The 57671-nt window shown below is 69.6% G+C and carries 42 protein-coding genes and 4 pseudogenes (2 of these 46 cut by a window edge); 25 read left to right on the top strand and 21 right to left on the bottom strand.

The features are described from left to right. Positions 1 to 717: the 5' portion of an aldo/keto reductase gene (locus tag C3488_RS07270; protein ID WP_103838483.1), read on the bottom strand. It extends 141 nt beyond the left edge of the window; the window shows 717 of its 858 coding nt (coding positions 1-717); its start codon is at positions 715 to 717; its stop codon lies off the left edge, out of view. A gap of 276 nt (positions 718 to 993) precedes the next feature. Then, positions 994 to 2031 carry a low-specificity L-threonine aldolase gene (gene ltaE / locus C3488_RS07275; protein ID WP_103838484.1) on the bottom strand — a complete coding sequence of 346 codons (1038 nt, stop codon included), beginning with the start codon at positions 2029 to 2031 and terminating at the stop codon, positions 994 to 996. Between the two features lie 700 nt (positions 2032 to 2731). On the opposite strand from ltaE, the gene C3488_RS07280 reads away from it, so the two are divergent. Continuing rightward, on the top strand, positions 2732 to 6148 hold the full coding sequence (locus C3488_RS07280; RefSeq protein ID WP_103838485.1) for a serine protease: 3417 nt from the start codon (positions 2732 to 2734) through the stop codon (positions 6146 to 6148). 60 nt (positions 6149 to 6208) lie between these two features. Then, entirely contained in the window at positions 6209 to 6538 is a 330-nt protein-coding gene (locus C3488_RS07285; RefSeq protein WP_103838486.1) for a trypco2 family protein, read from the top strand. Positions 6539 to 6831: 293 nt separating this feature from the next. Here the strand turns inward: C3488_RS07285 and C3488_RS07290 are convergent, their stop codons facing one another. The 3 genes from C3488_RS07290 to C3488_RS07300 all read right to left on the bottom strand — a co-directional run bounded on the left by C3488_RS07290 (position 6832) and on the right by C3488_RS07300 (position 10050). Next, complete coding sequence (locus tag C3488_RS07290; protein WP_103838487.1) at positions 6832 to 7977, bottom strand: hypothetical protein; 1146 nt, start codon at positions 7975 to 7977, stop codon at positions 6832 to 6834. A 305-nt stretch (positions 7978 to 8282) separates the two neighbouring features. After that, positions 8283 to 9470, bottom strand: a complete 1188-nt coding sequence (locus tag C3488_RS07295; RefSeq protein WP_103838488.1) for an NUDIX domain-containing protein — start codon at positions 9468 to 9470, stop codon at positions 8283 to 8285. Positions 9471 to 9477: 7 nt separating this feature from the next. Beyond that, complete coding sequence (locus C3488_RS07300; protein ID WP_103838489.1) at positions 9478 to 10050, bottom strand: class I SAM-dependent methyltransferase; 573 nt, start codon at positions 10048 to 10050, stop codon at positions 9478 to 9480. A gap of 867 nt (positions 10051 to 10917) precedes the next feature. Here C3488_RS07300 and C3488_RS07305 point away from each other — a divergent pair. After that, positions 10918 to 11805 (top strand): PHB depolymerase family esterase, encoded by an 888-nt coding sequence (locus C3488_RS07305; RefSeq protein WP_308460657.1) that lies wholly within the window; start codon positions 10918 to 10920, stop codon positions 11803 to 11805. 30 nt (positions 11806 to 11835) lie between these two features. Here C3488_RS07305 and C3488_RS41375 read toward each other — a convergent pair whose 3' ends face one another. Next, the gene (locus tag C3488_RS41375; protein ID WP_308460658.1) at positions 11836 to 12867 is read right to left on the bottom strand and encodes a nitrilase-related carbon-nitrogen hydrolase; all 1032 of its coding nucleotides are present in this window, start codon (positions 12865 to 12867) and stop codon (positions 11836 to 11838) included. On the opposite strand from C3488_RS41375, the gene C3488_RS07315 reads away from it, so the two are divergent. From C3488_RS07315 to C3488_RS07325, 3 genes are read left to right on the top strand one after another with little or no spacing between them, the layout of a single operon-like run. After that, on the top strand, positions 12866 to 13390 hold the full coding sequence (locus C3488_RS07315) for a PadR family transcriptional regulator (protein WP_103838491.1): 525 nt from the start codon (positions 12866 to 12868) through the stop codon (positions 13388 to 13390). The two genes, C3488_RS41375 and C3488_RS07315, sit on opposite strands and share 2 nt — an antisense overlap. Further along, positions 13387 to 14073, top strand: a complete 687-nt coding sequence (locus C3488_RS07320; RefSeq protein ID WP_103838492.1) for an ABC transporter ATP-binding protein — start codon at positions 13387 to 13389, stop codon at positions 14071 to 14073. The genes C3488_RS07315 and C3488_RS07320 overlap by 4 nt, the downstream gene beginning before the upstream one ends. Next, positions 14070 to 16298, top strand: a complete 2229-nt coding sequence (locus C3488_RS07325) for an FtsX-like permease family protein (protein ID WP_103838493.1) — start codon at positions 14070 to 14072, stop codon at positions 16296 to 16298. The genes C3488_RS07320 and C3488_RS07325 overlap by 4 nt, the downstream gene beginning before the upstream one ends. Before the next feature lie 107 nt (positions 16299 to 16405). On the opposite strand, the pseudogene C3488_RS41380 reads toward C3488_RS07325, so the two are convergent. From C3488_RS41380 to C3488_RS07345, 3 genes and pseudogenes are all read right to left on the bottom strand, one after another. Beyond that, a pseudogene (locus tag C3488_RS41380) lies at positions 16406 to 16501 on the bottom strand (transposase); the annotation flags it as partial. A gap of 515 nt (positions 16502 to 17016) precedes the next feature. Further along, a pseudogene (locus C3488_RS42525) lies at positions 17017 to 17810 on the bottom strand (DUF6192 family protein). A 730-nt stretch (positions 17811 to 18540) separates the two neighbouring features. Continuing rightward, positions 18541 to 19485 carry a C45 family autoproteolytic acyltransferase/hydolase gene (locus C3488_RS07345; RefSeq protein WP_103838496.1) on the bottom strand — a complete coding sequence of 315 codons (945 nt, stop codon included), beginning with the start codon at positions 19483 to 19485 and terminating at the stop codon, positions 18541 to 18543. A gap of 132 nt (positions 19486 to 19617) precedes the next feature. Between C3488_RS07345 and C3488_RS07350 the strand changes: the two genes are divergently transcribed. The 4 genes and pseudogenes from C3488_RS07350 (at position 19618) to C3488_RS07365 (ending at position 23119) form a co-directional block, all read left to right on the top strand. Further along, complete coding sequence (locus C3488_RS07350; RefSeq protein ID WP_181138920.1) at positions 19618 to 20388, top strand: alpha/beta fold hydrolase; 771 nt, start codon at positions 19618 to 19620, stop codon at positions 20386 to 20388. Positions 20389 to 20561: 173 nt separating this feature from the next. Beyond that, a pseudogene (locus tag C3488_RS40420) lies at positions 20562 to 22093 on the top strand (NF041680 family putative transposase). Positions 22094 to 22104: 11 nt separating this feature from the next. Next, positions 22105 to 22356, top strand: coding sequence for a hypothetical protein (locus tag C3488_RS07360; protein WP_103838498.1), 252 nt, complete (start codon positions 22105 to 22107; stop codon positions 22354 to 22356). Positions 22357 to 22579: 223 nt separating this feature from the next. Further along, positions 22580 to 23119, top strand: a complete 540-nt coding sequence (locus tag C3488_RS07365) for a GNAT family N-acetyltransferase (RefSeq protein WP_103838499.1) — start codon at positions 22580 to 22582, stop codon at positions 23117 to 23119. 246 nt (positions 23120 to 23365) lie between these two features. On the opposite strand, the gene C3488_RS07370 is transcribed toward C3488_RS07365, so the two are convergent. Both C3488_RS07370 and fxsT read right to left on the bottom strand, forming a co-directional pair. Continuing rightward, on the bottom strand, positions 23366 to 24043 hold the full coding sequence (locus C3488_RS07370; protein WP_103838500.1) for an HAD family phosphatase: 678 nt from the start codon (positions 24041 to 24043) through the stop codon (positions 23366 to 23368). Between the two features lie 868 nt (positions 24044 to 24911). Continuing rightward, positions 24912 to 26933, bottom strand: a complete 2022-nt coding sequence (fxsT, locus tag C3488_RS07380) for an FxSxx-COOH system tetratricopeptide repeat protein (RefSeq protein ID WP_103838501.1) — start codon at positions 26931 to 26933, stop codon at positions 24912 to 24914. Here fxsT and C3488_RS07385 point away from each other — a divergent pair. Both C3488_RS07385 and C3488_RS07390 read left to right on the top strand, forming a co-directional pair. Then, the gene (locus tag C3488_RS07385; protein ID WP_258053330.1) at positions 26932 to 27798 is read left to right on the top strand and encodes a sugar O-acetyltransferase; all 867 of its coding nucleotides are present in this window, start codon (positions 26932 to 26934) and stop codon (positions 27796 to 27798) included. The genes fxsT and C3488_RS07385 overlap by 2 nt on opposite strands. Before the next feature lie 114 nt (positions 27799 to 27912). Continuing rightward, entirely contained in the window at positions 27913 to 28371 is a 459-nt protein-coding gene (locus tag C3488_RS07390) for a MarR family winged helix-turn-helix transcriptional regulator (protein WP_103838503.1), read from the top strand. A 351-nt stretch (positions 28372 to 28722) separates the two neighbouring features. On the opposite strand, the gene C3488_RS07395 is transcribed toward C3488_RS07390, so the two are convergent. Both C3488_RS07395 and C3488_RS07400 read right to left on the bottom strand, forming a co-directional pair. Next, complete coding sequence (locus tag C3488_RS07395; protein ID WP_181138921.1) at positions 28723 to 30900, bottom strand: SpoIIE family protein phosphatase; 2178 nt, start codon at positions 30898 to 30900, stop codon at positions 28723 to 28725. Between the two features lie 737 nt (positions 30901 to 31637). Next, on the bottom strand, positions 31638 to 32486 hold the full coding sequence (locus C3488_RS07400) for a helix-turn-helix transcriptional regulator (RefSeq protein ID WP_103838541.1): 849 nt from the start codon (positions 32484 to 32486) through the stop codon (positions 31638 to 31640). A gap of 139 nt (positions 32487 to 32625) precedes the next feature. Between C3488_RS07400 and C3488_RS07405 the strand changes: the two genes are divergently transcribed. Further along, a complete protein-coding gene (locus C3488_RS07405; protein ID WP_103838505.1) occupies positions 32626 to 33405 on the top strand; it encodes an NAD(P)H-dependent oxidoreductase in 780 nt (259 codons plus the stop codon). Between the two features lie 465 nt (positions 33406 to 33870). On the opposite strand, the gene C3488_RS07410 is transcribed toward C3488_RS07405, so the two are convergent. Next, positions 33871 to 35352 (bottom strand): LamG domain-containing protein, encoded by a 1482-nt coding sequence (locus tag C3488_RS07410; protein WP_258053331.1) that lies wholly within the window; start codon positions 35350 to 35352, stop codon positions 33871 to 33873. A 402-nt stretch (positions 35353 to 35754) separates the two neighbouring features. Between C3488_RS07410 and C3488_RS07415 the strand changes: the two genes are divergently transcribed. Continuing rightward, the gene (locus C3488_RS07415) at positions 35755 to 36288 is read left to right on the top strand and encodes a GrpB family protein (RefSeq protein ID WP_103838506.1); all 534 of its coding nucleotides are present in this window, start codon (positions 35755 to 35757) and stop codon (positions 36286 to 36288) included. 380 nt (positions 36289 to 36668) lie between these two features. Here the strand turns inward: C3488_RS07415 and C3488_RS07425 are convergent, their stop codons facing one another. After that, complete coding sequence (locus C3488_RS07425; protein WP_103838507.1) at positions 36669 to 38843, bottom strand: MMPL family transporter; 2175 nt, start codon at positions 38841 to 38843, stop codon at positions 36669 to 36671. 133 nt (positions 38844 to 38976) lie between these two features. Here C3488_RS07425 and C3488_RS42350 point away from each other — a divergent pair, with 133 nt between their 5' ends. Both C3488_RS42350 and C3488_RS07435 read left to right on the top strand, forming a co-directional pair. Then, entirely contained in the window at positions 38977 to 39603 is a 627-nt protein-coding gene (locus C3488_RS42350; protein ID WP_103838508.1) for a TetR family transcriptional regulator, read from the top strand. Continuing rightward, complete coding sequence (locus C3488_RS07435; RefSeq protein ID WP_103838509.1) at positions 39600 to 40328, top strand: LmeA family phospholipid-binding protein; 729 nt, start codon at positions 39600 to 39602, stop codon at positions 40326 to 40328. Before C3488_RS42350 ends, C3488_RS07435 begins: the two co-directional genes overlap by 4 nt. Before the next feature lie 108 nt (positions 40329 to 40436). Here C3488_RS07435 and C3488_RS07440 read toward each other — a convergent pair whose 3' ends face one another. Next, positions 40437 to 41300 carry a class II glutamine amidotransferase gene (locus tag C3488_RS07440; protein ID WP_103838510.1) on the bottom strand — a complete coding sequence of 288 codons (864 nt, stop codon included), beginning with the start codon at positions 41298 to 41300 and terminating at the stop codon, positions 40437 to 40439. 622 nt (positions 41301 to 41922) lie between these two features. Between C3488_RS07440 and C3488_RS07445 the strand changes: the two genes are divergently transcribed. The 3 genes from C3488_RS07445 to C3488_RS07455 all read left to right on the top strand — a co-directional run bounded on the left by C3488_RS07445 (position 41923) and on the right by C3488_RS07455 (position 45080). Continuing rightward, positions 41923 to 42855 carry an alpha/beta hydrolase gene (locus C3488_RS07445; RefSeq protein ID WP_103838511.1) on the top strand — a complete coding sequence of 311 codons (933 nt, stop codon included), beginning with the start codon at positions 41923 to 41925 and terminating at the stop codon, positions 42853 to 42855. Positions 42856 to 42871: 16 nt separating this feature from the next. Then, complete coding sequence (locus C3488_RS07450; protein WP_103838512.1) at positions 42872 to 43591, top strand: YafY family protein; 720 nt, start codon at positions 42872 to 42874, stop codon at positions 43589 to 43591. 688 nt (positions 43592 to 44279) lie between these two features. Continuing rightward, positions 44280 to 45080, top strand: a complete 801-nt coding sequence (locus C3488_RS07455) for a DUF6042 family protein (protein WP_103838513.1) — start codon at positions 44280 to 44282, stop codon at positions 45078 to 45080. A gap of 443 nt (positions 45081 to 45523) precedes the next feature. Here the strand turns inward: C3488_RS07455 and C3488_RS07460 are convergent, their stop codons facing one another. Then, positions 45524 to 46330 (bottom strand): hypothetical protein, encoded by an 807-nt coding sequence (locus C3488_RS07460; protein ID WP_258053332.1) that lies wholly within the window; start codon positions 46328 to 46330, stop codon positions 45524 to 45526. Between the two features lie 319 nt (positions 46331 to 46649). Between C3488_RS07460 and C3488_RS41400 the strand changes: the two are divergent. Next, positions 46650 to 46846: pseudogene (locus C3488_RS41400) on the top strand (FAD-dependent monooxygenase); the annotation flags it as partial. A 394-nt stretch (positions 46847 to 47240) separates the two neighbouring features. Here the strand turns inward: C3488_RS41400 and C3488_RS07470 are convergent. Continuing rightward, positions 47241 to 47924, bottom strand: a complete 684-nt coding sequence (locus tag C3488_RS07470) for a trans-aconitate 2-methyltransferase (protein WP_258053333.1) — start codon at positions 47922 to 47924, stop codon at positions 47241 to 47243. Between the two features lie 786 nt (positions 47925 to 48710). Continuing rightward, positions 48711 to 49922, bottom strand: coding sequence for an MFS transporter (locus C3488_RS07480; protein ID WP_103838515.1), 1212 nt, complete (start codon positions 49920 to 49922; stop codon positions 48711 to 48713). Positions 49923 to 50023: 101 nt separating this feature from the next. On the opposite strand from C3488_RS07480, the gene C3488_RS07485 reads away from it, so the two are divergent. Then, positions 50024 to 51109: a helix-turn-helix domain-containing protein gene (locus tag C3488_RS07485; protein ID WP_103838516.1), complete on the top strand. Its 1086-nt coding sequence runs from the start codon at positions 50024 to 50026 to the stop codon at positions 51107 to 51109. Positions 51110 to 51393: 284 nt separating this feature from the next. Here the strand turns inward: C3488_RS07485 and C3488_RS07490 are convergent, their stop codons facing one another. Beyond that, positions 51394 to 52848, bottom strand: a complete 1455-nt coding sequence (locus C3488_RS07490; protein ID WP_181138922.1) for an amino acid permease — start codon at positions 52846 to 52848, stop codon at positions 51394 to 51396. 750 nt (positions 52849 to 53598) lie between these two features. Here C3488_RS07490 and C3488_RS07495 point away from each other — a divergent pair. The 3 genes from C3488_RS07495 (at position 53599) to C3488_RS07505 (ending at position 56900) form a co-directional block, all read left to right on the top strand. Further along, positions 53599 to 54333, top strand: coding sequence for a FadR/GntR family transcriptional regulator (locus C3488_RS07495; protein ID WP_103838518.1), 735 nt, complete (start codon positions 53599 to 53601; stop codon positions 54331 to 54333). Positions 54334 to 54405: 72 nt separating this feature from the next. Beyond that, positions 54406 to 55875 carry an APC family permease gene (locus C3488_RS07500; protein WP_103838519.1) on the top strand — a complete coding sequence of 490 codons (1470 nt, stop codon included), beginning with the start codon at positions 54406 to 54408 and terminating at the stop codon, positions 55873 to 55875. Positions 55876 to 56219: 344 nt separating this feature from the next. Continuing rightward, positions 56220 to 56900, top strand: coding sequence for a PH domain-containing protein (locus C3488_RS07505; RefSeq protein WP_146067841.1), 681 nt, complete (start codon positions 56220 to 56222; stop codon positions 56898 to 56900). A gap of 153 nt (positions 56901 to 57053) precedes the next feature. Here C3488_RS07505 and C3488_RS07510 read toward each other — a convergent pair whose 3' ends face one another. Continuing rightward, positions 57054 to 57533 carry a GNAT family N-acetyltransferase gene (locus C3488_RS07510; RefSeq protein ID WP_103838521.1) on the bottom strand — a complete coding sequence of 160 codons (480 nt, stop codon included), beginning with the start codon at positions 57531 to 57533 and terminating at the stop codon, positions 57054 to 57056. Here C3488_RS07510 and C3488_RS07515 point away from each other — a divergent pair. Further along, positions 57465 to 57671, top strand: partial view of an Lrp/AsnC ligand binding domain-containing protein gene (locus tag C3488_RS07515; protein ID WP_103838543.1) — the 5' portion only. 150 nt of this gene lie beyond the right edge of the window; the window shows 207 of its 357 coding nt (coding positions 1-207); the start codon lies at positions 57465 to 57467; its stop codon lies off the right edge, out of view. The two genes, C3488_RS07510 and C3488_RS07515, sit on opposite strands and share 69 nt — an antisense overlap.

Consider the following 57671-nt stretch of genomic DNA (forward strand, 5'->3'; position numbering starts at 1 on the left):
GACCTGCTGGGGGCTCACCCCGTGAGCCTCGGCGACGCGCGCGAACGGTGTGTAGGCAGAGCCCAGTTCGCGTGCACGGGAGATGCCGCCCAGAGGGCTCCACGGCAGGAACGCGATGCCGAGCTCGTCACACAGCTGAAGCTCGGGCTCGCTGGAGCGGAAGGCAGGCGAGAACTGGTTCTGGACGGAGACCAGGCGGCCGCCGAGGATCTCGCCCGCCTGCCGGATCTGGTCCGGGTCGGCGTTGGAGATACCGGCCATCCGGATCTTGCCCTCGTCGAGGAGTTCCCGCACCGCACCGACCGATTCGGCGTAGGGGACCTTGGGATCGGGACGGTGGAACTGATAGAGCCCGATGGCCTCCACGCCGAGGCGGCGCAGGGAGGCCTCACAGGCCTCCTTGATGTGCTTGGGGGAGCCGTCCTGTGTCCAGCTGCCGTCTCCGGGACGCAGGTGGCCGCCCTTCGTGGCGACGAGGACATCCCCACCCAGCGCGTGCGAGGCGAGAGCCTTGGCGATCAGGGTTTCGTTATGACCGACTTCACCGGCGTCCCGGTGATAGGCATCGGCGGTGTCGATCAGCGTCACGCCGGCGTCGAGCGCGGCGTGAATGGTGGCGAGGGAACGTGCCTCCTCGGGGCGGCCCTCGATCGACATGGGCATGGCGCCCAGACCGATCGCGCTGACCTCGACGTCACCGATGCGGCGAGTATGCATGTGCTCGAGACCTCTTTCGGCGTACGGGGAACTGATGCCGACCAACACCTGCGGCAGGGACCCGCGGCGACGTCGGCACAACCCAGCGTCGTGGAGCAGCAGCCAGGGGTCCAATAGAAGAAAGCGAACGCATTCAGCAGCCGGCCATCTGAATGGGGCGACCTTCACAACGCTCACCGATCGCAGCGTGAACCAAACGGCGCGCATCGTCCATGCCACCGGGTGAGGTCCGGCTGCGGAAGCCTCGCGGCAACGCGGTGCGTGCGTGCCTGCCCGTCAGGCGATGCCGTCGGCCAGGGTCTCGCGCACAACAATCGCCGCGCGCTCCGCATCCTCCCGCGAGACGTCGAGGTGGAACACGAACCGGAACTGCGGTCCGCCCGTGCACAGCACACCCCTGGCAGTCAGCCGCTCCACCAGGTCCTGCGGCGTGACCCCCGCGACGGCCCGTGCGAACACCATGTTGGTGCGGGCCGCGCCGACCTCGAGTCCCGGTACGCCGTCGAGGGCTTCGGCGAACAGCGCGGCGTTGGCGTGGTCCTCGGCCAACCGCTCGACGTGGTGGTCCAGCGCGTACGACGCGGCCGCCGCCAGCACTCCCGCCTGCCGCATGCCTCCGCCCAGAACCTTCCTCCACCGCCGTGCCTCACTGACGAGTTCCCGGGAACCGAGCAGCATCGAGCCCACCGGTGCCCCCAAGCCCTTGCTGAAACACACCGAGACGCTGTCGAAACGCTCCGCGATCTTCCGTGCTCCCTCGTAGGGATCGCCGCCGCCGGCCACCGCGGCGTTGAAGAGCCTGGCCCCGTCCAGGTGCGTCGCCAGGCCGTGCTTGCGGGCCACGGCCGTGGCCGACTCCAGATACTCCGGAGCGATCACCATGCCCCCGAACGTGTTCTCCAGACACAGCAGCCGGGTCCGTGCGAAATGCGGATCGTCCGGCTTGACCGCCGCCTCGACGTCCGCGAGGTCGAGTGTCCCGTCCTCCTGGTGCGGCAACGGCTGCGGCTGAATCCCGCCGAGCGCCGCCGCCCCGCCGCCCTCGTGGGAGTAGACGTGCGCGTTCCACCCTGCGATGTACTCGTCACCACGCCCGCAGTGACTGAGCAGTGCGCACAGATTGCTCTGGGTGCCCGACGAGACGAAGAGCGCGGCGGGGAAGCCGAGCAACTCCGCCAACCGTTCCTGCAAGGCATTCACGGCGGGATCGTCGCCGAACACGTCGTCCCCCACCTCGGCCCGCGCCATGGCCGTACGCATCGGATCGGTGGGGCGGGTGACGGTGTCGCTCCGCAGGTCTATGACGTTGTCCATGCCTCCTTCCTACCGGACCACCGTCCGGGGAGCGTCGACGGGGCGGCCGCTCAACGTCGTGTACTGGCCCCCGAGACCCGCTTGCGCCCCAGCCCCCGCCGCGAGCCGCTTCACACCCGTCCCCGCCTCCCCGGTCGAGGACCGTGTGACCGGCCCGGTCTTCGACTTCCCGCCCTGCCCACAGGGACGTCCCGCACGAGGGGCGCGAGCTGCGTCCCGAACTGCCCGCTCACGGCGCGGTCCTGGTGCGCTTGACCCCGCCCGGCACACCCGCCTGAGCCGAGCCACGGCACCCGCCTGAGCCGAGCCACGGCACCCGCCTGAGCCGGGACACGGCCGGGGGCGGACGGACAACGCCGGCCATCACCCATCGGTGGTGCGCCGGATCCCGCAAGGAGTTGATCTGCTGGGCTCCGGGCACGACGACCACGCAGCCGACGTCAAGCCGCCCGAGCAGACGACGGAAGTGCCGGTCCGGACCGTAGGGCTCGTCCGCGGTGCCCCAGACGGCGGCAAGCCCCCGACCGCCCCTGCGAACTGCCTGAATTCCCCACGTCACGCTGGTGGATGTCCTAGAGTTTGAGCGGGCGGACCAACAGCGAAAGCGGTGGCGGGGATCAAGGCCGGCCCAGCCGGCTGCTCGGGCGACTCCACCACAACAGGCAGCCACCGAACACTACTTCTGCGGAGACTGTGACCCGTGGGACCGGAACGCTTCCGCATCGCCGCCGTGCTCGGCACCCGCCAGGGCAGCGGGTATCTCTTGACACCCCGTCTCGTCCTCACCGCCGGGCACGTGGTGCAGAACCGCTATCTGGCGAAGGTCGCGACGCTCGGCGGTGTCGGCGAGGTCGAATGCCGCGTGGTGTGGTCTCGGCACGACCGCGAGTGCGATGCGGCGCTGCTGCTGGCCAAGCGAGACCTGATCCCCGCCGAACTCGCCGAGCACCTGGAGCCGGTGCGCTGGGGCGTGCCCTCAGGACTCGCTCCGATGGAATCCTGCCAGGCCATCGGCTTCCCGCAGATGCAGCGCGACGGCGAGGACGGACTCGACACGGAGCAGATCGTCGGCACGTTCAAGCCTGGTTCCCGCATGGTCCGCTCGCGACACGTACTCGACAGCCCGTATACGCCGCCTCTCGCGCGCACGGAAGGCCCTTCCCCGTGGGCGGGCATGTCCGGTGCGGCTCTGTTCGCACAGGGAACGATCATCGGGGTGGTGGTGACCGACCCCGTCGACTGGCAGCACGGTCGCCTTGAAGCCGTACGCAGCCGCGTCCTCTTCGGGGACCCGGAGTTCGTGGAGCGGCTGGTGCAACACACCGGTCATCAGCCGACCGTGGACGAACTCACGGATCCCGAGCACAACCCGCACGCCGAGTTCGAGCGCCGGTACGCGGCGTACGTGGCCGAGTTCTACAACGAACTCAGGATTTTCGGGCTCGACTTCAGCCGCCAGGAACACGCGCAGTGGCCGCTGGACACGGCGTATCTGAGCCTGGAGCTGGCGCCCCACCACAGGCGCAGGCCGGGATCGGAGGACGCGGTCGGCGAGCCGGGCGGCCGGTTCCACGATCCGGTCGGCGGCGGCCGACAGCGCGTCGAGACGGCGTTCGCACGCCGGACCCGCATCCTCCTGCGCGGCCACGCCGGCTCCGGCAAGACGACCTTGGTGCAGTGGCTGGCCGTGACCGCAGCCCGCCGGGAGTTCCCACTGGCGCTCGGGCACCTTCAGGGCTGCCTGCCGTTCGTTCTGCCCCTGCGCACCCTCACCCGACGCGACGCGCTGCCGGAACCACAGGACTTCCTCTCCGCCGTCGGCAATCCGCTGCAGTCCCTGCAGCCCGAAGGCTGGGCCGACCAGGTCCTTCAGTCCGGGCGCGGGCTCCTGCTCATCGACGGCGTGGACGAGATCCAGGAGGGCGACCGACAGCGGACCCGGGACTGGCTCAAGCAACTGATCACCCTCTACCCCGACTGCGTCTTCCTGGTGACGACCCGGCCCTCGGCCGTGGACGACGGCTGGCTGAGCAGCCAGCAGTTCACCGAGCTGAACCTGCTGCCGATGAACCGCCAGGACGTCACCGCGTTCATGCATCGCTGGCACCAGGCAGCGGCCCGGACCGTCGAGCGCCCAGATGAACGGGCCCAGCTGGCGGAGTACGAGCAGGTACTGGCCGATGCCCTGCCCCGCAAGAACGACTTGGGCCGCCTTGCGACCAACCCCCTGATGTGCGCGATGATCTGCGCGCTGCACCGTGACCGCAATTCCTATCTGCCGCAGAACCGGCTGGAACTCTACGAGGCCGCGCTGAGCATGTTGCTGGTCCGTCGCGACGTGCAGCGGAGGGTGGGCACGCATCTGCAGATCAACGAGAGCGCACAGCTGTGGCTGCTGCAGCAGCTCGCCTACTGGATGATCCGCAACGGCCATGCCGAAGCCGACCGCTCCAACGTGCTGCGGGTCGTCGCCGATGCCCTGCGCTCGATGCCCCAGGTCGCCGCGCCCGAGCAGGCCGCAGACGTCCTGGACCACCTGCTGCTGCGCAGTGGAATCCTGCGCGCGCCATCCCCCGACACCGTCGAGTTCATCCACCGCACGTTCCAGGACTACCTCGGTTCGAAGGCCGCCGTGGAGGGCCAGGACCTCAACCTGGTGGCCGCGCACGCCCACGAGCCGCAGTGGGAAGACGTGGTGCGGATGGCCGTCGGGCACGCCCGCGCGGACGAACGCGCCATCCTGCTGCGCCGCCTGCTGGAACTCGGCGACATGGCCGCCTCCCCGCAACGCGAGCGGCTGCACCTGCTTGCCGCAGCGTGCCTGGAGCACGCGACGGCTCTCGCTCCTGACGTGCGCGCCGAGGTCGAGAGGCGTGCGGCTGCACTGGTTCCACCCGAGAGCCCGGCGGACGCCGAGCTGCTCGCTCAGGCCGGAACAGTGGCACTGGACCTGCTCCCGCCACCCGAGGGGCTCACGGCGGGGCAGGCCGGCGCCGTCGTCCGTACCGCCCGCCTGCTGGGCGGGGAGCATGCCTATCAGGTGCTGCACTCCTTCCGGGCGCATCCGGACCAGAACGTGCGGCAGGAACTCGCGGACGCCTGGGACGGCTTCGACGCCCGGGCATACGCGGAGGGCATCCTCGTCCACACCCCGCTCGCGGGAGTACGCCTCACCGTAAGCAGTTCGGCGCAGCTCTCCGCGCTCTCGACGATGGGTCCGGTTCCCGCGCTCGCCTGTGTGGGCGACTTCCCGGCAGAGGCACTCGCGCCCGTGCTCCGGCGCGCCCGCCCGGACGACTTCACCCTGGATGCCAACGACGTGCTGCGCGACCTTGAGTTCCTGGCGGTGGAACTGCCGGAGCTGTCCGCGTTGTGCCTCTCCGACTGCGGCGGCCTCACGGACTACTCGGCGCTGCGTCGCCTCCGTATGCACACCGTCATACTCCGGAACGTGCCCAGCGGCCCCGACCTGTCCCCGTTGCAGGACGTGGAGACACTCCACGATGCAACGTTTCGATGGGATCGGGGCGGGGCGGCACGCCGCCTCACGCTGACAGACGTCCGCTTTCCGAAAGGTCTCCGACGCCTCCGGCTCCTGGGCAACCTGGTCGTCGCCGACCTCCACGCCGTCCGTCGCTGGCCGCACCTCGCCTCGCTCACCCTGTCCGGCGCACCGGTTCCTGCCGAAGAGCTGTCCGCACTCAGCCGGCTCCCCTCGCTGAAGGACGTGGACCTCGCCATCGAAGACCTCTGCCCATCGGACCTCTCACAGGTGGTGCGCCTGCCCGGCGTCACCAGCGCGCAGGTCACCACCTATGCGACCGCAGACCTCTGCACGGCAGACCTCCTTCCCCGGATGCTTCCCTCACTTCAGGAGCTGCGCCTGCACGTACAGTTCACGCACGCAGGCCGCAGGCCGGCGACCGTGGACCTCTCCGCGCTCGCCGGCATCGCCGACGTCTCGGTCACCCTGAGCTGGGCATCCTCAGGCGATCTGCGGGTCACCGGAGCCGAGTGCCTTCCGCCTGGTTCGGTACGCCAGGTGCTGAGGAACCAACCCACGGCGGAGGCGCCGAAGCCACCGTCTCCCTGGTGGCGCCGCCTCGGCGGCCGGTGACGGAGACGGGGCGGGGCGGCATGCTTTACCGTCGATCATCAGTCGACGACAGGAGGGTCAGTGCCGGACTTCCAGGACATCGAACTCGCCGCCGCGGTGAGGGCGATCAGGGACGGGCTGATGCAGGCGGCAGCGGCCGGGGCCGGGGAAGCGGTGCGCTTCGAGGTCGGCCCGATTCAGATGGAGTTCACGGTCGAACTGCGGCGCGAGGCCGGGGCCAAGGGCGGAGTCAAGGCGTGGGTGGTCAACGCCGACGCCGATGCGAAGGCCTCCCAGGGCCGTACCCATCGAATCGCCTTCACCCTCACAGCCAAGGACGCCGCCGGGGGCAACCTGGAGGTCGGTAACGACACCCACGGAAGCACCCGACGCTTCAACTCCGTGGAGTAGTCTCCCCCTCTTGCAGCGCTCCCTTCCCTACCCTGCACGACGCCGGCTGCCCGTGCAGCAGCAGGCTGCCGTCGGTGAACGGCCTGGTCAACTACTCGCCCAGGACGGAGTCCCAGACGACACCGTCCCCGCGGGCGAGGGGAGCAGTTGGCCGGCAATGATCCCGCTGCCGCGGGGACACGCCGATCGGCCTCGACCACCGGATCCCTCGCGTCGACATCGCGGCCGCCGTGGGCAGAGCAGGAATGGAGGATGCTCCTGGCATCGGCGTACGGCGGTGTGGGCCGGACGGTTCAGATGAGCCGATCGCGGTCCTGGGCTGCTTGCCGGACGAGCTCGGCGAAGCGGGCGCGACTACGCTCGTAGTGTTCCTCGGCCTGTTGGTCGTCCCTTTCCCCGGAGCCATCGGTGCCCGGTGCCACATCGAGGTCGGTGTACTCGCTGTGCAGGAGCCAGCAACCGTAAATGCCCGCAATGAGATCCTCGAGGAGATCGCGGGCAGGGCGTTTGGGGTCAAGAGGAGTGAGGCGCAAGGCGAGGTCGGCGAGGTCGGGTTCCTCCTCACCGAGGTACTCGGCGACTGTTTCCTCCAGGTCGTCGAGTTGCTCGCGTAGGACGGCAGGGTCCGGGAGCAAGCCGTCGGTGATCTGCATGGCGTGGCGGACGAGGCTCGTGACGGCATCGTGCGCGCTGGCGCCGTCTTCCATGAGGCCGAGGATGACCGTGGGGGTCTCGTGGGGGAGGGCCTCGATGTCGTCGGCCTCGAGGACCACCTGGGTGAAGTCCTGACCGGAGGTTTCAGCGGCGACCTCCGCTGCCGCGGCGAGCCAGTGGGCCGCCGCGACGGCGGCTGCGGTCGGATCGATGCGGGAGAAGAGCTCGACGGGGCCGAAGGGATCCCGCCGCAGAAGGTCGTCGGCGGCCGCGACCTGGACGGGGGAGGCGTCTTCGCGGCTGAGCAGGACGGCCTGCTGGGCGCGGCCACTGAGGTCGCCCAGTTCCGCATTCTCCACGGCAGTGAGCTCGGTGGTGGCCTCCGCGACAACGGCCTTCAGGAGCTGAGGATCGTCCAGCCCGTGCAGGGCGCGTCCGACACGGTGAGCGGACTCCAGCAGGGGGCTGTAGGAGACCGTCAGCATTCCGCCGTGGGGGAGGTGCGGCTGAGTGATCGCGTCGACGACCTGGCCGAAGTGCTTGCGTTCCTGTTCGCGACGCCAGCCCTCGGTGTTCGGTTCCAGGGAGTCGGCCGCACTGGCGGGGTGTGTGTAGGTGCGCCATGCAGCGTCGGAGAGCTGGGTAAGAGCGCGGGCCAAGCCCAGGAGCGCGGAGGTGTCGGCGTCGACGGGCAGAGCCGCGATGCGGACGGCGAGGTCGCCTTCGCCGGTTCCCCATGTGGCCATCAGCTCATGCCGGTCGGGCACGAGGCAGTAGCGGGTCATGAAGCTGCTCCTTCGCGGACATGCGATGCATGGTGCTGTGACGTGCCCATTCTGGCCCCTGGCCCCTGGCCAGGGCGCAGCTGGTGAGCCCTGCGCAGGGTGCGTCGACGACGTAGGCCCGGGCGTCGCCGCCGGGTCGGAGGCGTTCGGCCGGCCGGTCTCGGCAGAAGGCCGGCCAGGTCGAGTCGAGCGGCTGGGAGAGGATCAGCTCCGATCGCAGGCGGGTGATGCCTTCGGCGTCGTCGGGCCTGGCGCGGCGGGCAGGGGTCGCGGGACCGGCCCTTCCCGTGAGCGCGGGCGTGGGATCATGCGGCCGGGGGCGTATGGGGGTCGGTGACGGGGGTGAAGCGGGCGGGTGCGTGGTCGATCGGCAGGTCGGGCCGCCAGGCCGTGAGGATCTGGGCGCTGCACTCGAACAGGTCCGGGGGCAGGGCGTCCAGAGGCCACCAGCGCCAGTCGCCGACACTTTCGTCGGGCTGGTCCGCCGGTTCCCCGCGCCAGCGGGTGACGAGCGCGCCGAAGGTGATGCGGACGACGTCGCCGACCTGGTCGAGGAGCATGCCCAGGAGGCGGACGTCGGCGGGGTCGGCGTGCAGTCCGGTCTCCTCGGCGAGTTCGCGCACCACGGCCTCCTGCAAGGACTCGCCTGGTTCCACGGTCCCGCCGGGCAGCTCTCGCGTACCCAGCCGGTGCCGGCCCAGGAGGAGGCCCCGGGGCCCGAGCAGCACGGCGCCGACGCCGACCGCCGCCCGAGGGTCCGGTGGCTTCGGGGTGCGGGGACGGGCGGTGATGCGGGCCGGTCGGTGGACCTGGAAGAGCCGATAGGAGGCGTTGTTGTTCTCCTCCGGCGTGTCGAGGACGGTGATGTCCTGCACGTGGAGCCCGTACTGCCCGAGCAGGTCCTCCCACAACTCCGGTGTCAGCACCCACATGTGCATGGTGAGCTCGCCGCCGCCGGCCAGGTGGAGGATCTCCGGGCGTGGGGTGACGGTCGAAGTGGGGCCGTCCCCGACGGAGTTGGTGTGCAGCACGGTGAAGCACAGCCGGCCCCCCGGCTTGAGGGCGGTCGCCAGGGCGGGCAGGAGCCGGTGCGGGTCCAGGAAGTGGAAGGTGCTCAGGGAGTAGATCACGTCGTACGGCGCTGCGGTGCTCAGGTGCTCGACGGCGTCGGCGTTGACCAGCCGCAGGCCCCGCACATCGGGATAGCGGGAGCGGGCCCGCTCGATCTGGCTGGGGGAAACATCGACTGCGTCTACCTGTGCGCCGTAGGTGCGGGCCAGGTGTGCGGCGTGCCGGCCGGGGCCACAGCCGAGGTCCAGTACGCGCAGGCCCCTGAGGTCCCCGAGGATGTCGTCCCCCGGCCCGTTCGCCGCGGGGCCCCAGGCGATCCGGGTCACTTCCGTCAGGGTCGTACCGCGCCGCACGTGGTGTGTTCCGTAGGCGTCCCAGGCGAGGCGTGTGTGTCGTTCGACGTCCAACGCGTTGTCTCCCATCTCGAGTTCAGGGGCGGAGTGCGTAGCAGCGCAGCACGTCGAGGTCGGCGGTGCGTACCACGGACCATCCCGCAGTGAGTGTCTCGGCCTCGGCGGCCGTGATCCCGAGGTGCTTGCGGGGATCGCCCTCCTCGCGGCGGCCGGCGAGTTCGGTGACGACCCAGAAGGTCCCGCCGGGTGCCAGGACCTGCCGGACGCGGTCGAGGAAGGCAGCCTTGTCGTCCATCCACCGGTAGACCAGGCGGCAGGTGACGACCGCATACGCCCGTTCCGGCAGGGCGCCGAGGTCGTCCGCGGTGAAGTTCATCAGGCACCAGGTCGGCCCGTCGCCACGCCGGCTGCTCTGCGCCGCGGCGATGGCGCTGGGGGAGAAGTCGACGCCGGTGGTGCGGTAACCGAGCCGGTCGAGGTGGCGGGCGAGGGCACCGTCGCCGGTGCCGATGTCGAGGGCCGGGCGTCCACGGCCGGGTCCGACACGGTCGGTCAGCAGCGTGGCCTCGGCGCTGCTGACTTCCCGGTACCGGCGACCGTCGGTCCATGAAGACTCCCAGTAGCCGGCGGTGGACGTTTCAGTCGTCATTCGGCTCCCTCGCCGGCGGGCGGCACGGCCGCGGTCGTGGTCCCGGTGGGGCGGCGCAAGTTGCTCGACTGGTTCGGAGTGGCCGTCCCGGAAGAAGTCCGTTCGACTGTGTGGATGTGCCGGCCGTGGTCAACGTGGGTCCCCCTTTGGTCGGTGGCGGTTCGCTCGTGGGGCTCAACGATCCGGCGGGAATCTCGAACGCCTACGTTTCGGACGGGCCGCGAACCCTGGGACGGAGCGGGCGTTCGAGCGTACGGGATACACCGACGCGGGCGCCGTAAGGCTTCGAAGGCGATTGGTGGTGGCCGAAACGCCGACACTCCCCCTCGCCCCGCAGCGTGTTCCACACGGCGGCGAACTGCTCGTCGGTGAGGCCCTCCCGGTTGCACAGGGGTCGACGTCTCGAAGCGCTTCGAACTCTTGGGCATGCGGCACCGTTCCTGTCAAACACCTTTTCCAGAGGCGGATTTGATTCATCGAAGCGTTTGTCGAACGGGAAGTCGCGCCGCTAGCCTCGCGGTTGGTTCAAGCGCTTCGACACTTCGATCAAGAAAGGGCCGCCACCGTAGGGCGAATGCTCTGCGCCGGATCGCCGCGGCAAGGTGCAGACCAAGCGAGCAGCATGGCTCCCAACCGATACGCCACGGTCGCACAGTCCATGGGCAGCGCCACCTTCACGGTGACCGACGTGGGCTGCAGCTTGAGATCCGACGCTGATCCGACCCACACCGAGCGAAGAAACCGCACGTTGGAGGAAGCATGAACAGACAAGGACGTCGATTCGCGGTCGCGGCCGCCAGCCTGGCGCGGGCGACACACGTCGGCAGGATTGGAGGGTGGTTGAGGAAGGCGGCCACAGCGGCGGCCGTGGCCCTGAGCGTCATAGCGGGCAGCCTGACGTTCGCATCACCGGCGTCCGCGGCGACGTTGACTCAGGTCGACAACTTCGGCTACAACCCCACGAACCTCCAGATGTACGAGTACGTGCCGGCCAAGCTGCCCCGTCATCCGGCAGTGCTCGTGGTCGCGCACTGGTGCACCGGCTCCGGCCCTGACATGTACAACTACACCGAATTCGCGTCACTGGCCGACCAGTACGGATTCATCGTGGTCTACCCCTCGATCACCGGTGACATCAAGTGCTGGGACGTCGCGTCGGACGCCGCGCTGAAGCACGACGGCTCCAGCGACCCGGCCGGCGTGATGTCCATGGTGCGGTGGGAGATCGCGAACCGCGGCGCCAACCAGCACCAGGTCTACATGACCGGCATCTCCTCCGGCGCGATGCTGACCAACGTCATGCTCGCCGACTACCCGGACGTGTTCAAAGCCGGATCGGCGTTCATGGGCGTGCCGTACCACTGCTTCTACACCGGCACTTTCCGCGGCTGGAACAGTGACTGCTCCACAGGCAACATCACCAAGACCCCGCAGGAGTGGGGCGACCTGGCCCGCGCCGCCTACCCCGGCTACACCGGGCCACGGCCGCGTATCCAACTGTGGCACGGCACCGAGGACGCCGCCCTCAACCACCACAACCTCGGCGAAGAGATCAAACAGTGGACCAACGTCCTCGGTGTCAGCCAAACCCCGGTCTTCACCGACCAGCCCGAGTCGATCTGGACAAGGACCCGCTACGGTAACGCCAGCACGCAACCACCGGTCGAGGCCAACAGCTTCCAGGGGTACGGCCACGAGTTGCCCAAACCCGGCATGGCACTGCTGGCCCTGAAGTTCATGGGCCTGGCACCCTAGGTCGACAGGTGCCTGTCACCGGGCGTGGGCTCAAACCGTTCGCTGGACGTGGCCCGAACCAACCGGACCGGCGGCACCCAACTGAACGTCTGGGACTGTGACGGCGGTGCCAGACCAACAGCGGCGGCTCAACAAAGTTGGCACTGTCCCCGCCGCGGAATCCGGACTGTGCCTCGACGGCATCGGCGCGGGCACGGCTAACGGCACCGCCGTCAGCATCCCGAACTGTAACGGTGGCAGCGACCGGAAATGGGTCCGGCAGTAGCCCCCGGTTCCGGGTGCGCGGGCTTGTCCCCCGCGTGCGGGGATGTCGGACCGGAGGGTGACGAGGTACAGGTGGTAGCCGTCGCCGGCGACCACCTGTACCTGGCCCAGCGCTTTACTGGGTGCCGGCGGTGTGCTCGTCCTCGGCCGCCCGGGCGGCGCGGGCGGTGGCTTTCGTGCCGCGTTCGTGGAGAACGAACCTTGGGGTACGGTCGAGTGCCCGATGGTGTCCGCCATGCGCTTGCGCCGGTCGATCAGTGCGAAGTCCAGGTCGGCGATCACTTCGCCCTCACCGGCGGTGAGCGGCTGGCCGACGATGCGGCCCTCGGGGTCGGCGATGGCGGTGAAGAAGCCGCCGGAGAACGCTGCGATGGGACCGCCGGTGTCCTCGGCGAGCTTTGTCCGTTGGTTCTCGTCCAGCCATGCGGTGGCGTTGACCACGAAAGAGGCCGACTCCAGGGCGTGCTGACGGATGGCGATCTGCATCTGGTCGGTGAACTTCTCGGCGCCGAGGCCGCCGGGGAACATCGCGGCGTGGATCTGCTCGCCGTCGGCGATCAGGGCGTATCGCGCCAGTGGCTGGTAGTGCTCCCAACAGGCGGGCTGGCCGATGCGGCCGACGGCGCCGTCCACGGCGCGAGTGCAGGCAGTTCCTCGGACGGCATGCGCTCGCTGCGCGCCCGAAGAGTTTCGGTGGATTCGGGGACTCGCCTGGTCGGGGGCGCGAGGCGTGAAGGCGGGGCGTACTCTCTGCGGATATACACTCGGAGTATATCTCTGGTGTATGGTCCGTCTCATGAGTGTTCCTCTCACCCTGTTGGGGCTGTTGGAGCGAGAGCCGAGCCACGGCTACGACCTCAAGCGGGACTACGACGCGTTCTTCGGCCGCGGCAAGCCGCTGCCCTACGGGCAGGTCTATACGACTCTTGGCCGGTTGGCGCGGGACGGGAAGGTCATCGCCGGCGAGGCGGAGCCCGGGGACGGCCCCGAGCGCAAGCGCTACGTGATCACCGAGGCGGGGGCGACGGAGTTCGAGACCTGGCTCACCGAGCCGGTGGCCCCCGAGCCCAATCTGCAGAGCGTGCTGTTCACCAAGGTCGTGCTGGCCCTGATGCTCGGCCGCGACGCCCAGGAGTACCTCGACACTCAGCGGGCCGCCCACCTTCAGCGGATGCACGAGCTGACCCGGCTGCGCCGCACCGGCCCGCTCGTGGACGCCCTGCTCGCCGACCACGGGCTGTTCCACCTGGAGGCCGACCTACGGTGGATCGAGCTGACCACGGACCGGCTGGATGCGCTCGCAGCGGCGGTGCGCGCATGACCGCCCTCATCGAGGCCCGCGACCTCACCCTCTCCTTCGGCGAGACCTCCGCCCTGCGCGGCGCCAGCCTGGCCATCGAGGCCGGCGAGGTGCTCGCCGTCATGGGCCCGAGCGGCTCGGGCAAGTCCACCCTGCTGCACTGCCTGGCCGGCATCCTCACCCCCGACTCGGGCGAGGTGCACTTCGACGGACGCCGCATCGACACCATGAACGAGGCGGACCGCAGCGCCCTGCGCCGCGACACCTTCGGCTTCGTCTTCCAGTTCGGCCAGCTCGTCCCGGAGTTGACCGCCGAGGAGAACGTCGCCCTGCCGCTGCTGTTCTCCGGCGTACGCCGGGCGGCAGCGCTCGCCGAGGCCCGGCCCTGGTTCGCCCGGCTGGGGCTGGACGGCCTGGAGCGGCGCCGCTCCGGGGAGTTGTCGGGCGGTCAAGCGCAGCGGGTGGCGCTGGCCCGGGGTCTGGTGGCCCGGCCCAAGGTGCTGTTCGCCGACGAGCCGACCGGGGCGCTGGACTCGCTGACCGGCGAACAGGTGATGGACCTGATGGTGGACGCGGCCCACGAGGAGGGCACCACCGTCGTCCTGGTGACCCACGAGCCCCGGGTCGCCGCGCACGCCGACCGGGAAGCAATGGTCCGGGACGGCAAGGCCAGGCTGCTCACGACCGGACGGATCGCCTCGTGATCGCCTTCGCCGTCCGCTTGGCGGTCAGCGGAGGCCGGGAGGCGGTCGCCCGGCTGGTCATGATCGCCGCCGCGGTGGCCATCGGGGTAGGGCTGCTGCTGTCGACCTTCGCCGGCATGCACGCTGTCGACCGGTCGAACCAGAGGCAGGTGTGGCTCGACACCGGCGCCGTGAGCCGTACGACGTCGGCGGACCCGCTGTGGTGGTGGCCGCACGGTGACTACTACGACGGCAATTCCATCACCGAGGTCGACGTCGCCGCGACCGGCCCGACTTCTCCCGTCCCCCCTGGTCTGACGCACCTGCCGGCGCCCGGCGAGTACTACGCCTCTCCCGCGCTGGCCGAACTGATCCGCGACACCCCGGCCGACCAACTGGGCGACCGCTTCCCGGGCCGGCTCGCCGGCCCGATCGGCGAGGCCGCTCTGCCCTCCCCGGACTCGCTGATCGCCGTGATCGGCCGTACCCCCGCGCAGATCAAGAGTGCACCGGGGGCGAGAGAGGTCACCGCCATCGCCAGTACCCGGCCGCTCTCCTGCGACAACCAGTGCTGGGACAACGCCGTGCGCGGTGACGCCATGACGCTCATCTTCTCCGTGGTGGCAGGCGCGCTGATCTTCCCGGTACTGATCTTCATCGGCACCGCGACGCGTCTGTCCGCCGCCACCCGCGAGCAGCGCTACGCGGCGATGCGGCTGGTCGGTGCCACTCCCCGGCAGGTGGCGGTGATCTCGGCGGTGGAGTCGACGCTGGCGGCGGCCGCCGGGACAGTGGTCGGTTTCGGGCTCTACGCCGCGCTGCGCCCGCTGGTCGCCACCATCTCGTTCACCGGGCAGCAGCGATTCTTCCTCGAGGATCTGACACTCAGCGCCCCGCAGGCCCTCGGCGTCGCCGTCGGCGTGCCGATGGCGGCGGCGATCGCGGCGCGGCTGGCGCTGCGCCGGGTCACCATCTCCCCGCTCGGAGTGACCCGCCGAGTGACCCCGCGCCCACCGCGCGCCTGGCGGCTGATCCCGCTCTTGGCGGGCCTGGCCGAGCTGGCGTACTTCATCAACCGTCGCCCGGTGACCGGGAACGGCCAGGCGGCGGCCTACCTCCCCGGCTTCCTGGTGGCGATGCTGGGCCTGGTGATCGCCGGGCCGTGGCTGACCATGACCGCCGCCCGGGCGGTGGCCCGGCGGACCCGACGCCCGGCCATGCTGATAGCGGTGCGCCGGCTCGCCGACGACCCGAAGGCCGGTTTCCGCGCGGTCAGCGGCCTTGTCCTGGCCCTGTTCGTGACCACCGCCACGGTCAGCATCATCGGCACCATCAACCACCACCGCGACATGCTCGGCGGCGACCGGCAGACCCGGACGGTGGTGGAGGACGGCGACCCCGGCGGGGCGCCGCTGGCCGGGACCATCCCGACACGGCTGCTCACCGAGATCCGGACGATTCCGGGCGTCCGCGGCCTGGCCACCGTGCACGCGAACCCCGGCGGCATCGGCAAGGTCCCGGTCCCGGGCGATCACCCCCCGTTGGTACCGGTGTTGGTTTCGTGCTCCGATCTGGCGCAGACCCCGATGGTCGGCCGCTGCACGGCCGGGGCGAGCGTCGCGGCCGTCGACTTCTTCACCTTCGGCAGCCTGGTCTCGCAGCCGGGCCGCCAGTGGCCTGCCGCCGCGATCAGCACGGCCGCCGTCGCAAGACTGCCCGTGCAACTGGTCTACGTGGCCACCGACGGGTCGACGGCGGCCAAGGAGCGCGTGCGGACCCTGCTCACCATCGCCTATCCGCGGCAGCAGGCCCGCACGGTCGGCGACTGGGGCACCACCCTGCAGCAGGAGCTGGCCGGTTGGCGGCAATTGGCCAACGTGGTGCTGTTGACCACGCTGCCGATCGCGGGCTGCAGCCTGGCGGTGAGCGTCGTCGCGGGCCTGTCGGACCGCAGGCGCCCGTTCGCGATCCTGCGGCTCACCGGCGCGCCGCTGCGGCTGCTGCGGCGCGTGGTCGGACTGGAGAGCGCGCTGCCGTTGCTGGCGGTCTCCGCGATCGCGATCAGCACCGCCTTCGCCGCGTCGGCCATGTTCCTGAGGTCGCAGATGCACTACGACCTGATCTCGCCGGACGCGGTGTACTACGCGCTTGTCGCGGGCGGACTGGCCGCCGCGCTCGGGATCATCGCCTCGACCCTCCCCCTGCTCAGACGCATCACCGGCCCCGAAGCCGCTCGCAACGGCTGACGCGCCTCCCGCTACGGCCCCGGGTGCTGCGGCGCCCAGGGCCGTAGCGGGGCTCTCAGCGCACCGCGCAGTTCCCTCTTCTCCGGGAGCAGTTGCCGTCTCTGATAGTCAAGGATCCGTTTGAGTACACCGGCCTTCGCCCAGCGGGCGAAGTAGCCGAAAACGGTACGCCAGGGGATGCCGAAGTTGGCGGGCAGCGCCCTACCTCGAGTGAAGCAGAGCAGGAAGGCAGGCAACGGGCCGCGAACACACCGCAGTTGGCTCCTGACACCCAGCTTGCGGCCAGGGTCTCGTGATGCCGCCGCACTACCGCTTTGGCCAGCAGCTGAAGGGTGGACTCGATCGCGCCCATCTGGGCCATGACGGTGCGGAGATAGGGGTCGTCGGGGGGCTTGGTCTGGTGTGGGAGGAGGGTCCCGGCGATGAAGTTGGCGACGCGGTGGTGCACGGTGTCGAAGAAGGCCCGCTCGTAGCCGATCCACACGTCCGGCGCGTCGTCCAGCAGCCGGTATCCCCATTTTCTGTCCCAGGTCACGGGCGGCAGACCGCGTGCGGCGGCGACCTGACGCAGGTGCGCGAGCCCGGTGTGGATCTGCGCGCGGGTGCGTTCAGTGGCGGCCATGAGCTGGGTGACGCTCAAGCCGGCGGGGCGGGCCTCCTGCAGGGCGCTGAGGATCGCTTCGGCGTGGACGTGAGCGGGGACGCCCCGCCCCATCGCCTACTCACCCGAGCCTTTCAGCAGCTTCTGGAGCCGCTCGTCCAGGTCTACTTCGCCGCGGTTGACGGCGATATCGATCCAGTCGGCCGCAGCGCGTACGCGTGAAAGTCCCCGACTGATGGTGACGCGTTGGGCATCGTCGTAGTGCTCGCCGCGCAGGTTCGGCACGATCCTGTCGGCAGTGGTGACGAACTGCGCGCAGGCCGCGACCGGGGCCATGAACTGGGCGCTGTGCTCCATGCGCTGAAGCTGCGGAGCGGCCTCCTGGTCACGAACTGGGCCTGCTGGCGGAACCGGTCGAACTGGGCTTCGTTGACCGCATGCCGGGCAGTGTCGTCGGCCATGGCCTTGTTGGCGACTGCCGGACGGCGCAGGAAGTCGGTGGTCACCACCGCCGCCACCGCGTCGTCAGCGGCCAGATCGTGGATCGCTTCCACCTTCTCCTCGATGCTTTCCGGGGAGTCGACCTTCCAGCCCACGACCTGGTTCGCGCTGTCGTGCGTCCACCTCGGCGGACCACCGCGCGAGCTGGGCCGGGGGGTGACCGCCTCGAACCGGACCTGTTCGTCGGGAATGCTGGCGAGGATCTTGTGGATCGTGTGTGAGACGTCCGACCGCCGAGGCTCCTTCGGCCAGCGCGAGGACACCCATCGGTGTCTGCGAACAGTGGTGTAAGCCAGGCCGACGTCTTCGGCGAACATCCGGATGGCCTCGCTGAACCGTGAACAGGTCGTCCTTCCCGGACGGATTCGCACCCCCATACGAACGCATCGGCTCGGTCTCCACAGACGCATCCCCGAGCCGCCACTGGGCACTGCTCATCGCCGTGACCCAGTCCCGCCCCAGCTTGACCAGCTCGTCGTAACGTTCCCGGGTCACACTCCCGATCATCGCGGGCATCCGGACATCACCCCCGGCGGACCCGGGTGCGGTACCTTATCTCTGCCGTCAACTCGCCCCGGCGGGCCGTCGCTTCGCACCATGCGACCGGTAGCAGGAACCCGCCAGGGCGCACGGCCACCCAGTGAAGCACTATGGCAGCCCTCGAATGCGCGGTCCCACAACCCGGCGTCCGCCGCGCGCCGCCTATGCCAGGCCCGTTTGCGACAACGGGGAGAGCAGCACGTTGCCGAGGCAGGACGTTCGACCCCAACCATCCGCGACGCCCCGCACTCCGGGCAACTGGACGTTACACCGACCTGGACCCTCGGTCCTCGCCCCCGCTTGCCGCATCCGCCGCCAGTGCCGTGACCGGCACACCGACGAGCAGAACACCGCCGTGGCCTTCGCCGCGGGCATCAACGGACCGCCGCACCCCCGGCACAGCCTCGGCCCGGTGTCGTCATCCGTGACCGCGACCAGCCTCAGCCGGGGCACCCTGTCCCTGCCCATGCGGCCACCGTACGAAGCGAAAGTGGCCGCCGGTAGTCCCGTCGGCCACTGAGCAACGTCCGATGTCGGGGCGCCTGAAGTGTCGGTGCGCCGCCGGCGTGGCGTTCCTCGGCTGAAGGCCGGAAGGATCTCTCAGCCGGCCTGGCCGATGGTCACGGTGCGGAATCCCGGAGCGAAGTCATCGAAGGACTGTTCCCAGGACTCGCCCGGCCAGTAGTAGGTCACACGGCCCTCGGAGGGCCGGTAATGGGCGGTGTAGACGGTTCCCAGCCACTCCTCGTACGCGGATTGATACAGGGGCGGCTTCAACATCGCCGCCACATCCATGCCGGCTGCGCGAATGGCGCTCAACCGCTCCTGCGTCCTGGAGGACTGCTCCTGATCGTCAGGCACCGGCATGTGCTGATGGTTGGCAGCGCAGGCGTCCGGTGCCTCAGTCAGTGAGATGTCCGGCCCCACGAACACCGTCCGTGCCTGCTCGGAGTCTACGAGAGTGACGTTCTGCGGGATTGCGATCGGTATGGACTTCAGCTTGCCGACTGCCTCGTCAACGGTGGTACACGTCTCCAATAGGTAGCGCAGGACAATGAGGATGGCGAAGCCCGGGCCGTGGACGAATCGCCCACCGAAGGTGAGTGAGACAGCGAGCCCGGCGTCGTTCATCCCGTCCAGCAAGCCCCAGGCGGCATCCTGCATTCCGATCACCGGCCGCAGGAAGTGGGAGGAGACAATAGTGCCCTCGCACTCATCGGGGCTGAAGTCGTAGTTGCGCAGCAGAGTGCCACTGCCACCGATCTGGGTGCAACCCGAGAAGAACGGTCGCAAGGCCGCGAGGGTGAGGAAGGTCTCCCCTTCGGGCCGGTCGAGCTGACCGGCGAGGCGATCGAGTACGGGGACCAGCTCCGGCATGTGCGCCTCGAACAGCCTCCGAGCACGGTCCGCGCCCTCTACGGTCCGGCTTTCCTCGGTCATCCACCCCTCCGCGAGCGGCCACAGAGCCTGTGTATGGGTGGCCCATCGCCCGTCGCTTCCGTCACCGATCTCGATAGCACGGAAGGTCTTCTGCTGTTGGCTCATGGCTGCCGTTCCCTTGTGGATGTCTGTTGAAGTGATGGCAACCTAGCTAATCTCGCAGGTAGTTCACCAGATCAGACATGGTCGGTGGAGGCATCCGGGGTATCCACAGATCATCTTGAACTGCATAGCAAGGTGTTCGCCGCGACGACCGTTGCCGCGCGGGGCCAAGGCCAGCGGCTGACCTGCACTACAGCCCTCCTCAACTTGCCGTGTAGAGCTCAAATACAGCTGGGCCGGTCGCCCTGGCGGGGGCGCCATTCCCTCGCCCGGCATGTCGACGATCTTGCTGAGCTGCTCGACGCATGGGACGTATCCAAGGCCGTGCTGATTGGGCATTCCTACGGCACTAACCTGGCGAGCCGGTTCTGCCTGGCACACTCTGACCGGGTTGCCGCGATGCTGCTGATGTGCGGGCCGTTCGTCGGTGATTGGCGCTCCAGAAGCCAAGCGGAGCGCGATCGCCGCATGTCCGCAGCACAGCAGGAACGGCTCCGCGCATTGGAGGAGTTGCCGGACCGCACGGAGGAACAGGAAGTCGAACTGCTCACGCTGGCCTGGTTCACCGACCACGCCGATCCCGAACGCGGGTGGGACTGGGCAGCACAGGGTGCCCGGCGGCGTCGCCCCGTCAACTGGACTATGAATGGTGAACTTGGCAGGGAAGGACGCGCGGACCCGCTCGATGCGCATCTGGCCGAGCTGCGCGCGTGCCTGCCCGCGCGAACGGAACTCCTCGGTGGGGCTGACGATCCCCGCCCGGTGTCGGCTCTTGAATCACTTGCGCTCCGGCTCGATCTTCCACTGACGCGGATCGAGGGCGCTGGGCACGAGCCCTGGCTGGAGCAGCCTGACGCCGTGCGTGCGCACCTTCGGCGATTCGTGCAAGGCGCGATGGGCGCATAGGGTTCCGGTTTGCTGGCTGACGTCATCCCCAGCTGCCGGCACGGCGGAGGGTTCGGTGTCGAAATGGGCCTCGACCTAGGCCGCTCATTTGGGTCGTCGCCGGACGCTGGGGCGGCCTTTGTCTGATCATGTGCTCCGACCAAGGTGCACCGATCGAGACGAAGGCCGTGAGGGTGAGTCTGCTGCCTGACGCCGGTCCCGGGGAAGCGTTCGCGCAAGCGTCACGCTTCCGAGAGAACTCTTTCGACTGCCTGGCCGCGCGCAGGGACGAACTGTTCGAGCTTGTGGACGCATTGCTGTGCGCGGACGGTCCGGTGACGTCGCCGGTGGATCTGACGCTGGTGGCCGAGCACCGGCGTGGGCACGGCGCCATGTACGAGGCATCGAACCACGGGAACGTGGACGTTCCCCGGCTTCGGCGGGTGCTGGCCGGGCTGCCGATGCCGCAGGCCGCCGACGGACGCCTGGTCCTGGCGATCGACGTCAGCAACTGGCTCCGCCCCGACGCCCCGACCAGCGCGGACCGCCTGTTCTGCCACGTCTACGGCCGCAGCGGCCGGTCCTCGGACCAGTTCATCCCCGGCTGGCCGTACTCCTTCGTCGCCGCCCTGGAATCGGGCCGGACGTCCTGGTGCCAGCTCCTGGACGCCGTCCATCTCGGACCCGATGACGACGTCACCGAGATCACCGCCGCCCAGCTCCGCCGTGTGGTCACGGACCTGATCGAGATGGGCCGCTGGCACTTACGGCGACCGCGACATCCTCATCCTCTTCGACGCCGGCTACGACGCCCCGCGCATGGCCCACCTCCTCGACGGCCTCCCGGTCGAGGTGCTGGGACGGATGCGCTCCGACCGCGTCATGCGACGGCCGACACCCACGCTCAAGGAGTACGCCCTGTCCTACCCCCAGGGCGGGCGACCGCCGAAACACGGCAAGGAGTTCCGCTTCGCCAAGCCGGACACCTGGGGCGAGCCGGACGCGGCCACGACGCAGGTCACCGACCGGTACGGCACCGCCCGCGCGATGGCCTGGGACCGCATCCACCCCCGCCTGACCACCCGCTCCGCCTGGATCGACCACACCGGCGAACTCCCCATCATCGAAGGCACGCTGATCCGCCTCCAGGTCGACCGCCTGCCCGGCGGAGGCGACCCGCTCCCGCTCTGGCTCTGGTCGTCCGCCACCGGCCTGAACAGCGAGGACGTCGACGTGCGCTGGCAGGCGTTCCTGAGGCGCTTCGACATCGAGCACCTCTTCAGGCTGATGAAACAGACCCTCGGCTGGACCCGTCCGAAGCTGCGGACCCCCCGAGGCCGGCGAGCGATGGACCTGGCTGATCATCGCCGCGCACACCCAGATCCGCCTTCTGCGCGGGGCCGCCGCCGACTTGCGGCGGCCGTGGGAGAAGCCCGCCGAGCTTGGCCGGCTCACCCCGGCCCGAGTCCGCCGGGGGTTTCGGAACCTCCGCCCGCACCTGCACTGTCCGGCTCGCGCGCCAAAGCCATCAACTCCCGCCCTTCGAACGAAACCGACTCAGACCATACAGAACAAGCTCAGGGCGACGGCCGTGGGTCCGTCTGTCGGGCGGGTGAGCGGCTGCCCGCCGGGTCCCGGCGCCACATCTGGAGCGCACGCCGAGGGCGTCGACCTGACGGGCGCGGTTGGCGATTCCTCGGCTGGCACAACCTGGCCGAGGACGTAGGCGAGTGATTCGTGCACAGTGAGCTCGAGGAGGCGATCCTGGCAGGGGTCGCGCACAACAACCCGAACTACGACCCAGGATGGGGTCCGTTCTTCTCTGCGCTCGTCGTGATCGCCGGGTGCGCGATCGTCATCGCAGGTGGGGTTGTGTCCATCGGCATGCGGCACCTCGAAGGCCGAAGGAAGCGGGGCGATCAAGCGGTTGGGCCGCTGATCCAAGCCATCGGCCTTGTCATCGCCGCCCTTGGCGTATGGCTGCTGTGACCGTGTGACGATTCCCCTACTGCGACAGCACCCGAGACGGCTCCACGGTCAGCAGACGTTGACCCGGACATCCCTGCCGTCATCGCCTCCGTCACCGGATGCCCACGATCATCAACAGCACCGGCACAATGCCGGGGTTTGGGAGTCCCCGGAAAATGCCGGTCAGCCTTTGGCGCCCCCAGTTATCCTTCGTTGTCCTGAACAGGCCAGGGAGGTCCCCGTCATGAGCAGCGCCACGCCCTTTCCCGAACGGATCGAGCTCTCAGGGGAGGGCCTCGTTCTCCGCGACTGGACGGAGGCGGACCTGGCCGCGATGCCAGAGCTGTTCGACCACCCCGACATCGCGTACTGGACACCGATCGTCTCCCCGTTCGACGAAGCGGCCGCCCGCGCACGACTGGACCGGGACCGCCAACTGCGAGCCGAGGGTACGACCATCCTGCTCGCCATCACCGTCGACGGCGGCGCACCGCTCGGGGAGGTGATGCTGCGGCGTACCCCCGAGGGCCCAGAGCTCGGCTACGCGGTCGGCCCGGCGCACCGCGGTCAGGGTCTGGCGGCGCGGGCGGTGCGAGTGATGGCCGCGTACGCCTTCGAGCAGCTGGGCGCGGAGCAGGTGATCCTGGAGCTGGAGGCCGAAAATGCCGCCAGCGTCGCCGTGGCCACCAAGGCGGGCTTCAGACTGCTCGACGTGCCGCTGATCAGGGGTGAGGAGAAGGGGCGGCCCTACGCTCTGCAGACGTGGGGTATGAACCGTTCCTGATCGACCAGCTGTAAGACCCACTGGAGTTCTGCCCATATCCGGATCTGTTCGACATCCGACATCCGGCATCCGCGTCCGACATCAACGGCAGCGGCCGTAGGCGACCTTGAGCTGCCTCTCATGGCCGATGGCTCCCCAAGTCCTTACGGCTGACGCCGCAACGGATCACACTCCTGAGACTGGTGGGGCATGGGGAACTCAGAGCCGCAGGCGGCCGCCGGTGATACCCGGTGCCGGCGGGCACACTCAGGCTGCGGCATGCCCGTGAGGGTCGGACACGAAAGCCATGATGTGAGGAACCGCCTCCCGCAGACTTGCAAAGTGACGGTGCACGCCCTCCACGGCTACGGCGGCGTTCACCCCCCACACCGTCATCCCGGCGCGCAGCCCGGACCGTACTCCGGACGGGGCGTCCTCGATGACCAGGCAGTCTCCCGGGGCGGCTCCGAGCTGCTCAGCGGCCACCAGGTACGGGACGGGAGAGGGCTTGCCCTCCTCGACAGCGGCCGCGTCCACGATCACGCCCGGCACCGGCAAGCCCGTCCGCAGGAAGCGGCCGCGCACGCGGTGCTCGTAGTTCGAGGTCACGAGCGCCCAGGACCCCGGTGGCAGGCCGTGCAGCAGCTCCGACGCGCCGTCGAAGGCCGCGTAGACGCCGGATCGGACGTCTTCGTCCTCCAGCTCGTGCAGCGTGGCCAGGCACTCGCCCGGATCTCGGTCCGCGGCGACCTGGGCGAAGGTCTCCATCGGTCGCGTACGCAGAGCCACCTGGCAGACCTCGTCCGCATCCAGCCCGTATCGCTCCGCCCAGGTTCCCCAGACCTTGCGCTGGTTGCTCACCGCGTCGATCAGCGTGCCGTCGACGTCGAACAGGACGTACTTCGTGCGGCCCGGCCGCCCAGGTTCACTGGTCGCCTTGATCATGCCGGCAGCCAGGTCAGGAACCGCGCGCGCTCTTCACCGCACCGACCAGCGTCAGAAGAGTCGGCGTTGTGCGCGGTGAAGGTGGAACCATAGGGCCCGGAGTTGAGCGCACAAGCTTCTCGGACGGGCTGCACAGCGTAGTGGCCGAATGCGACCAGTGCCACGACCAGCAGGGTAGGCGGCAGGTAGCGGCGGGCTATTGGGGATGGCATGGCGTGGTCCTACTGACGCTTCACAAAAGCCGATTGGGTCGTGTCAAGGCAGCGAGCCTACTACGCCGCTTTCGCGAGCCGCCCGCCGAGGCGGTCGACCTGACCAACGCGCCCGGCGATGCCGGTGGCAGCTGAGCCGATGGCCAGATCCCTGACACCGGGGGAGTGGCGGTGATCTGACCGAGCTGCACGGCTTCTTCGGAGCGCTCGGCGAAGACGTGGAGAGCAACCGGCCGCCCGCTTCGGCTTCGACACCGCTGCCGACTGGGTCACCGCCTGCCGGGAGATGACTACCGAACACCTCCGGGACCGCCCGCAACGGCCGCCCGTCCGCACGCGTCATCCGGCTCGAACGACGTCTGTCCGGGGCTCGGACCGGCCACTGTGGGAAAGCCTCGGCCTCTCGGCGCTCCGGCAGACATCGAGACGCTCACCCGCCCGATCGACGAGCTGGAACAGCAAGGTCGGCCTCGGCACGGAGCTGGTGGAACAGGATGAAGGCTGCGCGGCGGCACCGGCGACACCGTGAGCCGATGGGACAGCTCAACCGCCGGCCGCGTCGTCAGTCCGGTCCAGCTACGAGTGGTACTGCACACGATGCCCTGCGCCGCCGAGGTCCGCCACCCACAGGGACACCGCCCGGCAGCTGATCCGGCTCATCGCTTCAGGCGGTTTGCCAGCGCGAGGGCGTCTTGGGTTTTGGGGTGGGTCTTGCCGAGTTGGGTGTGCAGGATATGTGCGCCCCGGCGTGCGGGGTTCACTGCGGACGGGTCGTTCAATGCGTGCAGGGCCTGGGCTTTGAGGAGCAGGGCATAGCCGATGTAGAGGTGGTCCGGCGGGTAGTGGGCCTCGCGGATCCGCAGCGCCCGTGAGATGAGCGGCAGGGCTGTGGCGGGGTCGTCGAGGTCCAGGTGGACGGTCGCCAGGGCGACAAGGTCGAAGCTCACATAGGGGTCGTCCGGCCCGTGCGCGGCCTCGTCGATCTGCAGTGCCCGCTCGGCCAGCGGCAGCGCCGCCTGGTGGTCGCCGAGAAGGGACAGCGTCCGCGCGAGTGTCGCCAGGTCCGTTGCGATGGCGGGGCTTCCGGCCGGCAGGCAGGACTCGTGCAGGCGTAGCGCACGCTCCGCCAGCGGGCGTGCCGTCTGCGGTGCGCCGAGGTCCTTGTGGATCTGTGCCAGAGTGATCAGGTCGAAGCCGACCTCTGCGTCCCGGCCCTCAAGCGCTTCGTCGAGGGCGAGGGCGCGTTCGCACAGCGGAAGAGCCACTCTGCGGTCGCCGATCTGCAGGAGGAACTCCGAAGCCAGCCGCAGCAGCAGTGCCGTCTCCGCGGCGCACTGGGCCGGTGGGTCGGCCTTGGTCACGGCCAGCACATGCGGGAGCAGTCTGTGCCAGCGTGGCCGCGCGTCCGGATCGCCGTGGATGTCGTGCGGCACGGCGGTCAGCAGTGCACGGCACAGTTTGGCCCGGGATGCCACAAGCAGGCCGTCGGGCATCGTGGCTCGGATCGCCGCCTGGACCAGCCGGTGCAGCACCAAGGAGGAGTCCTCGCGCCTTGCGAGGCCCAGGCCGGCCAGGGTGCCGACCGTCGTGTCCCATACCAGCGGGTCGGCCGCCGCCGTGATCACCGGCTCCGGGCTGCCGGTGAACAGCTCCAGCGGGATCGGGTCGGGGGCCAGCAGGGCGCACAGTTCCAGCAGCGGCACCGCCTGCGGTTGTTCTCGCCGCAGTTTGCGCACGCTGAGCTGCCACAGCGTCGCGACGACCACGGCCGGCCGGTCGGCCAGTTCCCCCCGCGCGATCATTTCCTCCAACCGCGTTGTCAGCAGGGCCAGGTACTCCTCGGGCGCCGTCTGGTTGTAACCCATGTAGCCGGCCGCCTGCTCCAACGCGAGCGGCAGGTCCCCCAGTTGCTCCGCGATCCGGTCCGCCGTCCGGGCGGTCGTACCGGGCACCCGCCGGACCAGCAGTTCCACAGACTCCTTCCTGGTGAACACCTGCAGGTCCAGCACGTCGGCCGTGCCCGACCATCCGCTCACCCTGGTGGTGACGACGACGTGGCCGTTCCTCGCCAGATCCCCCGATGGCAGCGCGTGCACGAGCGCGCTGGGCTTCTCCGCGTTATCGAAGATGATCAGCCAGGGCCTGCGGTCCCGCAACGTGGCGTACACACCCGAGACGACCTGTTCCGAGCTGACCTCCACCAGCCCCAGCTCCCTGGCCAGCGACGCGAACTGCGATGCCACCAAGTCGGGGTCTTCCGCGTCGACGAACGCGACGAACCGGTACTTCGACAGATAGCGGTACGCGTACTCGACGGCGAGCTGCGTCTTGCCCACGCCGCCCAGCCCATGCACGACCTGTACCGCGATGCCGCCCGCCGAGGTGAGGCGGCGCCGCAGCTCACCCAGGGTGGCGTCGCGACCGGTGAAGTGGGAGTTGCGCGGCGGCAGCCGGTATGTCGCGGGCGTGGTCGGGCGCGGTGCGCGGTCACCGCGCGGCTCCGGCCGCAGTTCGGCCAGTGCGAGCGGGACCAGGAGCAGCAGCACCACCCAGGGGTGGACGCGCACAAAGTCGAGCGGCCCGGGCCAGCGACTCTGCCCGGAGGCGGCGTTGAAGGCGAGACTGCCGACGAACAGTACGAGCAAACCGGCCACCGCGCCGACCAGCCTGCGCAACATGACTCCCTCTCTGGTCGCGACGACGACGGGCCACGCGATCGTAGCCGAGAAGTCGCCCGGGCGGAGGGGGGATTGGTCGACACCGGTACACGCCGATTGCGCTGCGCGCGGTCGTGAGAAGGCGCGTCGGTGCGACGCCGATGATCCGCGGTCCCAAAGGGATCACGGCCTCTCCGCGGTGCACGTAGGCTTTGGTTGCACGCGGTCGACCGGGCGTGCCTGGCCTCTGCGCGAGGGTTTGGACGAAGGGGATGGTTCCGCTGTGACTCATGCTCGCGAGGAAGAAGTCCTGGCCCGGATCGCCAAGGGGCTGGTCTATACCGAGTCGGAAGCGGCCTTCCAGGACCCTCGGCGCCGCACCGAGCAGATCTTCGAGTACAACCACACACCACCGAGCGAAACGGAGAAGCGTCGATCGCTGCTCGTCGCGATTTTCGGCTCGGTCGGTGAACGCACGGTGCTGCTGCCTCCGTTCCACGCCGGCTTCGGCAGCAACGTCCACATCGGAGACGACTTCTTCGGGAATGTGAATCTCACGTTCGTCGACGACGTCGACATCCGCATAGGCGACGGTGTCATGATCGAACCCAGCGTGACACTGACGACGACGGGGCACCCGGTGCATCCCTCACGGCGTGCTGACTTCGGACGCTTCTCCGAACCGATCGTGATCGAGGACAAAGTGTGGATCGGCAGCAACGCGGTGGTCCTGCCCGGCGTTCGGATCGGATACGGCTCGGTCATCGGCGCCGGCAGCGTCGTCAGCCGCAGCATTCCTCCGATGACCGTCGCGGTCGGTACGCCCTGCCGGGTGGTCCGCCCCATCACGGACGAGGACCTCACCACACGCACCGCAGGGCGTTAGGGCTGGTGGCAGAGCTCCACGACCACGGGCACCGCCCCCTTGACCTCAAGTAAAGTTGAGCTTTTACGGTCGGTCTCGTCGAACCAGCTCGGCGCACAGTCGGAGGGACTGGCCATGGAGTACTCGCACAGCGACGCCGAACTGATCCAGCAGCCCATCGGCTACTGGACTTGGGCGGCCTACAAGGCCATCGTCACCCGCACGCGGGCCGCCCTCGCGGAGATCGGCACCACTCAACCACAGTGGTGGGTCCTCGCGCAGGTCGCGCGCGCCGACACCGTCAGGACCCGTAACGAGGTGTCCAGCCTCCTGCGGAACTACCTCGACACGGGTGCGGCAACCATGGAGTCAGAGATCGACAGGACCATCGCCCAGGGCTGGATCACTGAGGACGCCGACGGACGCCTGGGCATCACGGCCCAGGGGAGGGCGTTCTACGACAAGGCCGCAGCCCTTCAGGACGAACTGTGGGCGGAACGCCATGCGGGCATCTCTGACGAGGAGTACCTGACCACCCTCAAAGTGCTGCAGCGATTCATCCACAACACGCGCGGGCATGCCTGGCACCACTAGGTTCTGTCCGAACGAGCCGTGTGCCGCCGGGCGTAGGAGGAAGCAGCCTGCGCTTCGCCGGACGCTGCGAGACACCGATCGGGGAGTCGTTCGCAAGGCCCCGGTAGCCGTCGTGGGATCCGCCGCTCGGCACGGGACTGCAGGGACGCCGCCTCCGGTGCGGCGCCGGCTTGAAGACGAGCTCGGCGAAGTAGTGGCGTGTCACGCCTCTGAAGGCGGCGCGCGTACGATGCCGGTCGGGAATGAGGCAGTCGCACGGTGCTGCACGCGCCCGCGCCCGGGCCGGCAGCCACGGCCGTGGAGGGCGAGTGGCTGTAGCCGAAGCTCGCCACTGTCAGTCCGGCAGGGACGTCATGCCTCCAGTTCGGCCCAGACGGCTTTGCCGGTGTTGGTCCACCGCACCCCCCAGCGCGTGGTGAGCTTGTGGACAACGTGCAGGCCGCGCCCGCCGTCGTCAAGTAGCTCACCGCGGCGCAGGCGAGGCCGGCCATTGCCTGCGTCGCCGACCTCGCACGACAGGCGGCCTCTGGCCCTCACCAGCCGCACCGTGACAGGCCCGGTGCCGAACCGGACGGCGTTGGTGACCAGTTCGCTGATCACCAACAGCGCGCTGTCCCGGGCCTGGTCGCTGGTGTCCCATCGCCGCAGGAGGGGGGAGGCCAGGGCGCGGGTGCGGGCAGCCGAGTCATCGCGGGCGGGCAGCTGCCAGCTTGCGGTGTCCCGGCTCCGGCGGCCGGCCATACGGGCGAGCAGCAGGGTGACGTCGTCCCGCAGGCGCCCCTGAGGGGCCAGAGCGGCGACCACGCGACGCGCGGCCAACTGCAGATCGTCACAGGGGTGCACCTCGCGCACCACTTCCGTCAGCCGACCGATTCCGTCGTCGATCGAGGCTGCCGGGTCTTCCACCAGGCCGTCGGTGTAGAGGGTGAGGAGCGAGCCGGGCGGCGCGGCGAACTCCTGTACGTCGAACGGCTCCCGCACAGCGAATTCGGCTCCCAGGCCCGGGTGAGGTTGCGCCGTGAGGGTCTTGGCGGACCCGTCGGGGTGGACGAGGACCGGGGGCAGGTGGCCGGCATTGGACATCACCATCCGGTTGTCGACCGGATCGTAGACCGCGATGCAGCACGTTGAGCCCAGCGCGCTGTAGCCGGCTGCCAGGCCCGCGTCCGTGTCGTCCAGGAGCGTCACCGTCTCGTCCAGGCGCTCCAGCACCTCTCCGGGGCCCAGCCCGGCCGACAGCAGCGCGCGGGCCTCCATGCTCAGCTGGCCCATGGCCGCCGCGGCCCCCAGTCCATGCCCGACGACGTCACCGACGACCAGCGCGGTACGGTCGCACGGTAGGGGAAAGCTGTTCACCCAGTCACCGCCGACGCCCGCGCTGTCGGGGTTGGTGGGCTGGTAGACGCTGGCGACCTCGATGGTGTCGCTGCCGGCCCGCGGCAGCAGCCGGCGCTGCAGGGCCAGGACCTGAGCGTGCTCACGCTGGTGCTGGCGGGCCAGATCCACGTGACGGGCGGTCTTGGCCACGAGTTCCTGCAAGTCGAGCAGCTCACTGTCGCGGAAGAGGCGCTCCGGCCGCCGCCAGACTTCCGTCACGCCCAGCACGATCGGCCCTGGTGTGCCTTCTGGCCCTTCCACAACGAGCGGTATGCAGGCGACGCTCACCGGCCGGTCGCCTGGCACCAAGGCGCGCACCAGCTTCGGATCGTTGAGTGCCCGCTCGATCGGCTCACGGTCGGGAATGACGATGGCCTGCGGCACGTCGTCGCGCATGACCGCGCCGGCCAGGAGACGGCTTGCTTCGCGGGGAAGGTTGTCCCCGGGGGTCAGGTACCCCTCGGGCCAGGGGCGATCCGGCACCAGGGCCGCGCGCCGCAGCCGGATGCGCTCCTGCGCCTGCTCGGTGACGGCCTCTCCGGTCCACACGGCGTAATCGAGGTCGACGGCGGCCACGTCCCCCCACGCCAGCAGGGACTGGGCCAGGGACTGCGCGGTCTCGCCGATGTCCAATGACGTCCCGATCGCGGCCGCGGAGGCGTACAGGTGCAGCCGCTTGGCCATGGCGATCAGGGAGACTGTCAGACCTTCCTGCGGTGGTGCGGCAGGCAGGATGCTCATCGAGACCACCAGCTCCGTCCCGTCCTCCCGCCGCAGGCGTTGGACCCGGGCGACATGCGCCTCCCGCGTCTCGAGAACCCTCTGCAACCGCCGCGTGACCGTCGGTACGTCCCCGGGCGGCAGCAGATCGGCGAAAGCGGCCCCCGGCGCGGCACTCACCCCATCGAAGGGAGCGGCGTCCAGATTGCAGCTGGTGATCCTCAAACTCCGGTCGAGATTGACGGCCCCGAGAATCTGCTCCTGACTCCCGCTCTTCCTGTCGGCGCCCGCGGGCCGACCGGCATGGTGGTCGTCGGGCGAAGCGGCAGGATCTGCGGCCGCCGTTGTTCCGGCCCTGGGGATGTAATTCGCCAGGGCGCCGCTGACCATGTCGAACGGCGAACCGCAGGAAGGAGGGGGTGTGGGGTCCATGCAGCTCACCCAGCTCGCTGACTCCGGCGCATGCCGGAAAGCATTCCCGAGTACATGCGATCAAGCCCCGAGATCCCTTACCGCACACCTCCTGAATAACACACATACCCTGCTCACCGAAGAGGCAGAAGCGGGTAAAGGAACGAGCGGCACTGGCCGGCCGATGCCGGGGAGGGGCAGACCGCTCGAAGGGGCGGAGCGACGTTTCGCGGAGTCCGGCTGCGAGAGTTGCCGCGGCCGACGGCATGGAGTCGGTCGCTGGCAAAGTGCGGAAGGCGGCCGTGCTCTGCGCGTCGTGTCCGGTGCGGATCTTGGAGGCATCCTCGGGGAAGGCGGTGTCCCGAGCCCTTCAGGGCGAGCGCGTACACCCGGTGGTCGCGGCCGAGCAGCGGGCAGGGCGCGCCGAGCCGTCCGCTGAAGCGTGTGCCCACATGAACCGCTCAGGTGCGGACGTTGCCTCCCGAGGCTTGGCTTCTTGGAGATCCTGCGCCGGGGCCGGGAGCGTGGCATGGCGCGCGCAGGTCGGGCCCGTCGCCTTCCTCATGACCGGCCCGGCCTGTTTCCAGTGGGCGAGGGGGACGGCGGTCGGGACGTCGGGGCAGGTGTTGGGGCTCGGCGGTGAGCGCGGCCTGCTCCGCGGAGGCGACGGACAAGCGGTAGCGGGTCTTGCCGGCGATCCAGTCGGTGAACGCCGTCACTGTGTGAGGCGGTCCCGGCGGTGGGTCGGCGGCGTTGAGTTATTCGCGGACGTGAGTGTCCGCTGCGGGATGCGCGTCACCGCTGTCCGCGCCCAGGCCCGCGAGCAAGCGCAGCCCGTCCTCGGCGGGGCTGCCGGGAGCCGCGGACAGCACCAGCAGCTCCATGCCCGATTCGTCCGGTAGAGCGAAGTTCTCCTGGTGCAGTTCCAGCAGTCCGACCAGCGGGTGCCGGTACGCCTTGCGTCCGTGTGTGCGGGCACGCACGTCCGCGCGGGCCCAGAGGCGGCGGAAGCGCTCGCTGCCCATCGCCAGCTCGCCGATGAGCGAGGCCAGTCGGGGGTCCTCGGGGTATTTGCCCGCGGCCAGGCGCAGGTGCCCGACCACGTCGAGGGTGCACTTCTCCCAGTCCGCGTAAAGGCCGCGCTCGGCTTCCTCGAGGAAGATGTGCCGGGCGGTGTTCAGGCCCGGCATCGGCCGGCCGTAGAGGAGCCCGGCGAGGCGGTTCCCGGCGAGCACGTCCAGGCGGTGGTCCATGATCAGCGCGGGTGCGTCGGTGACCAGGTCGAGGACGCGCAGCAGCTCCGGCCGGAGCCGCCCGCCCGGCGCCTTCGCGCGGCGGCGGCGCTGCCGGGCGAGCCGGTAGAGGTGCCCGCGTTCGGTCTCGTCGAGGCCGAGGACGCGGGCGAGCGCATCGAGGACCTGCTCGGAGGGCTGGGTCGCGCGGCCCTGCTCCAGGCGCACGTAGTAGTCGACGCTGACTCCGGACAGGTGCGCGACCTCTTCGCGGCGCAGCCCTTCGACCCGGCGGCGGCTGTCGGTGGGGATGCCGACGGTCGACGGGTCGATTCGGGAACGCCGGTTCCGAAGGAACCCCGCAAGATCGTCCATGCCGCCCAGTATGCCCTCGGCGGTGCCCGTGAAGGTGGCCCTGCCGATACCAGGAAGTCCCGTCCGATGGAAGAAGCGTCCCTGAACGCCGGGCGCCGCGGCGCCCAGGATCGATGGCACCCGATCCGAAGGAGTTCCCATGAAGACGCTGATCGTCTACGCCCACCCGGAGCCGAAGTCGCTCAACGGCTCGCTGAAGGACCTCGCGGTGTCCACATTGCGGGCCGCCGCGCACGAGGTGCGGGTGAGCGATCTGTACGCGATGAACTGGAAGGCGGTCGTGGACGCCACGGACTACGGCCTCCACGCCTCCAGTCCGCTGAAGGTCGCCCTGGACTCGGGCCGGGCCTTCGACGCAGGCACGCTCACCCCGGACGTGCTCGCCGAGCAGGAGAAGCTGCTGTGGGCCGACACGATCATCTTCCAGTTCCCGCTGTGGTGGTACACGATGCCCGCGATCCTCAAGGGCTGGGTGGACCGGGTGTTCACCTACCACTTCGCGTACGGCGTCGGCGAGCACAGCGACACCAAGTACGGCGAACGCTTCGGTGAAGGCACCCTCGCGGGCAAAAAGGCTCTGCTGTCAGTGACCGCCGGCGGCCCGGAGTCGCATTACGCCGCTCGCGGGATCAACGGCCCCATCGACGATCTGCTGTTCCCGATCCACCACGGCATCCTCTACTACCCGGGCATCGAGGTACTGCCGCCGTTCGTGCTGTACGGCGCCGACCGTATGACCCGCGAGGACTACCCGGACGTCGCCAAGGCATGGCAGCAGCGCCTGCTCACCCTGGAGTCGACCGAGCCGATCGCGTTCCGGCCGCAGAACTTCGGTGACTACGAGATCCCCTCGCTGCACCTGAAGGAGGGACTGGAGGCCGCGGGCCGCACAGGTTTCGGACTGCACGTGCGCGGCTGACCGCCGACGATGAACACGACGAGCCGGGGCGCGAATCCGGGGACCGGCCCGAGGACCGTGGCGAACCCGCGGATGAGCGCCAGCGGACAGGGTGTCAGGGTGGGTTCCTCGGGCACGCTGTGCCTGCCGTCACGAAAGAGGACGGCGGCACAGCACGCGCAGCGGACACGGCCGATGGCCGCGCTCAGGTCCACGATGCGGATCAGTGAAGATCCACCGTCTTTAATTCGCTGGTCACGGGGCTGGTATGGGTGGTGGGTTGGGCACTCGCGGGGGCACGACGGCTAGCGCAGGCACCTCGCGTGGAAGAAGGCCCGCACGGCCCGGTAGGCCCCCTGTGCGCCGAGGCGGGTAGGCCGCAGCCCAGCGCGGCGCGCCGGGTTGCCGCTTCGCCTACACAGCCACACCTCGCCCCGGCCCCCCGGTCGTCGCTGCGGGGGTCCTGGGAGGGCGATTCGCCGAAGGTCACACCACCCGTGCCGCGGCGATCGGCCGGTCGGCGACCGTCAGCTTCTCCGCCGTGGTCTTGCTGGTGTTGACGCTCCACCGATAGCGCGAGAACTCCCCAGTGGCGTTGGAGGCGTAGAACATCATGTGACCGATGCCGACGCCCTGGAAGTTCTCGCCGGTGACGTTGCTGACCATGCGGCTGTCGGGGTACGCCGGGTAGTTGGACACGCCGTACACGCCGTGCGGGTCGGATGTGCAGTCGATGATCTCGACGGCGTACTGGGTCTCGCCGGTGAAGTCGGCGGTGCCGGTGAAGGCGCCCTTCACCTCGCGGACCATCACGATGTGGCCGGTGTTGTCATCGACCTGACCGTTGTAGTCGATCGCGATCAGGTCGCCCGGCCGCAGGTCGGTCACCTTGCGGATGCGCCGGAAGCGAGGGCCGGCCGTACCGTCGGCGAAGGCTTTGCGATAGTCCGCGGCCTCCGGGATGGTGTCCTGGAAATACTTCGTGAAGTAGTCGTCCGTCGCCCAGCCGTAGGTGTGCTTCAGCACCCGCGTGAGGAAGGACGAGCAGCGGGCGCGGGCGATCCACGTCGTCGCGTCGTCGGGAGTGCCCCATGTCACGGACGACGGTGAGCCGATCAAGTAAACGTTGTTGGCGCGGGCGGTCCGGCCGCTGATGACGGCCACCTCGTCGGCGGTCAGTGCGCGGCCGTAGGCGCGAACGTCGTCGACGGCGCCGTTGAAGCGGTTCGCCGGGGCGCTGTTCCATGTGGCGCGCCCGATGTTGAAGCCCTCCGTCGCAGCCCAGGACAGGGTGGAGTCCGCGCTGCCCTCCAGCGTGCCGTTGACGTAGAGGTGGATCTGCGCGCCGTCCCAGACACCGGCCAAGTGCGTCCAGAGGCCCGGTGCGGCGGGGTTGGCCGCCAGAGCGGAGACCTTCGTGCTCTGGTCCGCGCTGCGCACTTTGAATGCCCACGTGCCGGCTGTGTCGTCGTACTGGAGGAGGAAACGGCTCGCCATCGAGCCGTCCTGGCTCACTGCGGTGTACATGGTGGAGAGACTGGCCGTGTCCGACAGGCGCACCCACGCCGAGACCGTGAACGGTGCCGTCGTGTCCAGGACCGAGCCCGTGGCCGCGTACGCACCCGACGTGCCGTCCAGGCTCAGCTCGCCGCCGGCCCGTAGCGTCGTCCACGTTGCGCCCGAACCGAGGGTGACGGGACGGTCGTAGCCCGACCGGTCGGCTCCCGTGCCGTCCAGCGGCCAGTGACCGACCAGACCGTCCGGCAGGTGACCGGCCGCCAGCAGACGCTGGTACTGCACCATTTGCTCGGCCTGCAGTAGATGCGGCACCGACACCGGAGTGAAAGGTGTGTCCAGCGGCGCCTCGGCCGCAGCCGTACCGGCGCTCTGTGCCACGCCCGCCAGCGCTCCGACTCCCACGAGCGCGGCCCCGCCCAGCAATCCGCGTCTGCTGACCACTCCGGCCATTGCGTCCCCTCCCCGAACAGGCCGATCGCCATGACCTGCCCGCCTTTTGAATCATCGCCGTGAGTCTAGCCAGACGGGTGAACGCCTGACTGACGGGTCATCTGCTCTCTGCCGCCCAGCAGGCCATCGCCGGGGACTGGCCCTGCCCTGTTCAAACTGGGACCTGTACAGACGGCCTGTACAGACCCGCCCGGGTGGGCACCGGCACCGATGCCTCCGCGTTCACCGGGCCCGCTCCGGGACGCCGCCTCGCGGACAGAGCCGCATCGGTGCGTTCGAGCGACGGCCGTGCTCATCGCGCTGCTCGGCCAACTCCGCCATGTGTGCGCTCACGACTCGGTACTCGACAGCCAGGGATCTCCGAGGGGTGGTGGGACCCGGTGATCCTGCCAGACTGCCGGCATGACTCACGTGATCGTGATCAGCGACTACGACCCCCGATGGCCTGAGCGGTTCGAGGATCTGCGGCAGCGACTGGCACCTCACGTCGTGGATCTGGCTGTGTCCATCGAGCATGTCGGCAGTACGGCCGTGCCCGGGTGCGCCGCCAAGCCGGTCATCGACCTCGACGTCGTGGTGTCCGAGGAGGCCGTCATACCCGAGTTGATCTCCCGGCTCGCCGGGCAGGGCTACCAGCACGAAGGCGATCTGGGGATCCGGGGGCGGGAGGCCTTCCAGGCCCCTCCAGCGGCTCCCGGACATCATCTGTACGCAGTGGTCGCGGGCTCGAAGCCCCACCTTGATCACGTCCTACTCCGTGACTACCTGCGTCAGCGGCCCGATGAGGTCCGGCGCTACAGCGTGTTGCAGGTGGCCCTGGCGAAGCGGTTTTCTGCCGACAGCGAGGGCAGGGCGGCCTACTCGGCGGCGAAGAGCGCTCTTGTGGAGGAACTGGTCGCGAAGTCCTACGCTGCTCGGGCCGCCGGCGCGTCGTGACATGAGGCGGACCGCACGCGTTGGTGATGCTGTGACGCACGAGGAGTTGGCCGATCCGTGGACGGCCCGGTGCGAGTCCGCACTGCGCGAGCGCTGCGGCGGAGAAGGCCAACGGGCGGCCGGCGCAGGACCGGACCACCAACCGGTCTTCACCGACGGGGTCCCGGTAACCGTGGTCCACTGCGCCTGCATCTGCCGCACGCGGCGCTCGCCGAGTTCTACAGCCCACCCCGCCCCACCGTCACCCGTCATCCACGAGAGCCGCCCGCTGCTCGCCGCCCGCGGCTTCGGTCCGGAGCCGCCCGGCCCGGCCGGATGCACGACCGGACCGCCATGCGCACGGAGGGCATCGCCGAGCAGCTGCGGCCGCATCGTGCGGATCAGGCGTGCAGGTGGGGAAGGCGGCGGTCGAGCCGGTCGGGGAGCCACCAGTTGGCGCGGCCGAGGAGAAACATGCTGGAGGGCACGAGGACGAGGCGGACGAGGGTGGCGTCGAGGATGACGCTCACGGCGAGGCCGAGGGCGAGCATCTTCACGACGACCGTGGTCGAGCTGGTGAAGGACAGGAAGACGGCGGTCATGATGAGGGCGGCGCTCGAGATGACACGGCCGGTGGCGGCCAGGCCGGTGCCGACGGAGCGGGTGTTGTCGGCGCTGGTGTGCCAGATGTCGGCGATACGGGAGAGCAGGAAGATCTCGTAGTCCATGGAGAGCCCGAAGACGATGGCGAACATCATCATCGGAACGTACGACTCGATGGGCACCGGCTCGTGGAGGCCGAGCAGGCCGCTGCCCCAGCCCCATTGGAAGACGGCGGTCAGCACGCCGTAACTGGCCGCGGTGGTGGCCAGGTTGAGCAGGACGGCCTTGAGCGGGATGAGCAGGCTGCGGAAGACGGTCATCAGCAGGAGGAAGGCTGCGGCCAGGACGGTCGCGATGATGACGGGCAGGCGCTGCCGGACGGTGTCGCGGAAGTCGACCTGGGCGGCCGTGGTGCCGGTGACGTAACCGTGGGCGGTCGTGCCGTGGAGGGCGCCGGGGAGGGTGTCGTCGACCAGGGTGTTCACCAGGGCGGTGGTGGACTCGTCCTGGGGGCCGTGGGCCGGGGTGACGGTGGTGGTCAGCAGCCTGCCGTCCGGTGTGGACGTGGGTGTGGTCACCTGGGCGACGTCGGGGGTGGTCCGCAGGGCCCGTTGCAGGGTCGTGGCGAGGTCGGACGTTCCGGAGCGGTGGGTGCCGAGGTCGATCACGACGGTCAGGGGGCTGTTGGCGCCGGGGCCGAAACCGGGGCCGGTCGCCTCGGCGATGAGGTCGTAGGCGGTGCGGCTGGTCGTTCCGGTGGGGTCCGCGCTCGCGTCGACGTGGCCCAGCCGCATGGACAGGGCGGGGACGGAGAGCAGGGCCAGAGCCGCTGTGCCGGCGGCGAGGTAACGCCAGGGGCGCCGGGCGATGCGGGCTGCGTAGCGGTGCCATCCGTCGCGATCGCCGGAGGATTCGGCTATGGGCCGGCGAAGGGCGAGGCGGTCGATGCGACGACCGGTCAGGCTGAGAGCGGCGGGGACGAGTGTCACGGCGGCGGTCGCCGTGATCGCGACGGCGAGAGAGGCGGCGAAGCCCAGTTTGCCGATGAAACTCAGGCCGCAGGCGTAGAGGCCGAGCATCGCCACGATGACCGTCACCCCGGCGACCAGGACGGCGCGGCCACTGCTCGCCGTCGTGCGGGTGGCGGCCGACGCCGGGTCGTGACCGTCGATCAGGTCCTGCCGGAACCGGGTGGTCAGGAACAGGCCGTAGTCGATGCCGACGCCCAGGCCGATCATGGTGGCCAGGGTCGGGGCGGAGGTGGCGAAGGACACGGTGCCGGCGACCATGCCGACGAGTCCGAGCCCGGTGCCCACCGCGATCAGCGCGGAGACCAGCGGCAGTAGCGCGGCGAGGACGCTGCCGAAGGCCAGGAGCAGCACGAGCAGGGCGGCGGCGATCCCGACGAGCTCGCTGGCACGGTCGTCGGCGGGCTGCCTGGTGACCTGGTCCAGATCCCCGCCGTACGCGACCTCCAGACGGGAGTCGCGGGCCGGCTGTGTCGCCCGGTCGAGCCGGCGGGTGTAGTCGTGGCCGAGAGCCTTGGCCTTCACGTCGAACCGCACGGTGGTGTAGGCGGTGTGTCCGTCGTCGCTGACCACCGGAGCCGACACGGAGGTCACATGCGGCAGATGGGCAAGGCCCGACAGCGAGCTGCTCACTGAAGGATCGGACGTCACGGCTCCGCTGTCGCTGTGGAAGACGACATGTCCGCTGGATCCACCGGCGGTGCCTGAGTGAGCGGCGAGCAGATCCGCGCCGGCGCTGGACTGCGTGCCCGACAGGCTCACCTGGTCGCTGAACGCAGGGGCCACGACGTGACGGCCGGCCAGTGCCGCTGTCAGGGCCAGCACCCAGGCGGCCATGATCAGCACGGGATGGCGTGCGCACCAGCCGCCGAGCCGGGCGAGGCCGCCTGCTGGTCCGGGGGAAACGGAAAGAGCAGGCACGTCGGTGTCGGATCCAGCAGGCATGGACGGCTCCCGGCAGAGGGTCGGAGGGTCGCTCGGCGCCGACGCTAGACCAAAAATGTCATGACTGCCATTTGTCTCTGCTGACTTTTGTCATGAATGACATTTGGCAGGCCTGACAAGATACGCTGGCGTCATGCCCACTCCGCCTGAGCCGCCACCGATCCCGGGACTGCGGGAACGCAAGAAGGAGCAGACCCGGCAGCGATTGCGCACCTGCGCCGCCCGGCTCTTCGCCGAACGCGGCTTCGCCGACACCACCGTCGCCGACATCGCCGCCTGCGCGGACGTGTCCACCCGCACGTTCTTCCGCTACTTCGACAGCAAGGAGGACCTGCTCCTGCCCGACGGCGTCGAACTCTTCGCCGCGGTCGAACGCGCCTTTGGGCAGCGCCCCGTCGACGAGCCTCCCTTCGACGCCGTCTGCAACGCGCTGCTGGCCGCCGCCGCCCCTTTCCAGAGCACGAGCCTGACCGCCCTCACCCACCCCCTGGACGGAACCGAACAGCTGATCGCGGCGCGGATGATCCAGACCTTCACCGAGTTCGAGGACCGTCTCACCCGCCTCGTCCTCGACCGGCTGACCCCCGACACGCCGGACGCGGATCTGCAGGCCGCCGTGGTCGCCGGCGCTGCCCTGGCAACCGTCCGCGCTGTTCTGCGCACCCAGCGCAGCCGCCGAGCCGCGGGCACCCACCGGCCGACCGCCATGCTGCCCAAGGCTTTCCAGATGCTGCGGGAGATGGGGAACGCCGCTCCATGAGCCGCCGACGCCTGCTGCTCGCCATCTCTGTGGCCCTCACCGTCTTGGCGCCCCTGTCGGCCAACGCGGTGCTCACGCATCGGGTCGAACAGCGCATCGAGCGCGTCGCCGCTTGCCGTCTCGCTCCGGTGGCGCAGGTCGGCGCGACCCTCGACAGCCCGGTGGCGGCCGTCACCATGCTGGGCGGAAGCGTCGGCGACGTCGACCTCCGGGCCGACGGCCTTCGACGCGACGGGATGGCTCTGCACCTCGATGCGCACCTGCGCCAGGTCACGACAGGCGGTGCCGTCCACGGCGGAAGCGCCACCGTGACCATCCCCTACCCGCAGCTGGCCAAGCGCCTGCCTCACCCGGACAGCGGCCCTGCGCGGACTCCCGGCACCGACGGCACAGGCCTGATCCTCACCGTTACCGCCGGAACGCTGGGCGTGCCGGTCACCGTCCACACCGACATCGCAGCGCACGCCGGCACACTGCTCGTCACACCCACCGAACTCACGGTCCTCGGGCGCACCCTTCCCGTGGCCACCGTGCGCGACAACGTCCGCGACACCTCGCTGGCCGAGCGTCTGAAGCCGCACGTCCTGCGCTTTCCCGCGCTTCCCGTCGGCGTCCGCCTGACAGGCGCGCGCGCCGCCGACGACGGCCTCGCGCTCCACCTCCACCTGGCAGCCGGGGCCGCCGGCACCCGTCCCAAGGCCGAAGGCACGTGTGCGGCGAGGTGAGCCACAGCCGGCCCCACCTGCGTGACTTCCGGTCAGGCTGCCCGCTCCAGGCGATGCACGAAGGCGCTCAGCGACGCCTTGTCGACTCGGCCCCGTGCCCCAGGGGCATCACCTCTGTGAGGCTGCGGCGTCGGGGCGCAGGTCGTCGAGGCTGAGACGGTGGGCGGGGGGCTCCGGGAGAACGATGTGGCTGGTGGTGTGCCGACGCCGGTCGACATGGAGCAGTTCGCCCGGTTCCATGAGGCGCCAATTGGGGTTGTCGTCCATGCGCTCGCTGGCGATGACGACAGCGGCGTGGTAGGCCAGATCTGTCGAGTGGACCCGCATGTGCCCATGGCTGCCGCTGTGGTCGAGGTGCCGGGTGCCGTGGTGCCCGCCTACGGGCCGCTGGAGTACGTACAGCTTGTGCGTCTCGGGGTAGCGCAGTGCCCACAGCTCGTCGGGGGTGGTGAGGACGACGTTGAGGGCGTAGACGGGCAGGTTCCGGGCCACCCATTGTGCGGCGTGCCGGATGCCGGCGCAGATGTCACCGCCGTGGTGTTCGATCTCCCGCGTGATGAGGGCGAAGAACCGTTCCGAGTCGGTGTCGCCCTTGACCAGCGTGCGGTCGCTTCCGAGGTGGTTGTCGAGTGTGTCGAGACCCTCGATGACTCCGTTGTGCGCGAACAGCCGTCCTTCTTGTTCGAAGGGATGGGTGTTGCGGAGCTGCAGATCGCCGGTGGAGGCGAAGCGCACGTGGGCGAGGAAGGTCACCGATTCGACCCGCCGGGCCTCCTCCGCGAAGGCCCGGTCCGCGTAGGCGGCGATCGGTGCCTTGTGGACCTGCGGACTGCCGTCGGGCCGGAAGTAGCCCAGTCCGGTGCCATCGGGGTCGCGACGGCTCTGGTCACTGAGGCTGTCCGGCGCATCCAGCAGCCAGAACGTCGCGTGGGTGTGCCGGGGCGCACTGGTCAGCCCGAACAGGCGGCACATGCCGGTCCCCTCCGCTCTCCACACAGTGCCCGAGGCGCCTTCGGCGGCCTCCGGACGTCCCTCGGTCGAGCCGGGTGACGGCCTGGCCCGCGTCCCCGGCCGGACACCACGCCGCGGCTCTCGCCCGGCAGTCCGGTCGGGGCATGTGGACTTGCTCCTGCTCGGCGCCATCGCCTTGGAGCCGCGCAGCCCGGCACCCGGGCGGCCGGACGCTTGGCGGCGGGTGATGTGCCCGGAGCCTGCGCCTTGTCCCCGCAGGTGCCTGTCGCTGGCATCGGAGCATCCCCTCGGACGGAATGGTCCAGTCCCGAGCGGGTTTCCCGTTCGCACCTCGCCATGCGCCGTTCGCCACGATTACCGAGGTCGGCGACCTGCGGACCCATGAACGACACCGGCCCGATCCGCCGATCTGATCTGGGCCCGCGCTGGGCGTCCCGGGACCCGAATGCCGCGGTCATCGGCGTGGTGCGGCAGGCCAGGACCGCGTGGGGAGCAGGTATCCGGTGACACGGCACGGCCCCGCCCGGCGGCCACCACCGGGCGTGCTGGTCCAGAGCCGTGAGTCAGATCACAAGGAAAGGGTGACAGGGTGTTGTCGCGGACAGCTGCGACTGTCGACGGCATGACGATCACAGATGAGGACTGCCTCCCCGAGACCCTGGCGTTCAACGAACGATTTGAGGCTGCCGCCGCGAGCCGTCCCCCTCGCGGACGGACACCGAGCGCAGCCGCACTGGCGGCCCTGCGGCGCAACCGCCTCGGCGGCGACACGCCACCGGTAAGACTGCCGCACGGCCAGGACCGCGTGGTCGAGGGCGGAAGGAGGATGCGGGTTTTCGTGCCGGACAACCCCAACGGCGTGTACCTGCACATCCACGGAGGCGGCTGGGCGTTCGGTTCCGCGGACGGACAGGACGAACGGCTCTGGCGGCTCGCCGAGCAGGCACGGCTGGCCGTGGTGAGCGTGGACTACCGCCTCGCGCCGGAACACCCGTTCCCTGCCGGGCCCGACGACTGCGAAGCGGCGGCCCGATGGCTGGTGAAACACGCCGCGGCCGAGTTCGGTACCGAACGGCTGCTGATCGGCGGTGAATCGGCCGGTGCCCACCTCAGCGTCGTGACACTGCTGCGCCTTCGCGACCGGCACGGAATCATCGGCGCGTTCCGGGCGGCCCACCTTCTCTTCGGCCCCTACGACCTGTCGATGACACCGAGCCAGCGGAGGTTCGGCCGCCGACCGCTGCTGAGCAATTCCGACACGCTACGGGGAAGCTATGAGCTGTTCACGCCAGGGATGGCAGAGGAGCAGCGCCGCTGCCCGGAGGTCTCGCCCCTGTTCGCGGACCTGGACGGGCTGCCGCCCGCCCGGATCGTCGTCGGCACCGAGGATCCGCTGCTGGACGACTCGCTCTTCCTGGCCGCACGGTGGCAGGCCGCAGGTGCGCCTGTGCAACTCGGTGTCGTCGCCGGCGCGATGCACGGCTTCACCCTGTTCCCCCTGACCATCACCGAACGGGAACTACGGCGGGAGCGGGACTTCCTGGCCTCCGCGTGACGGTAGCGTCGGCGGCATGAACCGAACCGCCCGGCTGTACGCGTTGGTGGAAGAGTTGCGCGCGGCGGCGCCGCGGCCACTGACAGTCGCGGCGCTCGCCACGCGGTTCGAGGTCAGCACACGCACGGTACAGCGCGACCTAGAGGCACTGATGCACACCGGTGTGCCGGTGCACTCCACACCCGGGCGAGGCGGCGGCTGGTCGATCGACCCGGAGATGACCCTGCCCCCGATCCATCTCACCCCCGACGAGGCCTCGGCACTGACGGCAGCGCTCGCTGCGGCCGACGCCACCACCCCCTACGCCGGCGCGGCCCGCACGGCGGCTCAGAAGATCGTGGCCTCCATGGCCGGTCCCGCCTCGGCGGTGGCCCGAGAACTCGCCGCACGGATCGTCACCCTGCCGGCACACGGCGACTTGTCGATCCGTACGGCGGTGGAGCAGGCTCTCGCGAACAACACGGTGCTGCGACTGACCTACACCGACGCGGCAGGACACGAAAGCACCCGTGTCGTGGAACCGGCTGGACTGCTCACCGCCGGCGGCCGCTGGTACCTCATCGCCTGGTGCCGCACACGCCGCGCCGGCCGGGGCTTTCGGCTGGACCGGATCGCAGCAGCGGCTCCAGCCGGTGAACAGGCAGAGCCCCGCAGCCTGACCGACCTCCTACTCGGCTCGGCCGCTGCCGGCGCAGTACAACCCACCGCGCTGGCCTCACTCACAGCCTCACCATGAGTACAGGCCTCAGCCTCCTGATCCCACGAGCACGACACTGAGTCCGCCCCGCAAGGCTTTCTGGGGACTCGGCAAAGGGTGTGCGCGGGCCGTCGACGACGTTGTCCGTAGTCGACAGCGCGTGTCCAGGCTTGTCGCCGACCGGCACGGTGCCCCCGTGACCCCTGTGCGTCACCACCCCCACCGGGTTGTCCTCACGCTGCGCGCGAACGACGACGAAGTCACGCAAACCGGTAGCCGGGCTTCCGTACCTTGGGCTGCCGCTCGACCTGTGTGACCTTGGGAGCGGCACGGTGGCGAGGTCTCCTGAGGAACGCGGAGTCACGCACAGCGCTGGTGTGCGGGGCAGGTGGCTGGCCGTGCTGCCTGCTCTGCTGCTGTTCACCGGCCTGTTCATCGGCCGGTTCACACCCCGCGATGTGAGGCCGGACGCTCGGATGCCGCAGCTGGTTACAGCGCGCGCCGCGAGTGGCGCTGACCGAGTGTGGGACGGCGGTCTGAGTACCCGGTTGGCGGCACCGGCGGTGACCCCGGGCATTCCGCCTGCGTTGTCCAGCCGTGGCGGGTCCCCGCTCCACTCCACCCGCCTCGGCCGTCCTCGGCACGGTGGCATGGCGAGCGTTCACGCCATCGGCACCGCCGAGATCCGAACCACCCACCGACAGAGATGCCGCGGAGGGAAGCCACCATGACGACGGAGCCATTGACCGACTGGTCGCAGGTCCACCGAGAGCAGCACTTCCACAGTGTGATCGGCGGCGGCTGGCTTCGCATGCCTCCGCCCATGCTGGGGCTGCTGCTGGCGGCCCTCACCGGGAGGGGGAGGCCCTTGACGAGGGGGGAGCTGCGCCCGTTCGTGCGCAACAGCGTCAATCCCTCCGGTGACTGGCAGGCCTCCTGCTGGGAGGACAGAGACGAACGTCCCGGGAAGGACTTGGCGGATCTGCGGGCCGCTCAGGCCACTTCGGCCCGCTACGCGGCGCACTACGGATTGCCGCCGTTGTCCACGCTCAACGACATGCTGGCTCTCATGATCGCTGCGGGGCTCGTTCACGAAATCCCCGACGCGGACGGTCAGATGCGGCTGTACCCCACGTTTCCGCTGCCAGGTCGTCACGAGGTCTTTCCCCTGGACGACGAGGAGTTGAGCGCGCAGCACGCGCTGCGCCGCCACCATGCCTATGGGGGCGACTCGTCCCGGATCATCGCCCTGTTCGAACCGACGGGGCTGCGACACCAGGAGATCACCACCAGTCTCGACCGCCTGGCAGGGGTGATCGACGGCCATTCGCACGATGCCCGCCAAGCGGTCCTACTCCTTCTGGAGGGACCTGACTTCACGGCCACCACGGACATTTCTGAGATCGCCCCGCACAAGGTGTTCCAGCTCCGCTGCGACTGGGACACGTTCCACGAGCACCGCATCCGACGCGGACGGCCCGCACGGACCGGGGCCACCGTCCTCGCCGACGGGCATGACAGCGCCTGAGAAAGAGCGCGTGAGGGCAAGCAGCCGAACGTCCGGGGTCCGTACGCCATGCTGGGCAAGCTCTGGAACGTGAGGCCGCGATCTCGTGGCCGGCCTGATGGTCAGGTCGCTCTGAGCAACGACACGACATCGCGAGAGGCGGCAACCGGACCCAGGGGCCCATGCCCGCTCACACCTCTTGCCACTGATCCCGGCCCCTGGAGGACCGGCCGGCTTGCGGGGGAGTGCCGGCAGTCGGACCGGTCCTCCCGGTTCGTGTGGCCGGTCATCTGCTTCTCGCAGTTGCGGATGCGAGAAGAACGGCCCGCCGTCATACGGCTGTTGGCGGAAGGTCCCCGGCTGTCAAGCGGCGTCGGGGTCGGCGGCGGCGATGACGGACTGGCCGGCGGAGGGCCAGCACCACCGGATGCGATGGCGTGGCAGCGGGTCCCGCGGCGACCGGGTCACGAACTGCCGCAGAGCCTGCATGTTGCGTCCGGCAGCCGCGCGGTCAACGGCTGGATCGCCTGGTCGGATTGCGGTCGCATGAGCTCGAGGTCCTCGCCCCATGCGTCGAGCACCTCACTGTGTCCGGCTTGTCGAGCCGCCGCCTCGACAAGAGTGAAGAGGTGTCGCTGCAGGCGTACGTCGCCTGTTGCCGAGATGCGGTCCACGGCATGCAGTAGTACGTCGGTGTTCCATCCCGGCAGTGGGTGTCGGGCCAGCTCCCATTTCAGATACTTGTTGTAGGGGCGGGGGCGTCGGTCCAGAGCGAAGAGGAGCTCAAGCAGGAACCGAACGCTGTCGGCTGCGTCGAGGCGAGCGGCGAGAGCCTGGCCGTCCCGATGGTTCTTGACGGAGCGGTAAAGAGAGTTGGCATAGGCATCGAGCCAGGCACCGGCATCTTGGAAGGCCTCATCGGCACTCAGTCGCGCCTTGTCGGCGAGGATTCGTGCGATGCCTCCGTCGAGCCGGTCGAGCACGACTTGAGCACGGGCGAGGGCGTAACGTTCGAATCCGGGCATCCCGGCAGCACGGAACTCGGTGAGCGTGACGACGACGAGGTCGAGCTCGGCGGTGCGGTGGCCCGCGAACCGGGTCAGATTCGTCGTGGCATCGTCGGCCAGAACCACATACAGATCGTGGTCGGAGTGCCGGGTGATCATGTCGCCGTGAGCCCGGGAACCTTTGAGGACGAGGCCGACGACGGCCATATCAGCGGCGGCGAGTTCGACAAACGCATCGTATGTGACGGGCTGCTGAGCAGTCATGATGTGGATCTCCGTGGGTGTTGGCGGGCACACCTGCTGGGGGCCCCTGTTCAGGGGCGCCCTGCACCGTCCGCGGCTGCACGTGGCAACCGCCCGGGAGATCAACGCACATCTGAACTTTAATGCGCGGCCGGGCGTGGAGCACAACCCGGCCGCCCGCGCCACGGGGCCCCTGCGGTCGAACCCGACATCAACCTGCGCGGACGCCCGAACTCTCCACGCCGCCCACCCCACCCTCGTGTTCCCACTCCTCGGCTGCCCCCGTACGACCATGCACCAGAGCCCGGAGCAGCATGGCGGCCTGCACGAGCGCGCGGGCCTGGACGTGTCCGACGTCGAGGCCGTGCGATCAAGTCTGCTGGCCGTGTTCGACGGCTGGGCCGCTCCGTCCTCCACCTCCTGCGCCACGGCAGTTCTTTCGTCCACCGCTCCCTGTACGCCCTTCCCGCGTCCCACACCTGGGCCCACGTCTCCGGGGTGGCGCTACCGGGCGACGCCGCCCACCTGATGCCTCCGTCCTCGCCCTCTTCGACGAGGTCCAGCCTTTCCTGCCCGGGCCGGTCCCAAGAACGCCGGTAGCGGCTGTCGGCAGTCGGTGTTCAGGCGGCCGCAGCGGGACGATGGAGGAACCCGGCGACCACAGCCGGTGATCACTACAGGTCTCCGATCGCACCCGCTTCCACGAAACTGAAGATGAGCCATGACGAACTGGTCGACGCCTCGGCCCGGGCCGGGCGCCGTCGGAAGAAGACAGCCGCGTAGCAGGCAGGCGCCGAACCGGAGCACGGGCCCGGGCCAATCGCCTGGCCGGCAAGCGCACCGCACCCAGTTCGAGCGTTCGCATGTTCTCAGGGGCCGACAAGGCAGAACAATGCCCCGCCAGGCCGGCTGACGAGGTTTCGTGTATCTCTCAACTCTCGTGGCGCCGACGCGCGAGATGGACGGTGATGTCGGCGGCCACCTCGACCCTGCCCGGGAGAACCCGCATGATCCGGCTGAACACCTGCTCTCGCTCCGAGGCCGGCAAAACGAGATAAGCCGAGATGGTTGAGAGATGCCCAACGTAGTCAGGAGCACTCATCGTCAAGCGACGTCCGATCACGGACTGTTGAACATCAGTGAACCACTCGGACCGTTGGAGTTCGGTACCCGGCCACTGCATGTCATGGCCAGGAGGGGTCCCGTCCGGGGACGGAATCTCATCGCTCCGCAAAAACGGCGTTCGCGCCGCACGAACGGCTTCCTCCACAGCCGGGTCAGCCAGTCGGAACGGCCCGCCGCACGAGGCGAACACGCCACCCGGCTCCAGCAGCGCGGCCATGCGTGACCACCGGTCCTCCGGCCTCGTCCAATGGAGCGCTGCCGCTGCATAGACCAGGCCGTACCGTTCGTCCGGTCGCAAGTCCTCGAACGCAGCTCGCACCGTCCTGACGTTTGCCGGCACATGCTTGCGCAGCTCGGCCAGCATGGACTCGTCAGGATCGGTCGCGGTGACCGTGACCCCCCGTTGAGCGAACAGGCGAGTTGCTTTGCCTGTCCCAGCGCCGATCTCGAGGGCAGTCCTGACCGGACGGCCCGCGTACGCCATCACCATGTCGCACAGCTCCGCGGGTACCCCGGCCGGAACCGTTCGTATGCTTCCGCCACTACTCCGAAGCTCAGCGCGCGACCAGTCATGCCGAGCATCGTGACACGACCCGCGCCGCCGGTGCTTGATCTTTTGCATGCCCTCTGCGGATCGACCTGCTGGCACAGAGAAGCCCCGGTCGACTCGGGGGAGGGTCGACCGGAGCGGTCAGGGAGCGGGGGCGGAGGGCGGTCGCCTCTCGGCGAGTGGCTCCGTGGGGCTTCAGCCGAACGATCGTCCCCACGGGCGATAGGTGAGGCCCGGGGACACTGTCCCCTCCACACCCGCACACAGTTGAACTGCGAACCACCCTGGTTTGTTTCGCTGCTCCGCGTGAGCTGCGCCACCTGCTTTCGCGTCCAGGCCTACGCGTCGGGACGCGCACGCCGCGCACCACTGGCCCACAGGTGCGCCACCGCAGGCGTGTTCACGAGGCTTGCGCCGGCACATGGCACACGGACCGACCTGGTCACCAGCGCGGATCAGCGCGGAGGTGAGCACGTCGCCGGGCAGGCGAAGGTGCCGAAGGTGCTGGACCTCGTCGAGATGTCCAAGGCCGATGTGGTGAAGCGGTGTGCACTGCCGGCGAGTCCGCTGCACATGGCGAAGGTTCGGACGAGGACCGTCCCTCCTCGCCGACCCACCTCGGCGAGGAGGACGCGTCCCTGTGGATGCCGATGGCGAAGTCCCGACACAGAACGCTGGAGAAGGTCCGCCGCTGTCTCAAACCGTCGGCAGAGGCGATCGTCGAGCTCACACGACTGCTCCTTGATCCTTCTCGGTGGCAACGGCGGAGACGGAGAGGAGTGTCGCGGCCGCGAGGCTGCCCCACAGGGCGGCCGGGCCGAGCCGTGCGAGAGCGGTGATGACCCCCGGGGAGACGGCGAGGCCGAAACCCGTGGAGAGCTGGAAGCGGGCGAGGGCGCGTCCCAGGACCTGGGCCGGGGCGAGTGCGGTGACGAGCGCGGTGGCGCTGCCGGCGTAGATGATCTCGCCGAGCGTGCAGACCACGGACACCGTGGCGACGGCCGGGGCGCCCCAGCCGTGTCCCAGTGAGGTGGCCGCGAGGAAGCCGAGGTAGGACGCGGCCAGCACGACACCGGAGAGAGCCAGCGCGGTCCGCCGGGAGAAGCGGGACATGAGGACGGTGACCGGTATTTGCAGGGTGACGACCAGTGCCGTGTTGGCCACGAAGACGGCTGCCGGCCACACCGGGGAGGCGTGCAGCTGCGTCACCAGGACCAGGGGGAGCGCGATCTCGGGGACGTTGAGGCAGAAGACGTAGACCACGTTGGCGGCGAGTAGCGCGAGCATCCGGGGTGCCGGCTCGTCGTCCCGGTCCCTGGCCGGGACGGTCTCCGCCGGATGCGCGTGCACGTGGACCGACCACGCCAAGGCGGCTGCGGCAAGGTAGGCGAGCGCAGTGACGGCTGCCAGCGCCCGCAGTGCGGTGGTGCCGCCCGCCAGGCATACGGTGGCGAGGAGTGCTCCCACGCCCAGAGCGGCGTTGCGCAGGGCGCGGGCCCCTGCGAGGGCGGTGTCGCGTTCTCGGCCGTGGGCGACCGTGGCCACGAGCGCGGCGTGGGCGGCAGGCCATGCCTGGTTGCCGATGCCGAGGAAGAGTGCCGCCGTCGCGAAGAGCCAGACGTGCGCCGCTGGGGCGGCCAGCAGCAGCGCCACACCCAGCACCCGCACCAGCATGGACGCCGCCACGACCGTGCTGCGTGCGCCGCTGTCCAGCCATCGGCCCACCGCGGGCATGCACACCAGACCCGCGACGATGCCGACCGTCATGGCGGTACCGGTGACCGGCGCGGACAGCCCCAGCACCGTCACGCCGTAGAGCAGCAGAAAGGGCCGCAGCAGCCCGGTGCCCAGCGCGTCCACGGCCAGGGCGACGGCGTAGCGGGGGCCTCCGGAGGCGCGGACGAGGGCGCGGGGCTGGATTCTGGTGGTGGTAGCCATGGCGTCAGACGGTGCGTTCGGCCGCTGGGCGAGGCACGTCGGTTGACGCACATCGTCAATCGACGCCGTAGCCAGGCTGTCCGCGCGGTGATGATGGGGGGATGACGCTGAGGATCGACATCAGCGGTCTGCCGTCCGAGCGAGTGCGGTTCGCTGCCTCCCCGTTGGCCGAGCTGACCGCAATGCTGCACGTGCTGGCCGAACCCGGTCACCATCCGCAGTTCGCCGGCTGGGCCGCGGACGTCTGGGCCGGGCTGCCGCCGCAGCTGGCCGAGCGGCTCAGGGAGGCGGAGTTCCTCTGGCGGTCCTCACAGGCCGACTTCCTGATCCCCGCGCGGCCCCGGCCGACCCTCGCCGAGGAGCTGGACGACGTGGACCGGATGGACGACGAGACGTATGTGACCGCCGCGCTCGTCACCACCTGCGGCAGCAACCGGGTCCATTTCCCCGGGGCGTCGCCGCTCACCGACACGACGGCGCGAGAGCGGGCCCTGGACGTGGCCCAGGCCCGCGGCGCGCTGCAGGAGGCCTTCGCGGAACGGCTGCTCGCGGACCCGGCCGCGGTGCGGGCGCGGGTGCGCCAGACCCTCGAGGAATGCGCCGAGGCCTTCTTCGACGGCGCCTGGGCGGGCGTCGCGGTGCAGCTCGCCACCGATCTGCGCCTGAAGAGAGAGCTGCTCAGGCGCCAAGGCCTCGGGGCGGCGCTCGCCTCGGTCTCCGGCGCGGTCACCCTGGCACCGGACGGCGACTGCATCATCGTGGACAAGGTGCAGGACAAGGCGACCGCCGCCCGTGGCGCCGGCGTGACCTTCATCCCCAGCGTCTTCGGCCGCCCGCACCTGGTGGCGGTCCACGCGCCCGGGTGGCATCCGGTGGTGCAGTACCCCGTCGCCGAGCCGAGTCCGGCGGAGCCCGTCTCCCTGGAGACGGTCACCCTCCGGCTGGAGGCGCTCGCGCATCCGGTACGGCTGCGGCTGTTGCGCACCCTGGCCCGCGGCCCGCACACCACCAGCGAGCTGGCCCACTTCTGGGACCTCTCACCCCCGGAGGTGTCCCGCCACCTCGCCGTCCTGCGCCGCGCGGGCCTGCTCACGGCCCGGCGGCACGGTCGTTACGTCCGTTACAGCCTCAACCTGCCCGATCTGGCGGCGTTGGGCGCCGACCTGCTGGCGGCCGTGCTGCGCTGAGTAGCTTCCGTCCATCGGAACGCGGCGAGCCTCCAAACCCCGACTGCGGCTACATGGGCACTCCGTCCTGGTCGAGCGCCGGTCCGTCCTGCAGGACATACCACCTGCAGGACATACCACCTGCAGGACATGCCGCCCCCGCAGGACATACCACCTGCAGGACATGCCGCCCCCGCAGGACGAGTTCAGCCGCAGGACGGGTGCAGCCGCAACGCCGGTGACGCGGCGGGGAGCCGCGTCACCGGCGGGTCGGGGCGGCCGCGGCCGTGTGCCGACCAGGCTTCCTACGACGGGATGGCCTCGTCCTTGCGGGCTTGCCGTGCCAGCCGTTCGCGGACCAGCGCGAAGGCCACCACACCCGCGGCCACCAGGGTGGACAGGACCACCTGGTCACGGCCGCCGCCCTCCGTCGTATCGGTCAGCATGTAGCCCAGCACGAACGTGATCATCGCGATGGTGGCCCAGGTGAGGTACGGGTAGAGCCACATCCTGACGATCAGCTTCTCCGGCGACTCCCGCTGGATGATCTTGCGCATCCTCAGCTGGGAGAAGCAGATCACCAGCCAGACGAACAGGGCGATGGCGCCGGAGGAGTTGAGCAGGAACTGGAAGACCGTGTCCGGCCACAGGTAGTTGAAGGCGACCGCGACGAAGCCGAAGACCACGGAGGCCAGGATGGCCGTCTGCGGGACTCCGCGTCGGGTGGTGCGGGCGAAGGCGGCCGGTGCGTCGCTGCGCCGACCGAGCGAGAACGCCATCCGGGACGCGGTGTACAGGCCCGAGTTGAGGCAGGACAGCACGGAGGTGAGCACGATGGCGTTCATGATCTCGCCGGCGTGCGGGATGCCGATGGAGTTCAGCGCGGCGACGTACGAGCCGTCCTTGAGGATCGCCGGGTCGTCCCAGCGCAGCAGCGACACCACGATCAGGATCGAGCCCAGGTAGAACACCGCGATCCGCCAGATCACGCTGTTGGTGGCCTTGGTGACCGCGCCCCGCGGGTCCTCCGACTCGCCGGCCGCCAGCGTGACGATCTCGCTGCCCATGAAGGAGAAGACCACCATCAGGATGCCGGTGAGGATCGCGCCCGGGCCGTGGGGCAGGAACCCGCCGTGCGCGGTGAGGTTGGAGAAGCCCGACGCGGGGTGGTCGGAGCCGGGCAGCAGGCCGAAGATCGCGAGTCCGCCGATCACGATGAACGCGGCGATGGCGACGACCTTGATGCCGGCGAACCAGAACTCGAACTCGCCGTAGGAGCTGACCGAGGCGAGGTTGGTGGCGGTGAGGACGACCATGACGATCAGGGCCCAGCCCCACTGCGGGACCGCGGGGATCCAGCCGGCCAGGATCTTGGCACCGGCGGTCGCCTCGACCGCGAGCACCACGACCCAGAAGAACCAGTACAGCCAGCCGATGGTGAGGCCGGCCCAGCTGCCCAGCGCACGGTCGGCGTAGGCGGAGAACGATCCGGAGGTGGGGTTGGCCGCGGCCATCTCGCCGAGCATCCGCATGACGAGGACGACGAGGGCACCGACGAGCAGGTAGGAGATCAGGATGCCGGGGCCGGCGGCGGCGATGCCGGATCCGGAACCGACGAACAGGCCGGCGCCGATGACACCGCCGATCGCGATCATCGACAGGTGGCGGTTCTTCAGCCCGGCTTGCAGGCCGGACCCTTCTGGGGCGCTTTCGGTGGTGGTCACCGGATCGGAAGCGGATACAGGGGGGCGTGATGACATCTCGGCATCCAGGGGCAGATGGGGATGGCGGAAGGGCCTGCGGGATCGCGCGGGGTGGCCGCGTGGATTCCACAGGGTGGAGCGTGCGAGGGTGCGTGCCGGGTCGGAAGGCGGGTGGCGATCACGGTCGCGGAGCGGGCATGGTGGACCGCGGCCATTGGACCCTGCCTGGCGGACCGGCGGCCTCGGCGGTGCCCAGGAAAATAGTTCAGGGCGATCAGAAAAAACAAGGGGGTCCGCCCGTCCGCCCGTGGCCCCGGCGCGCCACCTCGCCGGGAGCACCCACCTCGCACACGCCGTATCGAGAGGCGGCGCGGGTCGCCGACCACGGGCGCACAGAGACGCGAATTCCCTGCTCAGGCCCACCGCCAGAGGTGCGCCGAGCCGTCCCTCACACCCCCCATCCGGACCGGTCGAGCCGGGGCCTTGTTTAACTGTTCACCTTGCTCTAATTTCTCCTTCCATCGCTTCGCTCCTTCCATCGCGACGCCGCACACTGCCGTCTCACGCCTGTTCCGGCTGATGCGGAACCCCCTCCCCACGTCCCCCTCACTCCGGGAGCCCCCATGCACCACACCGAATGGTCGCGGGAACCCCCGAAGGCCCGTCCCGCCCACCACGCACGAGCGTGCCCTCGGCGGGGCACACGCCGAGAGGCCGGCACGGGATGCCGACCGGCGTGATGCCCAGCCCGCGATACCCGTTCGCCGGGGGCCCCGACCACGATCAGCGGGCCGTTAGGGTGGCGCCGTGGTGAATGCAGCGGGCAAGTTCGGGCCCTACAACCAGCCGGGCCCGGTCCCCACGACCTCGATCACCGGCGTGGGGCACGCCCGCATGCTGCCCCTCGGGGGTCAGAGCGGATCCGATCTCGTACGGTCGCGGATCGCGCTTCGGGTACGCCTGCGATCCGTGCGTCCGGGGGATCGGCTGCCGGACGCCGGGGTCCTCGCCGAGGAGCTGGGAATCGGCGAGATCACCGTGCGCCGAGCACTGGAGGGCATGTGCCAGGACGGCCTGCTCGACCGCCGACGCGGACGGGCCGGCGGAACCTTCGTCGCGCAGGGCTGGGACACCGTCGTAGCCCTGATGCACGACGCCGAGGAGGCGGCTTCACTGGACGCCTTTCACCTGCTGCTCGAATGCGGACTGGTGGCGCACGGTTCGGGAGAGGTCCCGGAAGAGCGGCTGGACGGACTTCGTGCGCTGGCCGAGGAGATGGAACTGGCTGACGACCCGGCACGCATGGCGGAGCTGGAGACCCGCTTCCACCTGGACCTCGCGGAGGCGCTCGGCGGCGCCGGGATCCGCGAGTTCGCCGCTGATCTGCTCGGCCGCCTGTGCCTGCTGCTGCCCGCACCGCAGCCCGAGGTGGTGCGGGCGCAGAACCGCTGTCACATCGAACTGCTCGCCGAGCTCGCACGGGGTGCCACCGATCCGGCCGTACAGGCGGTGAAGGCACACCAGAGTTCCTGGCGCCGCTGACGCCCCCCGGTCGCCCCGACCGTCGACAACCCGCGCACCATCACGCCGCCACACCGTACGAGGAGTTGCCTCATGCCCCACCCCGGACCCGGTTCGCTGTCCCCGCCGGGCCCCGTCGGCGGCGCGCCGCAGCGGCTGCGCGGCGGCGTGCTCGGCATGGCGGACATCGCCGCCGCCACGATGGCCAATGTCGGCCCGGCTATGAGCTTCTTCTTCAGTTTCGCCTTCCTGGCCACCACCGCAGGTGAGGGGTCTCCTCTGACCATCCTCGCCGCGGGTGTCGCGGTCGGGCTTCTCGGCAACACGCTGGCGGAGTTCTCGCGGGCGCACCCCTCGGCAGGCAGCTTCATCACCTTCGTCGGCAAGACCTTCGGACCGGTGAGTGCGGTGACCACGGCCCTGCTGGCGACGCTGGGCTACATCATCGCGATGGCCGGTGTCATCTCCATCTCCGGCGGGTTCGTGCAGATCACCCTGCACCATTACACCGGCGTGGACCTTCCGTGGATCATCTGGACGCTGCTGCTCACCGGACTGGCGGTGGTACTGATGCTGCGCGGGGTGGTGGTCTCCACCAAGTGGGCCGGCTACTTCTTCGGCATGGAGATGCTGGTGCTGGTCGTCGTGTCGGTCGCGGCGCTGGTCGAACACCGCGGCCAGCTCTCCGTCGACCCGTTCCTGCCCAGCCACATCAACGACGGCTTCAAGGGGCTGGCGGCGGGCTTCCCCCTTGCGGTGTACACGTTCATCGGCTGGGAGAACTCGGCGGCACTCGCCGAGGAGACGGAGAACCCGCGGCGCAACGTCGGCCGCGCGGTGTTCTCCTCCGTCGCCATCATGACGGTCAGCTACGTCCTCTTCGCCTACTCCACCCTGACCGGCTTCGGCTACGACGTGGAGCGACTCGGCGACTCCGCCACCCCCTTCATCGACGTCGCCCATCAGACCCTCGGCGCACTGGCGTTCCTCGCCTACCTCGGCGGTCTCACCTCCACCCTGGGCGTGCTGATCGCCGGCATCAACTCCCAGGCCCGCCTGGTGTTCAACGCCGGACGCGAGGGTCTGCTCCCGTCCTTCCTCGGCTACGTCCACCCCATCCGCCGCACGCCGAACAACGCGATCGTCACCTTCACCGCCACCGCCCTGCTGATCATCGGCGGCTGGGCCCTGGTCCACCTGCTGGGCCCGGATGGCCGCTCGATGAACCCGGTGGTCTTCTTCACCGAGTCCTCGACCCTGGGCGCCACCCTGATCCTGCTGGTCTACCTCGCCTCCAACATCGCCCTGCCGCTGTACTACCGCAGATACCGCCCCCAGGAGTTCCGGCTGGTCCGGCACCTCCTCCTGCCCGCGATCGGCACGGCGGCCATCCTGGTCCCGCTGTACTACCTCGCCAAGCCCGGCCAGCCGGCGCCGTACAACTGGTTCCCCTACGCGGCCCTGGCCGCCCTGCTCGCCGCCGTCGGCTACGCGACGGTCCTGGTCCGCCGCGACCCGACCCTGGCCGAACACGTCGGCTCCGTCGTCGCCGACGCGGACTGAACCCACAGGGATCCGTTTGTCCCCCTGCCTGCGGCACCCTCACGGCAATACGCCTTGTCCAACGGACTGATCCGCTCGCACCGATGAAGGTGACTGACGGCCGCGCCACAAGACGGCGCCCGGCAGCCTCCTTTGCGTGCGTAACCCTCCGAACGCAACGAGTGAAACCCGGCGTCCCTCCCGGCCGCATGCACGTGTCTGTCCCCGGACCATCCTCTGCCTCTACACTTCAGCTCTCTTTGCCCGTGAAGGCAGGACGAGCGCATGTGGTCCGGGGGTGGTGCATGAGGCCGAGGGCGTTGCCGCGGGAGTACCGGTCGGGACGGGGGCGGACCGCATTCGCGGTGATCACGACGGCTCTTGCTGCTCCCGGCGGCCTGACTCCGTTGTGGACCGATGACAGCATCCCGGCCTGGGTGAAGGCGCTCGTCACCGGGGCCGTGCTGGGCTTCGCGGCCTGGCTGATCACGGCGTCGGCGCGTGCAGCGACGCTGGTTGACCACAGTGGACTGCAGGTGCGCGGCTTCCTTGGGACGCGGCGCCTGGCCTGGAAGGACATCCAGGAGATCCGGGTGGAGGTCAGCGCCGGTGCGGTGTTCCAGGAGAACGGAGCCGAACGCCTCGCCTATGCGTACGGGCCCGGCGGTCGGCGGGTGCAGTTGATGTACGTCGACGACGCCCGTGTGCATCTGGACAGCGAGATCGCGTTTCTGCGCCACACTTGGCACACATTGCGCGGGGACGGCTGGGAGCCGGTGGCTGGGCTCGCCGACCGGATCCGACGCGGCGAGGCCCGCCGTCTTGCCCTGCTGGCCGGCCTGGTGCCGGCCATCTTCTGCGTCTTCCTGCTGATCCTGGGGCTGATCGTGGACCTCTTCGTCGATCTGCCCGATGGACTGGAGACCGTGCTCTCCCCGTTGATCCTCTTCGGTGTGATCATGCCGGTTCTGTCCGTCGGCGCGGCGTCGCTGGCCTACTGGCGCAGACGCTTTGTGGGCCAGCACCAGCCGTTTGACACTCCGTGAGGCGTGCGGCTCATCGCTCGACAGACTTGAGAAGGCGAACACGGTTCCTTCTCGCGTGATCCCTCGGTGCTCGGGGCACAAGGACCGAAGCACTGGCCATCACAGGCTGACGACTACAGTCGTTCCCCCGCCTGAGCTCAGCGAACAGGAGTCTCACAGCTTCTGCTCAAGCTGCTGCGTCATCGGCACCAGCCCGGATGCCTCGTAGAAAGACCGGGCTGGCGTATTGAAGCACCACACGTTCGTGATCAGCCGCCGGCAGCCGGCTTCACGGCCGATCTCGCGCACTGCCTCAAGGAGTGCAGTCCCGACCCCGCCACGCGATGCGGTGGGATCCACGGCCAGTTGCTGCAGCATCACGGCCGAATACCTTTGGACCTGCGGACTGCCCTCGCGCTCCATCACCCGGGCCATGGCATACCCGGCGAGTGAACGCCCGGACGAGAGTTCCGCGACAAGGACGTGCGCAGAAGCATCGTCGATGGCGTCGTCGAAGAAGGCTTCGAGTCGCATCTGCTCCGGCTCAGCGACGAATACGTCAGGGCGCTGCTGCGCGTGCAGGCCATGAACGATGCCGTGGAGTTCCACGAGCCGCGGACCGTCACCCTTGGACGCGTCTCGGATCCGGATCATGTTTCACATCGTGCCCGGCGGACCACGCGTCGCGCCACGCGATTACTGAGGCCGAACTCGGGGGCGTCGAGGCGTGGACACCTCAGCCGCATCCCGCAGGTCCGCTTCACCGCGGCCACCACCGGCTCCGCCCGCCTC

Origin of the sequence: Streptomyces sp. Ru72, from assembly GCF_002920635.1 — a bacterium.
Lineage (GTDB): Bacteria > Actinomycetota > Actinomycetes > Streptomycetales > Streptomycetaceae > Streptomyces.

Coding starts and splice junctions, on each gene's coding strand:
- C3488_RS07480 (WP_103838515.1), bottom strand. CDS start 49,922: ATGGCTACCACCACCAGAATCCAGCCCCGCGCCCTCGTCCGCGCCTCC.
- C3488_RS07315 (WP_103838491.1), top strand. CDS start 12,866: ATGAGTGTTCCTCTCACCCTGTTGGGGCTGTTGGAGCGAGAGCCGAGC.
- C3488_RS07435 (WP_103838509.1), top strand. CDS start 39,600: ATGAGCCGCCGACGCCTGCTGCTCGCCATCTCTGTGGCCCTCACCGTC.
- C3488_RS07410 (WP_258053331.1), bottom strand. CDS start 35,352: ATGGCCGGAGTGGTCAGCAGACGCGGATTGCTGGGCGGGGCCGCGCTC.
- C3488_RS07365 (WP_103838499.1), top strand. CDS start 22,580: ATGAGCAGCGCCACGCCCTTTCCCGAACGGATCGAGCTCTCAGGGGAG.
- C3488_RS07470 (WP_258053333.1), bottom strand. CDS start 47,924: ATGGTGATGGCGTACGCGGGCCGTCCGGTCAGGACTGCCCTCGAGATC.
- C3488_RS07415 (WP_103838506.1), top strand. CDS start 35,755: ATGACTCACGTGATCGTGATCAGCGACTACGACCCCCGATGGCCTGAG.
- C3488_RS07490 (WP_181138922.1), bottom strand. CDS start 52,848: ATGTCATCACGCCCCCCTGTATCCGCTTCCGATCCGGTGACCACCACC.
- C3488_RS07370 (WP_103838500.1), bottom strand. CDS start 24,043: ATGATCAAGGCGACCAGTGAACCTGGGCGGCCGGGCCGCACGAAGTAC.
- C3488_RS07500 (WP_103838519.1), top strand. CDS start 54,406: ATGCCCCACCCCGGACCCGGTTCGCTGTCCCCGCCGGGCCCCGTCGGC.
- C3488_RS07390 (WP_103838503.1), top strand. CDS start 27,913: ATGGAGTACTCGCACAGCGACGCCGAACTGATCCAGCAGCCCATCGGC.
- C3488_RS07455 (WP_103838513.1), top strand. CDS start 44,280: ATGACGACGGAGCCATTGACCGACTGGTCGCAGGTCCACCGAGAGCAG.
- C3488_RS07450 (WP_103838512.1), top strand. CDS start 42,872: ATGAACCGAACCGCCCGGCTGTACGCGTTGGTGGAAGAGTTGCGCGCG.
- C3488_RS07460 (WP_258053332.1), bottom strand. CDS start 46,330: ATGACTGCTCAGCAGCCCGTCACATACGATGCGTTTGTCGAACTCGCC.
- C3488_RS41375 (WP_308460658.1), bottom strand. CDS start 12,867: ATGAGACGGACCATACACCAGAGATATACTCCGAGTGTATATCCGCAG.
- C3488_RS07405 (WP_103838505.1), top strand. CDS start 32,626: ATGAAGACGCTGATCGTCTACGCCCACCCGGAGCCGAAGTCGCTCAAC.
- C3488_RS07300 (WP_103838489.1), bottom strand. CDS start 10,050: ATGACGACTGAAACGTCCACCGCCGGCTACTGGGAGTCTTCATGGACC.
- C3488_RS07510 (WP_103838521.1), bottom strand. CDS start 57,533: ATGATCCGGATCCGAGACGCGTCCAAGGGTGACGGTCCGCGGCTCGTG.
- C3488_RS07440 (WP_103838510.1), bottom strand. CDS start 41,300: ATGTGCCGCCTGTTCGGGCTGACCAGTGCGCCCCGGCACACCCACGCG.
- C3488_RS07395 (WP_181138921.1), bottom strand. CDS start 30,900: ATGGACCCCACACCCCCTCCTTCCTGCGGTTCGCCGTTCGACATGGTC.
- C3488_RS07445 (WP_103838511.1), top strand. CDS start 41,923: ATGACGATCACAGATGAGGACTGCCTCCCCGAGACCCTGGCGTTCAAC.
- ltaE (WP_103838484.1), bottom strand. CDS start 2,031: ATGGACAACGTCATAGACCTGCGGAGCGACACCGTCACCCGCCCCACC.
- C3488_RS07345 (WP_103838496.1), bottom strand. CDS start 19,485: ATGAGCCAACAGCAGAAGACCTTCCGTGCTATCGAGATCGGTGACGGA.
- C3488_RS42350 (WP_103838508.1), top strand. CDS start 38,977: ATGCCCACTCCGCCTGAGCCGCCACCGATCCCGGGACTGCGGGAACGC.
- C3488_RS07425 (WP_103838507.1), bottom strand. CDS start 38,843: ATGCCTGCTGGATCCGACACCGACGTGCCTGCTCTTTCCGTTTCCCCC.
- C3488_RS07485 (WP_103838516.1), top strand. CDS start 50,024: ATGACGCTGAGGATCGACATCAGCGGTCTGCCGTCCGAGCGAGTGCGG.
- C3488_RS07400 (WP_103838541.1), bottom strand. CDS start 32,486: ATGGACGATCTTGCGGGGTTCCTTCGGAACCGGCGTTCCCGAATCGAC.
- fxsT (WP_103838501.1), bottom strand. CDS start 26,933: ATGTTGCGCAGGCTGGTCGGCGCGGTGGCCGGTTTGCTCGTACTGTTC.
- C3488_RS07295 (WP_103838488.1), bottom strand. CDS start 9,470: ATGGGAGACAACGCGTTGGACGTCGAACGACACACACGCCTCGCCTGG.
- C3488_RS07320 (WP_103838492.1), top strand. CDS start 13,387: ATGACCGCCCTCATCGAGGCCCGCGACCTCACCCTCTCCTTCGGCGAG.
- C3488_RS07385 (WP_258053330.1), top strand. CDS start 26,932: ATGACTCCCTCTCTGGTCGCGACGACGACGGGCCACGCGATCGTAGCC.
- C3488_RS07290 (WP_103838487.1), bottom strand. CDS start 7,977: ATGACCCGCTACTGCCTCGTGCCCGACCGGCATGAGCTGATGGCCACA.